Source organism: Amycolatopsis orientalis (assembly GCF_000943515.2).
Taxonomy (GTDB): Bacteria; Actinomycetota; Actinomycetes; order Mycobacteriales; family Pseudonocardiaceae; genus Amycolatopsis; species Amycolatopsis orientalis.
This window is the reverse complement of sequence record NZ_CP016174.1, coordinates 8448472-8505199: the sequence shown is the minus strand read 5'-3', so window position 1 is coordinate 8505199 and position 56728 is coordinate 8448472. Positions and strand designations below refer to the sequence as shown.

Genomic DNA, 56728 nt, shown 5'->3' with positions numbered 1-56728 from the left:
GGCGATCGTGACCGGCGCCTGCGAAACCGCCGTCGAGAGGCGCAGCAGCGCCAGGTCGGCGCTCGGGTGGGCGATCCGCTGGGCGACCCGGGCCACGGTGCCGCCGCTGGTGCGGTTCGTGGTCCCGATCCGTACCTGGTACGGCGTGCCACAGTGCTTCGCGGTGACCACCCAGGTCGAGCTGATCAGTGAGCCACCACACTGGTGGCCGCCGGAGCTCGACTGCTGCGACACCATGAACGAGTAGACCTGGGTCGCGTTGCCGCCGCCGACGATGTTCGGCTGGACGCCGCCGGTGGGCTCGGTCGCGGTCGCGACGCCCGGGAGCGAGAACACGGCCGCGGCCGCGATGGCCAAGCCCATCAGCAGGGATCGTGCCTTCATCTGGGTTCTCCTTCGGTGTGGCCGGAAGATCCGGTGCCATGAACGCTAGGAATCGGACTCCCCGCCCAGAACCGTCGGAAGTATGTGGCGTTTAACCGTTTAGACCGTTCGGCCGGGGGCGACCTCGGATGACTCGCCACCGCGCGGCCTGACAGAATCCGGGCGTGTCCGACGAACTGAAGCGCCCGCGCGTGCTCTCCGGGATCCAGCCGACCGCCGACTCGTTCCACCTGGGCAACTACCTGGGTGCGCTGCGGCAATGGGTGCGGCTGCAGGACACCCACGACACCTTCTACATGGTCGTCGACCTGCACGCGATCACCGTCGAGCAGGACCCGAAGGTGCTGCGGGATCGCACGCGCCGCTCGGCCGCGCAGCTGCTCGCGCTCGGTGTCGACCCGGCCCGCAGCGCGCTGTTCGTCCAGAGCCAGGTGCCCGAGCACGCCCAGCTGAGCTGGGTGCTGGAGTGCCAGACCGGGTTCGGCGAGGCCAGCCGGATGACGCAGTTCAAGGACAAGGCCGCGAAGCAGGGCACCGATCGCGCCAGTGTCGGCCTGTTCACCTACCCGGTCCTGCAGGCCGCGGACATCTTGCTGTACCAGGCCAACGAGGTCCCCGTCGGCGAGGACCAGCGCCAGCACCTGGAGCTGACGCGCAACCTCGCGCAGCGGTTCAACAACCGCTACGGCAAGACGTTCACCGTGCCGGAGCCGCATATCGTCAAGGACACGGCGAAGATCTACGACCTGCAGGACCCGACCGCGAAGATGAGCAAGTCCTCGTCGACCGGCAACGGCCTCATCGAGCTGCTCGAAGATCCCAAGAAGTCGGCGAAGAAGGTGCGCTCGGCGGTCACCGACACCGGCCGCGAGATCGTTTTCGACGCCGAGAACAAGCCGGGCGTCTCGAACCTGCTGACGATCCTCTCCGCGCTGACCGACCAGTCCGTCGCCGAGCTGGAAACCTCGTACGAGGGCAAGGGTTACGGCGACCTGAAGAAGGGCGTCGCCGAGGCGTTCGTCGAGTGGGTCACGCCCGTCCAGGCACGCGTCCAGTCCTATATGGATGATGTCGCCGAACTCGATAAGGCGCTGGCCCTCGGTGCGCAACGGGCCAGGGAAGTCGCTTCGGTGACGTTGCGGAACGTCTACGAGAACATCGGGTTCCTTCCCCCGGCGGGCTAGCTCGCGTTGCGGGTCGCCCTGGGCGTGGTTAGCGTCTACTGGTGGCGAAAGATGACGGCGCGAAGCCGGAAGAGGACAAGCTGTTACCCCGGTTGAGGCGGAAGTACGGCTGGCTCGATCACCTCATCCGGGCGAACGACGCCTTCACCGAGCGCTACGGCAACCACTACGCCGCGGCCATCACCTACTTCAGCGTGCTTTCGGTGATCCCGATCCTGATGGTCGCCTTCGCGATCGTCGGGATCGTGCTCGCCGGCGACGCGACGGTGACGAACCAGCTCATCGACGGCATCAAGAAGTCGGTCCCGGAAGGGCTGAGCGAACTCGTCAGCGGCATCATCGGCGCGGCGCTGAAGTCCGGCGGCGGCATCGGGGTGTTCGGTCTGCTGCTCGCGCTGTACTCCGGTGTCGGCTGGATGTCGAACCTGCGTGACGCCCTGACCGCCCAATGGGGACAGGAAAAGCAGAAGCTGCCCCTGGTTTCGACGACGATCAAGGATCTGCTGTCGCTGGTCGGGCTCGGCCTCGCGCTGGTGGTCTCGTTCGGTCTCACGGCGGCGGGCAGTGGCGTCGGCCGGTTCCTGCTCGAACTCGTCGGCCTGGAGGAGCAGGCCTGGGCGGTGTTCCTGCTGAAGGTCGCGACGATCCTGCTCGGCCTGCTCGCGAACACACTGGTGTTCCTGTGGGTCATCGCGAGGCTGCCCCGCGAGCACGTCGCGCTGCGCAGCGCGGTCAAGGGCGCGGTGTTCGCCGCTGTCGGGTTCGTCGTGCTCCAGCAGGCCGCGACCCTCTACCTCGGCAGCGTCACGAAATCACCGGCGTTCACGCTGTTCGGGCCGGTGATCGGGCTGCTCGTGTTCGCGAACCTCGTCTCGCGGTTCCTGTTGTTCGTCACCGCGTGGACGGCGACAGCGAAGGAAAACCTGAAGACGGTCATCGAGCCGCCGCCACCGGTGTCCATCCACCCGAGGGTGACCGTTCAGCAGGGGCCTGGCCTGGGCGCCGTCGGCGGCGCCTTCGCGACCGGGGCGCTGCTGGGCTGGATGGGCCGCCGCAAATCCTGAAAACACGAAGGCCGCCTCTCCGAAGGAACGGAGAGGCGGCCTTCGTCGTGCCTACTCGCCGGCCATGGCTTTCTTCCGCTGATGCCCGATGACGAACGACGCCACGATGATCAGAAAGACGACCAGGGTGATGATCCAGCCGACCGTGCCGAACGGGTCTTCGGCCGCGACGGCGGCACCGCTGTTCGACGCGCCGTCGGCGTTCGGCGCGGGCTTGGCCGCGCCCGCGTCCACGGTGTCCGCCGGCTTGTACTCGATCCGCCCGACCGATTCGGCCTTGTCCTCGCGCAGCGCGATGCCGTAGTCGAGCAGCTTCGCGGCCTGTTCGGTCACCCGCGTCGGACGCTGCTCGGCGCGGAGCATCACGACCGCCACCCGGTGGCCGTTCTGAAGCGCGCCGCCGACGTAGGTGTGGCGCGAGTCGTCGGTGAAGCCGGTCTTCCCGCCGAGGAACCCGGGATAAGACCCGAGGAGCTTGTTGTCGTTGTAGATCGTGATGGCCGGCTTTCCGGCGGTGGGCGGGATTTCGAAGGACTTGGTCTTGACCACCTGGGCGAATTCCGGCTGTTTCATCCCATAGTGGAAGATCAGGCTCATGTCGTAGGCCGAGGTCGACATGCCGGGACCGTCGAGTCCGGACGGCGTCGCGGCCCGTGTGTCCGTGGCGCCGATGCGGGCGGCGAGGGCGTTCATCTTCGCGACGGTCGCGTCGACGCCGCCCAGCACGGTGGAGAGCGCGTGCGCCGCGTCGTTGCCGGAATGCATCAGCAGCCCGTGCAGCAGTTGGTCCACTGTGTACTGACCGCCGGCGGCGATACCGACACAGGTGCACTCCTGTTCGGCGTCCTCCTTGGTCGGGACGACGACCTTGCGTGGCGGCAGTTCGGTGACCACGACCAGCGCGAGCAGGGTCTTGATCAACGACGCAGGCCGCTGACGGGCGTGCGGATCCTTCGCCGCGATGATGTCGCCGGTTTCGAGGTCCTGCAGGACCCAGGAGGCGGCGGTGGTCCCCTCGGGCGGGTTCAGCGCGCGTTTGGGGAGCACCAGCCCGCATTCGGCCATCCGTTCGCCGCCCACCGGGGCGGGCGGGACCGGCAGCGGTGCCGGGGCGGCCGCACCGGGACGCGGTTTCTCGGAGGTGTCGACCGGCGGGGGCGGTACCGTTTTGTTCGCGCACGGCTGCGCCTCGGCTGGTGGCTTCGGGGCGGCTGTGGCCACCGGCGTCACCGCGAGGGCGAGCACACCGGAGACGAGGACCAGGAGCGACCGGGAGATAGCGCTGTGCACCCGAGCAATGTAGCGTCGCCGGGCTCGCTGCATACTCAGGGGCATGCGCATTTCGCGAGGTACTTCGATGTTCCTGCTGGGTTTCGGCGTGTGGTCGTGGATCATCTGGATCACGTTCGCCAAGAACCTCTGGGACAGCGACCGCGCCTGGGCCGCCGACGGCTCGCCCACCGCCTACTTCATCGTGCACGCGGTGCTGACGGTCGTCTCGTTCGTGCTCGGCACCATCATCGGCCTGATCGGTCTGCGCACGCTCCGTGGCGCCAAGTCACAGGCTGCGGAAAAGGCTGACGCCTGATCAGGTTTGTCGTCCTTTTGACGGTGGTGGCCGGGCATCGGCTCGCCTACGTTCACTCCACCGAATCATGGAGGTGGAATGTCCCGGATCAGACGCCTGCTCGTCCCCGCGCTCGTCGCGGCGGCGGCGGGAAGTGTGTTCGCGGCCCCGTCGGCGAGCGCCGCGCCGGCACCGCAGTGCGACACCGCGAGCGCGCCGTTCAACTACGTGGTGCTCTACAACCCGCGCACCCCGGAACGCAAGGTCGACAGCGAGCTGCGCGCCAAGTGCGGCGAGAAGGTCGCGTACTACCCGGAGATCGGGGTCGCCGTGGCGACCTCGCGCAACGCCGACTTCCAGGCGAAGATCGGCGTCTTCCGCGCCTACTCGGGCGGTCGTGACGTCGCGTTCCCGCCGGCGGCCACCGCCAGGGCGACCCGCTCCGCCGTGGTCGACACCAAGGAGACCGAAGAGACCACCAGCGTCGCCGTCGAAGAGGACCTGTCGGCCCAGCAGTGGGACATGCGGGCGATCCAGGCTCCCGAGGCGAACAAGATCTCCGGTGGCAGCAGCTCGGTGACCGTCGGCGTGCTGGACTCGGGCATCGAGCCCACCCACCCCGCGCTGAAGGCCGCGCTGGACCCGTCGGTGTCCGCCGGCTGCAACTCGGGCGCGCCCGACACCACCCCCGCCGCCTGGGCGCCCACCAACTCCGACCACGGCACGCACGTCGCCGGGACGATCGCCGGCAAGGACGCCGCGCGCGGGTTCACCGGTATCGCGCCGGGCGTCAAACTTGCGTCGGTGAAGGTCGTGAACGACGACGGCCTGATCCTCCCCGAAGCCGCCGTCTGCGGGTTCATGTGGGCGGCGAAGCACCGCTTCCCGGTCACGAACAACAGCTACTACATCGACCCGGGCATGTTCTACTGCTCGAAGGAGCCGGGCGACGCGGCCGCGTACGAGGCCGTCCGCCGCGCGGTGGTCTACTCGACCGGCCGGGGCGTGCTGAACGTCGCCGCCGCCGGCAACAGCGGCTTCGACGTCACCAAGCAGACCACCGACCCGAACCGCCCGCACCCCGTCGACTCGAGCTGCGGCATCCTGCCGAAGGCGATCGAAGGCGTCGTGACCGTTTCGGCCATCGGCTACGCGGGCACGAAGTCGTCCTACAGCAACTTCGGCGCCGGCCAGATCGAGGTGACCGCCCCCGGCGGCGACCGCGCTCAGCTGCCGCCGACCGGCCAGGGCGCCGGCTGCCCGCTGTCGACGATCTTCAACGGCGGCTACGGCACCAAGTGCGGCACCTCGATGGCGTCCCCCCACGCTGCCGGTGTCGCCGCGCTGCTGGCGTCCCGCTACCGCCACGCTCCGCCGCGGCTGCTGACCTGGCTGCTGGAGCACCAGGCCGACCCGATCGCGTGCGGCACCGCTGCGCCGGTCTGTGAAGGCCCGGAGAAGGACAACTCGTACTACGGGCACGGCCGCGTCAACGCCCTGGACGCGGTGAAGTAGTTCGCTGAAGTGTCTTCGGGGCCGGTCCGCGTTCGTGGGCCGGCCCCGAATCATTCGTGTCGGAATACCGCGGCTTGCCAGAAAGGAAGATTCGACTGGTGACCACCCGATCGCGTGGCGGCGGGCTTGGATTTCGCTCTCCGCGACCTCCTGAGGAGGTAAGCTTCTTGGGTGAAGCACTATGGGGTGAGGTGCCGAGCAGGATTCGAGTGGGCTGCGTTAAGGTGCCCACTTCCGCATCGCTTGATGGGGATGAACAGTTCAACCTCCTGAATGGATACACGATGACCGGCGGTTCCGAGACGGGTGGCAACTAGCCACCGCCTTGCTCCGGTATGAGGTCAGGAGCTCACCTGGACTCGTGCCGGAGCTTCAGCCGTCGCGCGTGTAGTCCGCGATGAAGCCCATCGGCTCGTTCAGCCGGGGCTCGCGAGCGGAGAACTCCACGATCACGTCGTTGTTCCGCACCTTCTTCTTGAAATTGCGAGCCCCTTGGTTGCGCACGGTGAGCGCCGAGGGGTTCGACACGTTACGGAAGACGACTCGGTGGGTGAACTTGCAGACCTTCTTGTCGAAGGCCACGTCGAACCCCTCGGGCTCCAAGCCGTTCATCAGATCCGCCGACATCTTCGGCCACCACCACTCGACGGTCACCAGATCCCCGTCCTCGACGCGGTTCCCCAAGTGGACGTAGATGTCCAGCCGGGGTTTGCCGCTCTTCGAGTTCTTCCAGACCGAAGTGGCCTTGGCGCGGGTGCGCTCGGAAGCACTTTCAGGCCTCGCGTGGTACGCCTTGCAGGAGATGCGTCGCTTCGCTCTCGCGGTCAACGGAGTGATTCCGTAGTAGACCATCTTGAGCGACACGTATCTCGGCTTGCCGTTCGATGCGGCGTTCAGGATTATGTTCCGTTTGCAGTAAACGTCGCCGTTGTTCTCGACGATGGTTTCTTGCCGCCACTCGCGGAGGACTATCGGTGAATCCGTGTGCATGCTGTCGGCGTAATCGTGGAGAATGGTCTCAACGTTGACTAGTTTGTTGCGCTGTCGTTGCGTTCCGGCGAAGGAAACCAGCGCGGCAACTACGAACAAGGCTCCGGCCGCCGTGGCGAAGACCGTTCGAAGCCAGGCGATACCGAATATCTGGCCGAGCAACCCGACCGTGCCGAGCAGCGTCACCGTACTTCCGAAGACTCGGATATAGCCGTGCTTGTAAACCAGTTCTTCGATTTCCGCGATCAAAGGCACGAGTCGCTGCGAAAGGAGCGCACGCAGCTCCGAACCTGCTGTCATCGCCTCGCCGCCCCTCGACCGCCCGGCTTGGTGACTCTCCAGGCTAACTCAGTCACGCACTGTTTCCAATGTTCTTACTCGGCGGCAAGACCACTTTCGCCGGATTCGCGACCGCGCCCGACTCGCTACGTTGTGAACACCTTCGACAGTGGGGAGTTCACGATGTCGGTGTCCGGTCGGTTGGTTCCCGTGATGGTGGGGCTGGCGATGCTCCCGCTTGTCAGCACGCCCGCCGCGGTGGCGGCTCCGGTGGCCCCTTGCAGTGAGGAGCCGAGAGAGCTGCCGATCACCGAGTTCACCGACTACCGCGAAATGGTGCGGGAACTCGGCAGGCTGGAGCGAGTGAGCAAGGGGCGGGTGGCGGTCAAGGAGGTTGGGCGGTCCAATCGTGGCCGGGTGATTCATCAGGCGACCGTCGGGACCGGGCCGAAGGTCTTCGTGGTGTCCAGCGAGATCCATGGGAACGAGAAGACCGGCACCGACGCGCTTCTGCGCATTCTCGACTACCTCGGTACATCGGAGTCGCGGGACGCCGAGCGGCTGCGGAAGACCATCACCTTCGTCGCGGTCCCGAAGTTGAACCCGGACGGTGCCGAACTCGACCGGCGCGGCAACGACCTGTCATGGGCCGAAGTGCAGCAGAAGTTCCCACAACTGAAGGACCGGCCGCCCGCCTGGAACTACCTCAGCGACGTCCTCCAGGGTGACGACTACCGGAAGCGTCCTGGATTCGACGTCAACCGCGACTTCAATCCGGACCTGAACTACGTCCCGCGTGCGGAGGACTTCCCTGGTGCGCCGGATCAGCCGGGCTGGTTCATCACGCCCGAGGCGCGGGCGCTGCGGTCGGTGTACGTCGAGCTGACCAGGCAGCGGGGAAAGGTGCCTGACGTCTACGTCGATCTGCACCATCAGGGCGCGTGCGTGCGGCAGGAAGGCAGCAACCGGCTCCTTGACGTCGGCATAGATTATCCGCCGCTGCCCGACAAGTTCTTCGAGCCCGGCCAGAAGTACGCGAAGTATCGCGACGTGTACACAAAGGACGAATCGCGGCAGCTGGCGATCAGTGGGTTCAACGGGATGACGTCGCGCGGGTTCGTGGGGGCGCGGTATCCGCACGCGGCCGATCGTGACCTTCCCGGGCAGGCGCGCTGTTCGTTCGCCTTGAACGGGACGGGAACGGTGCTGTTCGAGGTGCGCGGGCAGACGCAGACACTCGGGCAAGAGCACCGCGAGCGGTTCACGCGCGCGGTGATGGCCGGGCTGTACAACATGCTGCGGGACGTGAGTACGGGCGCTGTCGGCTATATCGACCCGGAGGCTTTCGACCTGCTGCCGGGCACCGCTGACTCCGCCGCTCTGGCCCGCGTTCTGGAGTAGAACGCCGTGAAAGCCTCCTTCCCTACCTTGAGAGTAGGGAAGGAGGCCTTCACGGACAGAGCGCAGAAGCGTTAGACGCGCTTGAAGAGGAGGGCGCGCTTGACTTCTTGGATCGCCTTGGTCACCTGGATGCCGCGGGGGCAGGCGTCGGTGCAGTTGAACGTCGTCCGGCAGCGCCAGACACCCTCGGAGTCGTTCAGGATGTCGAGCCGCTCTTCGGCGCCTTCGTCACGCGAGTCGAAGATGAACCGGTGCGCGTTGACGATCGCGGCCGGGCCGAAGTACGAGCCGTCGTTCCAGTACACCGGGCACGAGGACGTGCAGCAGGCGCACAGGATGCACTTGGTCGTGTCGTCGAACCGGTCGCGGTCGGCCTGCGACTGGATCCGCTCGCGCGTGGGCTCGTTCCCGTAGGCGATCAGGTACGGCTTCACCGCACGGTAGGCCTCGAAGAACGGGTCCATGTCGACGTAAAGGTCCTTGAGCGTCGTCAGGCCCTTGATCGGCGCGATGGTGATGACGGTCTTCTTGCCGCCGGTCTCCAGCAGGTCCTTCATCAGGACCTTGCACGCCAGCCGGTTGATGCCGTTGATCTGCATCGCGTCGGAACCGCAGACGCCGTGCGCGCACGAGCGCCGGAACGAGAACGTCCCGTCGATGTAGTCCTTCACGTAGAAGAGCAGGTTCAGCAGCCTGTCGGTGCGCTGCGCCGGGACGTCGTAGGACTCCCAGTGCGGCTCGGTGTCGACCTCGGGGTTGAACCGCAGGATCTTCAGTGTGACGGTGATCGGCGTGTGGTCGGAGGACACGGCCTCCGACTTCTCGGGGGTGGCCGTGGTCATCAGTACTTCCGCTCCATCGGTTCGTAGCGGGTGAAGGTCACCGGCTTGTAGTCCAGTCGGATGTCGGCGGACAGCTCAGAACCCTGCTTGTAGGCCATGGTGTGCCGCATGAAGTTCGTGTCGTCGCGGTTCGGGTAGTCCTCGCGCGCGTGCCCGCCGCGGGATTCCTTGCGCGCCAGGGCGCCGACGACCAGGACTTCGGCGAGTTCGAGCAGGAAGCCCAGCTCGACGGCCTCGAGGACGTCGGTGTTGTACCGCTTCCCCTTGTCCGACACGGTGATGCGGCTGTACCGCTCCTTCAGCGACTGCACGTCGGTCAGCGCCTGCTTCAGCGTGTCCTCCGTGCGGTACACCGAAGCGTGCGAGTCCATCGTCCGCTGCAGCTCGGTGCGGATGTCGGCGACGCGCTCGTCACCGTGCTCCGACAGCAGCAGCGACAGCTGGTCCTCGACGACCTTGGTCGGGTTCTCCGGCAGGTCGACGTGCTCGTGTGCCAGCGCGTATTCGGCGGCGGCGATGCCGGCGCGACGGCCGAAGACGTTGATGTCCAGCAGCGAGTTGGTGCCGAGCCGGTTCGAGCCGTGCACGGACACGCACGCCACCTCACCCGCGGCGTACAGGCCGGGGATGACGTTCTCGTTGTCCCGCAACGCCTCGCCGTGGACGTTGGTCGGGATGCCGCCCATCACGTAGTGGCAGGTCGGGAACACCGGCACCGGTTCGGTGACCGGGTCGACACCCAGGTACGTCCGCGAGAACTCCATGATGTCCGGGAGTTTCGCGTTCAGGGTCTCCTCGGGGATGTGCGTGACGTCGAGGACGACGTAGTCCTTGTTCGGCCCGCAACCGCGGCCCTGCAGCACTTCCTGCACCATCGACCGGGCGACGATGTCGCGCGGCGCGAGGTCCTTGATGGTGGGGGCGTAGCGCTCCATGAAGCGCTCGCCGTCGGCGTTGCGGAGGATGCCGCCCTCGCCGCGGACGGCTTCGGAGATGAGGATGCCGAGCCCGGCGAGACCTGTCGGGTGGAACTGGAAGAACTCCATGTCCTCCAGCGGCAGGCCCTTGCGGAAGATGATGCCGAGGCCGTCACCGGTGAGGGTGTGCGCGTTCGACGTCGTCTTGAAGATCTTGCCCGCGCCGCCGGTGGCGAACACGATCGACTTCGCCTGGAAGACGTGCAGTTCACCGGTCGCCAGCTCGTAGGCGACGACGCCGGAGGCGACCGGGTTGCCGTCCTCGTCCGGGGTCAGCACCAGGTCGAGCACGTAGAACTCGTTGAAGAACTCGGTGCCGTGCTTGACGCAGTTCTGGTACAGCGTCTGCAGGATCATGTGCCCGGTGCGGTCCGCGGCGTAGCAGGCGCGGCGCACCGCGGCCTTGCCGTGGTCACGGGTGTGCCCGCCGAAGCGGCGCTGGTCGATCTTGCCCTCGGGCGTCCGGTTGAACGGCAGGCCCATCTTCTCGAGGTCGAGGACCGCGTCGATGGCTTCCTTCGCCATGATCTCGGCGGCGTCCTGGTCGACCAGGTAGTCGCCGCCCTTGATCGTGTCGAAGGTGTGCCACTCCCAGTTGTCCTCTTCGACGTTCGCCAGCGCGGCGCACATACCGCCCTGGGCGGCGCCGGTGTGCGAACGCGTCGGGTAGAGCTTGGTGAGGACCGCGGTGCGGGCACGCTGGCCGGACTCGATGGCCGCGCGCATCCCGGCGCCACCGGCGCCGACGATCACCACGTCGTACTTGTGGAACTGCATGAGGACTCCGCTTAACGTGTGGTGGGCGTCAGTTGGCCGAGATACCGGGATCGAAGGTGAAGATCACCATCGTGCCGACGGCGAGGATCAGCACCATCGAGACGTAGAGCACGATCTTCAGCCAGAACCGGGTGCTGTCCTTGCGGGCGTAGTCGTCGATGATCGTGCGCAGCCCGTTGCCGCCGTGGATTTCGGCGAGCCACAGCATCGACAGGTCCCAGAACTGCCAGAACGGCGAGGCCCAGCGGCCGGCGACGAAGCCCCAGTTGATGCGGTGCACACCGCCGTCGAGGATGTTCATGATGAACAGGTGGCCGAGCACCAGCACGATCAGGGCGAGGCCCGAGATGCGCATGAACAGCCAGCTGTAGAGCTCGAAGTTGCTCCGGCGGGCGGCGGGGCGCTTCGGGGAGCGCGGCTTGTCGAGTGCGAGAACTTCGGATGCCATGGTCAGTTCCCCCCGAAGAGCGTCTCGACGGTGCGCTTCATCATGAAGAAGGCACCGGGAATCATCACCACGACCCAGATGGCCAGGATGGTCCAGAGCATCGGCTTCTGGAACTTCGGTCCCTTCTCCCAGAAGTCGACCAGCATGACCCGGATGCCGTTGAGCGCGTGGAACAGCACCGCGCCGACCAGGCCGACCTCGAGGAGGTTGACCAGCGGGGTCTTGTAGGTCTCGATGACCTCGTTGTACGTGTCGGGCGACACGCGCACGAGCGCGGTGTCGAGGACGTGCACGAAGAGGAAGAAGAATGTCAGCACGCCGGTGATGCGGTGCAGCACCCAGGACCACATACCGGGGTCGCCCCGGTAGAACGTCCCTTGCCGGCGTGAGGCACCCGCGGAGGCGCTCGCACCTGCCTCAGTGGCGGTGCTGGGCGTAGCCGTGGTGGACATCGGTGAACGGCCTCCAACGTCATGGCTTGGGCCCGCTGACCGCTGGTTTCCGCGCCTGCCGCCGGGACGTCCACTGGGGACGGCTCCGGCGACGGTGCCGAGATCATGGTCATCGAGCGTGGATGAAAAAGATGCTAGACCCGGACCTCACGGTGGGCTCACCTCCGGGTTCGTCTGTGTGATGGACCAGACATCACACCCCGTCGCGAGCGGGGGTGGCTGATCCGTCCGGATTCGTCATCGACGCCCTGATCACCTCCATCTGAGCGGCCGGACATCGGATCTCTCTGAGTGGTACATCCACGCTCGCTCGACAGAATCGGCCGAATGAGTCGTCATCTCTGCGAATCGTTGACGAGTCATATGCCATATCTTATGTTCAAGCCGGACAGACATCCGATCATTCGGCCGAGTTCACGATGGGGTGACCATGGGCCAGCCCGCCGGCTTCCCACGACGCGACCTGCTCGGCGGCGCGGCCGCCGGAGTCCTCTTAGGAGCGCTTCGCCCGGCGACTTCCGCCGCTTCTCCGGCCTTCTCCGAGGCCAGGGCCCTTTGTCACGGAATGGGCACGGACGCGGAGTGGTCGCGGTTCCTCGCCGGGCAGGATCCGTGCTGGGAGCGGCTGCCGCGCACCTGGTACGAGGGGCCGTTCCTGGGCAACGGTTTCGTGGGCACGCAGGTTTATCGCGACCAGGGCGCGCTCAAATTCACCGTCGACCACAGCGAATCCCAGGACCATCGGCCGGCCTTCGGCAACGAGTGGGGTGTCGCGCGGCTCCCGATCGGGAAGGTGCTGCTCACACCAGTGGGTGAACTCACCGGCGCCCGGCTGCGGCTCGACCTCTGGAACGCCGAACTCAGCGGGACCGTGACCACGGACAAGGGCACGCTGGAGATCCGCGCGTTCGTGCACGGCACACGAGACCTGCTGGTGGTGGACGTCGCCCCGAGCGCGGGGGAGCGAGGGTTCGGGCTCACTTTCGCGCCGGTCCCCGCGGTGAGCCAGCGCATCGTCCGCGAGCAGCCACCGAAAGGCTTCGAGCCGAACCCGCCGCCGGTGACCCGTGCCGAGGGTGACCTCACCGTGGTCGTCCAGCCGCTCGTCGCCGGTGGGCAGAACGCGACGGCCTACCGGGTGCGCCGCGCCGGGCACGGTGGCAAGACGCTTTTCCTGTCGACGTCGCACAGCCATCCGGGCACGGAGGCCGAGGGAAAGGCGCGGTCCGTCGTCGGCGGGGTGTCCACTGTGGACGCTCTGGCGGGGACTCACCGGCGCTGGTGGCATTCCTTCTACCGTCGCGGCTTTCTGTCCATTCCGGACTCGAAGCTTCAGGGCTTCTACTGGATCCAGCTGTACAAACTGGCGTCCGCCGCGCGCGCGGAAGCGCCGATCATGGCCACCACCGGGCCTTGGCTGGAGCCGACTCCGTGGCCGTCGGTCTGGTACAACCTCAACGCCCAGCTCGAATACTGGCCCGTGCACGGCTCGAACCACCTCGAACTCGACCCGATCCCGCGCACCATCGCCAAGAACCGGCAGACGCTGATCGACGGCCTCCGGCCCGAGTACCGTGCCGACTCGATGGGCCTGCGGCGCAGCGCGGACGCGCGGTTCGCCGACGCCGGATTCGTCGGCGTGCCGGGGCCGGACGCGGACGCCGAGATCGGCGACCTGCCGTGGCTGCTGCACAACGTCTGGCTGAGCTACCGCCACACCATGGACGTGGCGATCCTGCGCGACGTCCTGTTCCCGGTGCTGCGCAAGGCGATGAACTACTACCTGCACTTCCTGGCGCCCGGTGCCGACGGAAGGCTGCATCTGCCGCCGACGTTCTCACCCGAGTACGGCCGCGCGCCCGACTGCCATTACGACCTCGCGCTGATCCGCTGGAGCTGCCGGACCCTGCTAGACGCGGCGAAGACGTTGCGGATCGACGATCCGCTGGCGCCGAAATGGCGGGAAGTGCTCGACAAGCTGGTGGACTTCCCCGTCGACGAACACGGTTTGATGGTCGGCACCGGCGTCCCGTTCGCCAAATCGCACCGCCACTACTCGCATCTCCTCGCGGCCTACCCGTTGTACCTGCTCAACGTCGACAATCCCGCGCAGGCGGAGCTGATCTCGAAGTCGCTGGCGCATTGGATCAGCTTCGAAGGCGCGCTGCGCGGGTTCAGCTTCACCGGGGCCGCCTCGCTTTCCGCGGCGCTGGGGCGCGGCGACGACGCGCTGAACCATCTGCGCGCGTTCGTCACGCGGTTCGCGCAGCCCAACACCATGTACTACGAAGCCGGTCCGGTCATCGAGACGCCGTTGTCCGCCGCGCAAGCGATCCACGACATGCTGTGCCAGAGCTGGGGCGACACGATCCGGATCTTCCCGGCCCTCCCCGCGATCTGGCGTGACGTCACCTTGCACGATTTCCTCACCCAGGGCGCGTTCCAGGTCAGCGCGGTGCGCGAGGGCGGGGTCACGAAATTCGTCCGCGTCCGGAGCCTGGCGGGCGAGCCGCTGAAACTCAGGCCGTCGATACCGGGAAAGCTCGAGGTCGAAGGCGCGCGGAACTGGCGGCAGCGGCCCGACGGCACGGTCACCATCGAACTCGCGCGCGGCCACGAGGTGCTGGTCTATCCCCGGGGAAAGCGGCCGGACACGACGATCGCGCCGGTCCCGGTCTCCGTGCCCGCGCCGCCGTGGGGGCTTCCCGCGCTGCCGCCCGCCGGTGACCTCGTCCCGGTGGATCTCGCCGCGGTGCTGAACTCCGACGGCGTCACGAGCGAGTTCTACCTCGGGGACGGCGATTTCGACGGCGGCGGGAACACCTATCCCGCCGCGCAGCTGCCGCAGACCGGGCAGGTCACCGACGACGGTGTCCCGTTCCTGTTCGTCAACGGAAGCGAGGGCACGCCGAACAACGTCGTCGGCGCGACGATCCCTTTACCCGCCGGGAAGTACGCCACTCTGCATGTGCTCGGGGCGGCCGACACCGGCAACGCCGTCACCACGCTGAAGGTGTCCTATGTGGACGGATCGGCCGAGGTCCCGCTTCGGCTCACCGGATGGCGTGCCGCCGCCGCGTTCGGCGAAAGCGAGGCCATCACGACGAATCAGCTGCATGCGCGGGCCGGTGTCCAGTCCGTGAAGCTCGCGATCTTCCATCAGCGCGTCCCGCTCGACCCCGCACGCGAGGTCGTGTCGGTCACGCTCCCTTCCGCCGCCACCCCGCGACCGCACGTTTTCGCGGTCACCTTAGAGAAGGGAAAGTAGCCATGGAGAACCTCGATCGGCGGACCGCGCTCGTCCTGGGCGCGGGCCTGCTCGGCGCGGCCGCGTTCGGCACCGGGACGGCGGAGGCGGCCGCCTGGACCTTGAGGTGGAGTCCCGACCCGGCGAAAGACGGCTTGCGCGCGTTCGAGGGGCTGGAAGACGACCGCGCCGGATCGCATCCCGGCGTCAAGCACATCTATCCCGAGGGCGACCACTGGCGTTTCGACATGCACACCCGCGACGTCGACACCTCGACCGACCGGCAGCGCAACGAGGCGAAGGGGATGCGCAAGGGCGACACGACCTACAAGATCCTGCAGAACGAGACCTGGCGTATCTCCTATCAGGCCTACTGGCCCACCGAACTGACCGCGACGACGGCCTTCACCCACCTGTTCCAGATGAAGGTCTCCGACGTCGGCGCTCCACAGTGGACTCTCACGCCGCGGCTGAAGGGCGGCAAGGGCGTCCTGACCATCGCCGGTGACTCGGGGGCGGAGGCGGACCTCACCGATTACGCGCCGCTGCAGAACAAGTGGATCGACGTGTCCTGGGAGTTCAAGGCCTCGCACAGCGGATATCTGCGCTGCGTGGTCAAGGACGGTTCCAAGACCGTCGCCGACGTCCGGAAGCCGGCGGATCTGTGGCGGGACAAGAACTATCTGCGGCCGAAGTGGGGGATCTACCGGAGCCTGAACTCGGACGGCCTCAAGAACTGCCACCAGAACATCCGCGGCCTGAAGTCCTACCAGCTCGTCTGAGGGGCGACGACGTGAGAGCACTGATGATGGCCGCCGTCGTCCTGCTCGGGCTGGTGACGGCGCCCGAAGCGCGGGCGCTGCCCGACGGACTGGCGCTGACCCCGCCGATGGGGTTCAACAACTGGAACACGACCGGCTGCGAGGTCGACGAGAAACTGATCCGCGACACGGCGGACATCTTCGTCTCGCGAGGGCTCAAGGCCGCGGGCTACGAATACGTCAACGTCGACGACTGCTGGGCGGAGCCGCAGCGCGACGCCGAGGGCAGGCTGCAGGCGCACAAGACTCGGTTTCCGGGTGGTATCAAGGCACTCGCCGACTACGTGCACTCGAAGGGCCTCAAGTTCGGCATCTACACCAGCGCCGGCACGGTGACCTGCGCCAAGACGATGCCGGGCGGGCTCGACCACGAAGAGGTGGACGCGCGGACGTTCGCCGATTGGGGCGTCGACTACCTCAAGTACGACAACTGCAACAACCAGGGCCGTCCCGCGCTGGAGCGGTACACGAAGATGCGGGACGCGCTGAAGAAGACCGGCCGCCCGATCGTGTTCTCGATCTGCGAGTGGGGCGAGAACAAGCCGTGGGAATGGGGCGCCGGCGTCGGGCATCTGTGGCGGACCACCGGTGACATCAAGGACAACTGGGCGCGCATGCTCCAGCTGATGAAGCAGAACGCGCCGCTGGACGCCTACGCCGGGCCAGGCCGGTGGAACGATCCGGACATGCTCGAAGTCGGCAACGGCGGCATGACCACGGCGGAGTACAGGACGCATTTCGCGCTGTGGTCGATGATGGCCGCGCCGCTGCTGATCGGCGCGGACCTGCGGAAGGTGTCCGCCGAGCATTTCGACATCCTGCGCAACGAGGAGATCATCGCGATCGACCAGGACCGCAAGGGCGTCCAGGCGAAGGTGCTCTCCAACGCGGACGGGAAGTGGGTGTTCGCGAAGCCGCTGGCGAACGGCGACGTCGCGGTGGCGCTGTTCAACGAGAACTCCGCGAACGCGACGATCTCGGCCGACGCGCGAGAAGTCGGGCTGCCGCCCGCGGCCGGGTACACCGCGCGCGATCTGTGGGCCCGTCGGGACCTGCAGACGGCGGGCCGGATCTCGGCGGTGGTGGGCCCGCACGAGACGGCCCTCTACCGGGTCAAGGCCGGTGGCGACTGGTTCCGGCACGAACCGCTGGTCAGCGGCGGACTCGAACTGAGCCGTCCGGTACCCGGTGTTCCGGGCGACCTCCTCCCGCCGGGTGAACCGGTCGAGGTCGCGGTCCGGGCGACGAACGAGGCCCGCGTCCCGGTGTTCGCCCCGGAGGTCTCGCTGAAGGCGCCGTCCGGGTGGAAGGCCGAACCGGTGGCCGGGCCACGTCGCGGGCTCCTGACGACCGGGGAATCCGCGATCGGCCGGTGGCGGCTCACCCCGCCACCGGGCTCGGCGGGTACCAAGGCCGTGCTGACCAGCGAGATCGGCTACTGGACGGTGGGCTTCGGCAAGGTCACGAGAGCCACGGACTCGCCGGTGACGGTGCCCGCGGCGCCGCCGTCCGGCCGGGTCTGGGCCAGCGACGTCGCCTGGGCCGCGGAGCGGAACGGGTACGGACCCGTCGAGAAGGACCTGTCGAACGGCGGGATCCCGGCCCGCGACGGCAAGCCGCTGACCATCGACGGGACGAGGTACGCCAAGGGCCTCGGGACGCACGCGAGCGCCGAAGTGGTGTTCTACCTCGGCGGCCGCTGTTCGGAGTTCAGCGTCGACGTCGGGATCGACGACGAGAAGGAACCGGCCACGAAACTCGGTTCGGCCACTTTCGAGATTTACGCGGACGGGACCAAGGCCGCGGATTCCGGGCTGAAGACCTGGGCGGATCCCGCGACGACCCTGAAGGTCGGCTTGACCGGCGCCCGGTACCTCCGGCTCGTGCTCACCGACGGTGGCGACGGCGTGCAGTACGACCGGGGTGACTGGGCGTCTCCGCTGCTCACCTGCGCATAGCCCCTGAACAGCGCGTGAAGGCCCCCATGCTTCGGCTCGATCGAGGGATGGGGGCCTTCCCGCGAGTACTCCGTCTTGATCACCGTAAGTACTCCATTCGTCGCGCGTACGACTCAGGAGTAAACGTTTGTGTTACGTAGCGTGCCTTTCCTATGGCGGCTAAGCGGCCGTTAGGTACCGTTCCTCGGTCGAACCCGGCAGTAGTGCCGGGTCGTTTCTTCGGACCATCCGCTGGATCAGCGGGGAGGGAGACACACGTTGCGTCGCATGCGTGGAACCGCGCTGGCCGCCGCTGCCATGGCCGGTGCTCTGGTACTGGCTGGGTGCGCGAAGGATTCCGGAGCGGGGAACAACAACAACGCGAGCACGGGGGACCAGTCCGCCAGCTGCGTCACCGCGCCGAAGCCGCCCGCCGCGGCCGCCGCCTCGACGAGCACCAGCCAGGCTGGCGAGAAGGTCGACGGCAGCAAGCTCAAGGTCGCGCTGGCCTTCGACGTCGGCGGTCGTGGTGACGCGTCGTTCAACGACTCCGCCGCCGCCGGCACCGACAAGGCCAAGGCCGAACTCGGCGTCACGTCGGTCACCGAAAGCACCGCCGCCGCGACCGAGGACGAGGCCGCGAAGTCGCAGCGTCTCGACCAGCTCGCCTCGCAGGGCTTCAGCCCGGTCATCGCGGTCGGCTTCGCCTACGCCAAGGCCGTCGGTGCCATCGCGCCGAAGTACCCGAACACCCAGTTCGCCATCGTCGACGACGACTCGGTCAAGGCGCCGAACGTCACCCCGCTGGTGTTCGCCGAGGAGCAGGGCTCGTTCCTGGCCGGTGTCGCCGCCGCCTACAAGTCGAAGAAGTGCCACGTCGGCTTCGTCGGCGGGGTCAACACGCCGCTGATCCAGAAGTTCGAGGCCGGCTTCCTCCAGGGTGTGAAGGCCGCTTCGAGCAAGGCCAAGATCGAAGACGAGTACCTCACCCCGGCCGGTGACTTCTCCGGGTTCCAGGACCCGGCGAAGGGCAACGTGAAGGCCGCCGCCCAGATCGCCAAGGGCGCGGACGTCGTCTACCACGCCGCCGGTGCCTCCGGTAAGGGCGTTTTCGAGGCGGCCAAGTCCAACAACGCGATGGCCATCGGCGTCGACTCCGACCAGTACAACCAGAAGACGGTCGAGGCGTCGAAGGACGTCATCATCACCTCGATGCTCAAGCGCGTCGACGTGGCGGTGTTCGACTACCTGCGCGCACTGGCGAAGGGTGACCTGACGTCGCTGCCGAAGCGGTTCGACCTCAAGGTCGACGGCATCGGTTACGCCACCTCCGGCGGCAAGATCGACGACATCAAGGACGTGCTCGAAGGCTACAAGGCGCAGATTGTCTCCGGGGCGATCACCGTTTCGGACAAGCCGCAGAAGTAAGCTCTCGTTTGCAGCGGGGCTCGGGAGGGCGACCAGCCCTTCCGAGCCCCAACCTGTTTACCCAGAACTGGATGGCTTTTCATGAGCGCTCCCCAGGCCGAGGTCACCGACGCCCCCGACCGGGGTGAACCGGCCGTGCAGCTGACCGGGATCACGAAGCGATTCCCCGGTGTCGTCGCCAACTCCGACGTCAACCTCACCGTCGCCAAGGGCGAGGTGCACGCAGTCTGCGGCGAAAACGGCGCGGGCAAATCGACCCTGATGAAGATCCTCTACGGCATGCAGCAGCCGGACGAGGGCGACATCGCGATCAACGGCGAACCGGTGAAACTGCGCAACCCGCAGGACGCCATCAAGGCCGGTATCGGGATGGTCCACCAGCACTTCATGCTGGCCGACAACCTGACCGTCGGGGAGAACGTCTTCCTCGGCGCGGAGAACCTGCACGGGATCGGCCGTGCCGCCAGGGCCAAGCTGGCGAAGTTCGCCGAACAGGTCGGCCTGCACGTCCGCCCGGACGCGCTGCTGGAGGAACTCGGCGTCGCCGACCGCCAGCGGGTGGAGATCGTCAAGGTGCTCTACCGCGGCGCGCGGATCATCATCCTCGACGAGCCCACCGCGGTGCTCGTGCCGCAGGAGGTCGACGCGCTGTTCGAGACCGTCCGCGCCATGCAGAAGGACGGCTTCACCTTCCTCTTCATCTCGCACAAGCTCGACGAGGTGCGCGCGATCGCCGACACGGTCACCGTGATCCGCCGCGGCACCACGGTCGGCACGGCCGATCCGAAGACGATCACCTCGCGCCAGCTGGCCGAGATGATGGTCGGCTCGGAGCTGCCCAGCCCCGAGACCCGCGAGTCCACGGTCACCGACCGGGACGTCCTCCGCTTGGACGACGTCTGCCTGAGTGTCGAGGGTTCCGAGCGGAACGTGCTCGACCACATCTCCTTCACCGTGCACGCGGGTGAGGTGCTCGGGATCGCCGGTGTCGAGGGCAACGGCCAGACCGAACTCGTCGAGACGATCATGGGCATGCGCAAGGGCGGCGGCCGGATCGAGCTGACCGGGGCCGACGGCGAGACCGTCGAACTGCACAAGCTGGGGACGCTCGCCCGCCGCGAGGCCGGGATCGGCTACATCGCCGAAGACCGCACGCGGCACAGTCTCCTGCTCAGGCAACCCTTGTGGGTCAACCGGATCCTCGGCTACCAGACGCGCGAGCCGGTCGCGAAAGGACAGTTGCTCGACATCGACGGCGCGCGGGAGGACACCCGGCGCATCGTCGAGGAGTACGACGTCCGCACGCCGGGCATCGACGTCCCGGCCGCCGCGCTTTCCGGTGGCAACCAGCAGAAGCTGATCGTCGGGCGCGAGCTTTCCGGGAACCCCGTGCTGCTGATCGCGTCGCATCCGACGCGCGGCGTCGACGTCGGCGCGCAGGCGCTGATCTGGGAACAGATCCGCCAGGCCCGCGCGGCCGGGCTGGCCGTCCTGCTGGTCTCGGCAGACCTCGACGAGCTGATCGGGCTTTCCGACACCATTCAGGTCATGCTGCGCGGACGGCTGGTCGGCCAAGCCGACCCCGCGACCGTGACCCCGCAGCAACTGGGCTCCGCGATGACGGGTGCCTCCGAAGACTCCGAAGAGGACGGTGCAGCGTGAGTTCCTGGCGTACGAGGCTGCTGCCGCCTCTGCTCGCGATCGTGTTCGCGGTCATCCTGACCGCCATCGCGCTGATCATCTCGGGCGCGGACCCGCTGCAGGCCTACGGCACGATGATCGGGCAGCTCTTCAAGGGCTCGACCGCCGTCGACACGGTGAACCTCGCGACGGTGTACTACCTGTCGGGGCTCGCGGTGGCCATCGGCTTCCAGATGAACCTCTTCAACATCGGGGTCGAGGGCCAGTACCGGTTCGCCGCCATCGTCACCGCCATCATCGGCGGGGCACTGCAACTGCCCCCGGTGATCCACGTGGTCGCGATCCTGCTCGTCGCGGTCGCCAGCGGCATGCTCTACGCGGCCATCCCCGCGGTGCTGAAGGTGACCCGCGGGGTTTCCGAGGTCATCTCGACGATCATGCTGAACGCGATCGTCGGCGGCATCGTGGCGTTCCTGGTCAACGCGGACCAGTTCGGCGTGCAGACCGGCAACAACATCGCCACCCGCGAGATCGCCGAGACGGGCCGGATCCCCAGTATCCCGATCGGGTCCGGTGAGCTGTTCGGCTTCGTGATCATCGCGGCGCTGATCGGCGCGGCCTACTGGTTCATGCTCAACCGGACCCGGTTCGGCTTCGAACTGAAGGCCAGCGGCGAGTCGACGACGGCCGCCGCGGCGGGCGGGGTCAACGCCAAGAAGATGACGCTGATCGCGATGCTGCTTTCCGGCGGTGTCGCCGGTCTGGTCGCGATGCCGGAACTGCTCGGCCGCGACTTCACCTACGGCATCACGTCGACCCAGATGTACGGCTTCACCGGGATCGCGGTCGCCCTGCTCGGGCGCAACCACCCGGCCGGGATCGCGCTGGGCGCCCTCCTGTGGGCGTTCCTCGACCGGTCCGCGGTGTCGCTGGAGCAGATCAACGTGTCCAAAGAGATCGCCACGATCATGCAGGGCGTGATCGTGCTGTCGGTCGTCATCGCGTACGAGATCGTGCGCCGCGCCGACCTGGCCGCCGAACAACGCCGCGTGGGTCGCGCGCTGGCGGGTAACGGCCGCAAGGGTTCCAGCGTGTCCGAGGGAGGTGCGGTGTGACCACCGCGGACGTTCTATCGCCCAACACCGGCGGCACCACCATGCCGGTGAAGCAGCCGAAGCGCCGCATCCCCGGCTGGCTCAAGGGCGCCATCTGGGGGCTGCTGGCGGTCGGGGTGCTCGCGATCGCGTCGTACGCCACCGGCGTCAACACGCTGACCTCGACCAACACCGCGCACACCGCGCTGCGGCTGGCCCTGCCGATCCTGCTGTGCGCGCTCGGCGGCCTCTGGGCCGAACGCGCCGGCGTGATCAACATCGGCCTCGAAGGCATGATGATCCTCGGCACCTGGGGTGCGGCGTGGGGCGCGTACCACGGCGGGGTCTGGGCCGGGCTGATCTCGGCGATCGTGTTCGGCGCGCTCGGCGGTCTGCTGCACGCCGTCGCGACGGTGACCTTCAACGTCAACCACATCGTCTCCGGTGTGGCGATCAACCTGCTCGGTCTCGGCGTCGCGAAGTACCTGGCGAACCTGGTGTTCACCCCGCTTTCGGGCAACCCGCGCCAGTCGCCGCCGGTCCCGAAGTTCGACACCTACTCGGCGACGTTCCTCTCGGACTGGTTGTCGGATCTGGAGAAGATGCAGCGCGTCTTCATCTCCGACCTCGCCGGGATCCTCAATGGCCTGGTCACCGAGGTCGCGCCGCTGACGATGATCGCGATCGCGCTGGTCCCGATCAGCTACCTCGTGCTGTGGCGGACGCGGTTCGGGCTGCGCCTGCGGTCCTGCGGTGAGAACCCGGTCGCGGCCGAATCCCTCGGCGTGAACGTCTATCTGCACAAGTACGTCGCCATGATCATCTCCGGCGGGCTCGCCGGAATGGGTGGCGCGTCGCTGGTGCTGCTCGCCGGCGGTGCGGACTACCTGGAGAACCAGACCAACAACCGCGGGTACATCGGCCTGGCGGCGATGATCTTCGGCAACTGGCGGCCGGGCGGCCTCCTCGGCGGCGCGGCGCTGTTCGGGTACGCGGACGGGCTCCAGCTCGCCGGTGGCGGCACCGCGGTGCTCGCGCTGCTGTACGGCGCGGTGATCCTGCTGGCCGTGATCGTGGCCGTGCAGCTGTTCCGCCGTCAGTGGATCGCCGCCGCGCTCGGCGTCTTCGGCGCGGCCCTGCTGTACGCGATCTACTGGACCAACGACGACCTGCCCAGCGACCTCATCCCGTACACCGCGCACTTCGTGACGCTGATCGTGCTGGCGGTGGCTTCGCAGCGGCTGCGGCCGCCCAAGGCGGACGGCGCTCTCTACCGGCGAGGTGAGGACTGACATGGCGGAGTACGACTGGGAAGCCCTGCGGGCTCAAGCCGTCGAGGTGGCGAAGTCGGCGTACGCGCCGTACTCGGGTTTGCACGTCGGTGTCGCGGGTGTGGTGGACGACGGCCGGATCGTGGTCGGCTGCAACGTCGAAAACGCTTCGTACGGCTTGGGAATGTGCGCGGAATGCACGATGGCCGGCCAGCTGCGGCTGACCGGCGGCGGCAGGCTCGTCGCCGTCGCGTGCCGCAGCGGTGAAGGCGATCTGCTGATGCCGTGCGGCCGCTGTCGTCAGATCCTGTTCGAGCACGGCGGAGCCGACTGCCTCGTGGACACCCCCAGCGGCATCCTGCCGATGTCCGCGGTCCTGCCGGACGCGTTCGGACCGGACGATCTGCCATGAGCGCGTTCGCCGCTGTCGACGTCATCCGCGCGAAGCGGGACGGCGGACGGCTCTCCGACGAGCAGATCGACTGGACGATCGACGCGTACACGCGCGGCGAGATCGCCGAAGAGCAGATGGCCGCGCTCGCGATGGCCATCTTCCTGCGCGGCATGGACTCCGATGAGATCGCGCGCTGGACCGGCGCGATGATCTCGTCGGGGGAACGGCTGGAGCTGAAGGTCAGCCGTCCGACGATCGACAAGCATTCGACGGGCGGGGTCGGCGACAAGATCACGCTGCCGCTGGCGCCGCTCGTCGCGGCGTGCGGGGCCGCCGTGCCGCAGCTGTCGGGGCGCGGGCTCGGGCACACCGGCGGGACGCTGGACAAACTGGAGTCGATCCCGGGCTGGCGTGCCGCTTTGTCGACTTCGGAGATCATGCGTCAACTCGAAGACGTCGGCGCGGTGGTCTGCGCGGCGACGTCCGGGCTGGCTCCCGCCGACAAGAAGCTGTACGCACTGCGGGATGTGACGTCGACGGTGGAGTCGATTCCGCTGATCGCCAGCTCGATCATGAGCAAGAAGATCGCCGAAGGTGCGGCCGGGCTGGTCCTCGACGTGAAGACCGGGTCGGGCGCGTTCATGAAGACGCTTCCGCAGGCCCGTGAACTCGCGCGGACGCTGGTGGAGATCGGGACGGCGCACGGCGTCGCGACGACGGCGCTGATCACGGACATGAACGTGCCGTTGGGCTATGCCGTCGGGAACGCGATCGAGGTCGCGGAGTCGGTCGAGGTGCTGCGCGGCGGTGGTCCCGCCGACGTCGTCGAGCTGACCGTGGCTTTGGCCAGGGAGATGCTGGCGCTGGCCGGTCTGCCCGAAGTGGACCCGGCGGCGGTGCTCGCGTCGGGGAAGGCCTACGAGACGTGGTGCCGGATGATCGCCGCGCAGGGCGGGAATCCGGAGGCCGCTCTGCCGCGGCCTAAGCACGTCCACGTCGTCTCGGCGCCCGCGGATGGTGTCCTGACGTCTCTGGACGCTTACTCGGTCGGGGTCGCCGCGTGGCGGCTCGGCGCCGGGCGGGCGCGCAAGGAGGATCCGGTGCAGGCCGCGGCGGGTGTGCTGTGCCTGGCGAAACCGGGCGACGAGGTCAAGGCCGGGCAGCCCCTCCTGGAGCTGCACACGGACACCCCGGACGCCGTGCCGGCGGCGCTCGCCGCGCTCGCTGACGCCTACTCGGTCGGCTCCGAGGCCCTGGCCTCCGCTCCGCTCGTCCTGGAGACCGTGCGCCCCTCCTGATCGCGTTTAGCCCGCTAACCGCGCTCCGCTGCTCGCTCCGCTCGCTCCGCTCCCACCTGGTCGCGTTTAGCGGGCTAAACGCGACGCGCTCCGCTCCCGCGTCCCGCTCCGCGCTCCGCTCACGTGGGTGCCTCGCGCCTTCCGCGTTTCGTCCTCTGGATGCGGTAGTTCGCACTACGCACTACCGCATCCAGAGGACTAAACGCGAGGGCCGGAGCGCGGTTAGCCCGCGAAAGTCGCTCCGGGGCAGGTGACGGGGTCCGCGAAGGGCCCGGACAGCGTGAAGGCCCCCTTCCCTCGGCTCAGCCGAGGGAAGGGGGCCTTCACGCGCTAAAAGGGGGGCGCGGGAGCGCGGTTAGCCCGCTAAAGGCGACGCGCCCGGCCGCGACTCGCGCATTTAGTCCTCTGGATGCGGTCCTTGCGCGGGCAAGTGGCGCATCCAGAGAACTAAACGCGGAGGAGAAGGTGTCAGTCGGAGGTTTCGTCGCCGCCGTCGGCCTTCGCCTTGGCGTCGGCCGCCTTGGGCGCCCGGCCGTTGCGGGAGCTGCGACGCGGCTGGCGCGGCGCGGGCGGCGGCGGGGAGATCTGCTGCAGGGCCGGGCCGCCGCCGAGCATCAGCTCCGCGAAGGTCGCCATGGCCTCGTCCAGCTGGCCGCCGATGCGGCGGACGGACTCGTCGTTGCTCTTGCGCACCAGCGTGTCGACCGAGTCGGTGTCCGGCTGCTTCGACAGCGTGCTCTCGACCTTCGACAGACCGCTGCGGATCGACCCGTCGAGGTCGCCGAGCCGTCCGGTGAAGCCGTCCTCGACCTTGTCGAGCCGCTCCGCCAGATCGTCGAGCCGCGAGGTGACCTTCTCGAGCCGGTCGCCGAGGCCGTCGAGCCGCTCCGAGGCGTCGATCATTTCGCCGGTCTCGGTCAGCGCGGTCTTCAGCGCGTCGGCGTTCGCGGCGAGGCTTTCCTTGGTGGCCTTGTCGAGGTTCTCGACGCGGGTGCGCAGCTCGCGGTCGACGGTGTCGACGCGGTCGCGCAGCACCGACTCGGCCTGCTCGACGCGCTCGCGCACCGGGCCGATCACCGACTGCGGCAGCGAGTCGGTCTTCACGTCCTGCTTGTCGAGGTGCGCGCCGAGCTCGTCGAGACGGCGGTGGATGTTCTGGAGCTTGTCCTCGAGCCCGTCCATCCGGCCCGCGACACCTTCGAACTTCGCGGCCATGCCGTCGAGGCGGCCGTCGAGCTGTGCGAAGGGCTTGGCGAGCTTGTCGACGATGCTCTCGACGGCGCGGGTCAGCGCGGCGAGCGCGTTGTCCTGCGCTTCGAGCCGCGACATGGTCTCGTCGAGCCGCTCGGCGAGCACGCTCACCTCGGTGCGGTCGGGCATCTCCGAGAGCCGCTTGCGGACCGCGCCGAGCGAGTCGACCGGGGCCAGGCGGGCGTAGATGTCGTCGAGGGCGTCGAAGATCTGCTGCTGTTCGCTCTCCCGCACTTCGGCCGCGCGCACCAGCATGTTGCGCATCCGGTCGAAGGACGGGGCTGCAATGTTGTTGTCAGTGGTCACTGCGGTGTCCTTCGGGGGCGGGGAAATGGGAGGGACGTGACATGAAGCTTATCCATTGCGAAATTGCTGTGCGTATGGCCCCCGGGTATCGGACAATGCCGAGCTCTGCCCCTGATGGCCGATTCAGCCCGTGATCGACAAAGCTGAGGGTTAAGTGGACCGCGAGGGTTACCGCCATGTAGGGGAATGACAGGCTGGTTACCGTTACGTATGTCCTCTGAAAGCAGCAGTTCCCGCATCCCGGAGGCGGTACTGAGCCGTGCTCCGAAGGTCCTCCTGCACGACCACCTGGACGGCGGCCTGCGGCCGGCCACGGTCGCCGAACTGGCCGACCGGACGGGGTACCCGGGCTTGCCGACCACCGACCCCGTCGAACTCGGCCGATGGTTCCGCGACGCCGCCGATTCCGGCTCCCTCGTCTCGTACCTTGAGACGTTCGCGCATACCTGCGGCGTGATGCAGACCGAGGAAGCGCTGGTCAGGGTGGCCGCCGAAGCGGTGGAAGACCTCGCCGCCGACGGGGTCGTCTACGCGGAGGTGCGCTACGCGCCCGAGCTCTTCGTCGAACGGGGCCTTTCACTCGATGCGGTGGTCGAGGCCGTTCAGGCCGGTTTCGAGGAAGGTGAACGGAGAGTGGCCGCCGGAGGCGGCCGGATCCGGATCGGGACGTTGCTCTGCGCGATGCGCCAGCACGCCCGCGCCCTCGAGATCGCCGGTCTCGCCGTCCGCTACCGCGACGCCGGCGTCGTCGGGTTCGACATCGCCGGACCGGAAGACGGATTTCCGCCTACCAGAAATCTCGACGCATTCGAGTTTCTCCGCACGAATAATGCGCATTTCACCATTCATGCCGGGGAGGCGTTCGGGCTGCCGTCCATTTGGGAGGCGATTCAGCATTGCGGCGCCGAGCGCCTCGGGCACGGTGTGCGCATCGTCGAGGACATCAAGACCGACAGTGACGGCACGGTCCATTTGGGACGGTTGGCCGCCTACGTCCGTGACCGCCGGATCCCGCTGGAGATCTGCCCCACGTCCAATGTCCAGACGGGAGCGGCGCGCTCGATCGGCGAGCATCCCATCGGCCTGCTCACCCGGCTGCGCTTCCGGGTCACGGTCAACACCGACAACCGGCTGATGAGCGGCTGCTCGATGACCAGCGAATTCGCCGCGCTGGCCGAGGCGTTCGGCTTCGGCCTGGCCGATCTCGAGTGGTTCACCATCAATGCGATGAAATCCGCGTTCCTCGATTTCGACCACCGGCTCGACATCATCAACACGGTCATCAAGCCCGGGTACGCCGCCTTGCGTTCGTTAGCATAGCCAACTATATTTCACTATATAGGAGGACTATCCCATATAGTGAAACGGTGGCGATGATGGCGCAGGTCGTGGACGTGGGGATCGGCGGAAAACGACGCTGGCTCATCCTCGCGCTCGGCCTCGCCGCGCAGACCGCGAGCTGTTCGTTCCTCTATGGGATCCCGTTCCTGGTGCCGTCCATGCAGCGTGCGGAGGGGCTCACGCTGGCGGAGGCGGGAACGGTGGTGGCGGCACCGAGTCTTGGCCTGTTGTTCACGTTGATCTTGTGGGGTGCGGCGGCCGACCGTTACGGAGAGCGTTTGGTGATGGCCACAGGGCTGGGTGCCTCGGGGTTACTCCTCGTGTACGCGGCCCTCGGTGATCACTCGCTCGGGGTGCTCTTTGGGGTATTCCTGCTCGCCGGTGCCTGCACCGCGTCAGTGAACGCCGCGAGCGGCCGGGCCGTCCTCGGCTGGTTCGGCCCGGCCGAACGCGGCTTCGCGATGGGTGTCCGCCAGACGGCCCAGCCGCTCGGCGTGGGTGTCGCCGCCTTCGGTCTCCCGCCGCTCGCGGATCGCTGGGGCTTCCAGGTCTCGCTGATGCTGCCCGCGCTGGCCGCGATCGTCGTCGCGCTGCTCGTCGCCTGGCTCCTGATCGACCCGCCGCGTCCGGAGACCGGACCCGTGACGGGCGGGAAGCCGCCGTCGCCGTACCGCAAGCCGGCGTTGTGGCGGGTCCACGGCGCGAGCGCGCTGCTGGTGGTCCCGCAGTTCACGGTTTCCGCGTTCACGCCGGTGTACCTGGTGACCATGCACCACTGGACGGCGGCGTCGGCGGGCTTGTTCGTCGGCGGCGTGCAGATCCTCGGCGCGGTGGGCAGGCTCGTTTCCGGCCACTGGTCCGACCGCGTCGGCAGCAGGCTGCGGCCGATGCGGCAGCTGGCCGTCGCGAGCGCCGCGGTGATGCTCCTGGTCGCGCTCGGGGACGCGACCTGGCCGTGGCTGGTGCTGCTCGCGCTCGTGCTGGCCGCGGTGATCACCGTGTCCGACAACGGGCTCGGCTTCACCGCCTCGGCGGAGATGGCCGGGCTCGCGTGGGCCGGGCGGGCGATGGGCACGCAGAACACCGGCCAGAACATCGCCGCCGCACTGACCCCGCCGATGCTGGGGCTCGTGATCGGCGATTCGCGGTACGCGCTGGCCTTCTGCGTGGCGGCGGTCTTCCCGGCCCTCGCGATCGCCCTCGTGCCCGTCAAGCAGGAGAACCCTCAAGTGTTATGAACGGGACTTTCATTGCAAAATTTGCAATGAAAGTCCCGTTCATAACATCCCGTAGGTGGCCTAGACGACCGTGAGGCGGTTCTCGAAGGTCTCGACGAGCTTGCGCCACTCGGACTGCTCGGCGTCGAACGGAGCACTCGGCTCGAGGCGCGAGGGGTCCGGCCGCAGCACGAACGACACCAGCCAGCCGAGGCTCTCGTTGGCGGCCAGCGCGGTTTCGACGCTGTCGTCCTCGGCCCACTCGGCGGCGTCGGTGATCAGCTCGACGGCCAGCTCGAGCTGGGTCGGGTCGATCGCCTCGGGGCCCTCGGCGATGTCGTCGGCGATCCCCGTCAGCACGTACGTGTTCTCGGTGTCGACCTCGATCTCGAGTTCGCCCGCGGTGGCCTTCGTGGTCACCTCGTCCCAAGTGGACACTTGGGCGAGGTCGTTGTCCGCCAGTTCCTTGCCGTCCGCGATGGCGCGGATGAGCGCCTTCTCGGAGGTGAAGACGTCGATCTCGCCCTCGCTGCCGAGGAAGATCGGCTTGTCGTCGAGGTAGCAGCGCAGCGTGTAGTACTCGGCGCCGGAGGTGATGATCTTGATCGGGTCGATGCCGACCTCGCCCCAGAAACCGACGGGCTCGTCGTCTTCCTCGTCCTCGTCGACGTCTTCGAGATCCTCGTCGACATCGGCGGCGGCTTCGGCTTCGGCGGATTCCGCGAGGAAGGTCGCGAGTTCCTCCGCCGTCTGCTCCAGCACCTTCTCGTCGACGTCCGGAGCGGTCACCAGACCGTCGATCGCGTCGAGCACGATGTCCCACTTCTCGGAGACGGCCTCGGACAGATCCGCCCACAGGCGCTCACCGTCGCGGCCGGAGAAGGGCAGCGTGCCCTGATCCAGGAGCGAGAAGCTCTCGTGCGCGTCGAGGACCTCGTGGACTTCGTCGAGTTCACACACGTCCGCGAGCGAACGCACGATGCCGATGATCTCGGCCAGCTCGCCGAGCGTCCACTGGTCCGGCTTCTCGGCCACCAGCTCCGGGACGCCGACCAGGTCGTAGGTGTGGTCGTCGTCCGGGATCAGCTCGGGCACGTTCAGCGCGGGCACGACGTCCCACGCGGGGTGGTCGAGCAGGTCGTGCTGCTCCGAGGTCCGAACGAACGCGGCGAGGTGCGCGGCGTCCGGGAAGGCGTACAGGTCCTCCTCGTCGCCGAGGAAGGCTTCCCACTCCTCGCCGTCCTCCCGCCAGCGCGGCGCCCAGAGAGTGACGACGTCACCCTGTGGCAGGCCGAGTTCGATCGGGATGATGTCCTGTGCCATTCCTTAGCCCTCTCGGATTACCGCCTGTGTGCGCGCGACCGGGCGATGCTTGCCCGATAGGTGCGCGGTACCGCGAAGCCTACGGGTTTCCGGCGAAGGGCGCGATCACCCCTCGGCAAGAAGCGACCAACGGATGGCACGATAGGTCCTCTGATGACTCTTACAGACCTCCTGCCTGCGGATCCCGATCCCGACTCGCTGTTCGAAGCCTTCTCCACCTGGACGGCCGAGCGCGGGCTCGAGCTGTACCCCGCGCAGGAGGAGGCCATCATCGAAGTGGTCTCCGGGGCGAACCTGATCCTGTCGACCCCGACGGGGTCGGGGAAGAGCCTGGTCGCCGTCGGGGCGCACTTCACCGCGCTCGCGCACGGCCGCCGCAGCTACTACACGGCGCCGATCAAGGCGCTGGTCTCGGAGAAGTTCTTCCAGCTCATCGAGATCTTCGGCGCGGAGAACGTCGGCATGATGACCGGCGATTCGAGTGTGAACGCCGACGCGCCGATCATCTGCTGCACCGCGGAAATCCTGGCGAACATGGCGTTGCGGTTCGGTGCCGACGCGCCGGTCGGCCAGGTCGTGGCCGACGAGTTCCACTTCTACTCGGAGCCGGACCGCGGCTGGGCCTGGCAGGTGCCGCTGCTGGAACTGCCGAAGGCGCAGTTCGTGCTGATGTCGGCGACGCTCGGCGACGTCTCGTTCTTCGAAAAAGATCTCACCCGCCGGACCGGCCGCCCGACCGCGGTGGTCACCTCGGCGCAGCGGCCGGTGCCGCTCACCTTCCGCTACGCGCTCACGCCGTTGCACGAGACGATGTCCGAGCTGCTCCACGGTGGCCAGTCGCCGGTCTACGTCGTGCACTTCTCGCAGGCCGCGGCGATCGAGCGCGCGCAGACGCTGATGAGCATCAACGTCACCACCAAGGCGGAGAAGGAGGCCATCGCCGAGATGCTCGGCGACTTCCGCTTCGCGGCCGGGTTCGGGAAGACCCTCTCGCGGCTGGTCCGGCACGGTATCGGCGTACACCACGCCGGCATGCTGCCGAAGTACCGGCGCCTGGTCGAGCAGCTCGCGCAAGCCGGGCTGCTGAAGGTGATCTGCGGTACCGACACCCTGGGCGTCGGCATCAACGTACCGATCCGCACTGTGGTCTTCTCCGCGCTGACGAAGTACGACGGCGTGCGGCAACGGCATCTGAAGGCGCGTGAGTTCCACCAGATCGCCGGACGCGCGGGGCGGGCGGGCTACGACACCGACGGCTACGTCGTCGTGCAGGCGCCGGACCACGTCGTCGAGAACGCCAAGGCGCTGGAGAGGGCGGGCGACGATCCCAAGAAGAAAAAGAAGATCGTCCGCAAGAAGGCGCCCGAAGGGTTCGTCAACTGGACGGAGAGCACCTTCGACCGGCTGATCGCCGCCGAGCCGGAACCGCTCACGTCGAGTTTCCACGTCAGCCACTCGATGCTGCTGAACGTCGTCTCCCGGCCGGGCAACGCGTTCGACTCGATGCGGCATCTGCTGGAGGACAACCATTCCGACCGCGCGACCCAGCGGAAGCTGATCCTGCGCGCGATCGCGATCTACCGCGCGCTGCTCGCGGCCGGTGTGGTGGAACGGCTCGACGAACCCGACGAGCAGGGCCGGATCGTGCGGCTCACCGTCGACCTGCAGTTCGACTTCGCGCTGAACCAGCCGCTCTCCCCGTTCGCGCTGGCCGCGATCGAACTCCTCGACGTCGAATCGCCGTCGTATCCGCTCGATGTCGTGTCCATTGTGGAATCCACAGTGGACAACCCGAGGCCGGTCCTCTCGCAGCAGCAGTTCAAGGCGCGCGGCGAGGCCGTGCAGGCGATGAAGGCCGAGGGCATCGAATACGACGAGCGGATGGAACTGCTCGAAAACGTCACGTATCCGAAGCCGCTGGAGGACTTGCTGGAGGCGGCGTATTCCCGCTACCGGCAAGGTCATCCGTGGGTCGACGACTACGAGCTGAAGCCGAAGTCCGTGGTGCGCGACATGTACGAGCGCGCGATGAACTTCGTGGAGTACATCGGGTTCTACCAGCTCGCCCGCTCGGAAGGGCTGGTGCTGCGGTATCTCACCGACACCTACGACTCACTCCGGCACACGGTCCCCGACGAGGCCAAGACCGAGGCGTTGCAGGATCTCATCGAATGGCTGGGCGAACTGGTGCGCCAGGTCGACTCCAGTCTCCTCGACGAGTGGGAAGCCTTGCGGCATCCCGAAGAGGAAGGTCCGGTTTCGGCAAGGCCGCCGTCCGAGCCGCCAGGGGTCACCCGGAACGAGCGGGCCTTCCGGGTCCTCGTGCGGAACGAGCTGTTCCGCCGGGTCGAGCTGGCGTCGCGGCGTTCCTATCACACGCTCGGCGAACTGGACGCCGCGTCGGGCTGGGACGCGGACGCGTGGGAAGACGCCATCGAGGACTACTTCGACGAGCACGAAACCCTCGGCATCGGTCCGGACGCGCGCGGGCCGCAGCTGTTGATCATCGAGAAGGAGACGGAGATCTGGCGGGTGCGGCAGATCTTCGACGATCCGGCGGGCGACCACGACTGGGGCATCAGCGCCGAGGTCGACCTGGCGGCGTCGGACGAAGCCGGGTCGGCGGTCATCCGGGTCACCGCGGTGGACCGGCTCTGACGCGTTCAGGTGGCGGGCACCGGCGCGGTCCGGCGACGGGACTCCCGGCGCCGCCCCGTCAGCCGCACGATCAGCGCGATCAGCGAGAGCGCGGGTAGCGGGAACCCCAGGATCAGGCCCATCGTGATGTCGGCGAGGGGCGCCGCGACGGCGCTGACGAACACCCACGTCGGCGCCGTCGGCAGCTTCGCGCCGGTGCGGACCTTGCCCCACGGTTTCGCGACCGAGAGCCAGGCCTGGAACGCGATCGCGCTCGCCATCAGCGCGGTGCCGGTGACCTGGGCCAGCGGTACGGGGTCGGGGTCGCCCGCCCGCGCCGCCACGACGGAATCCTGAAGGGCACCCGAAAGCAGGAAGATCCCGGCGTAGAGCTGGACGAGCGTGATCACGAACTTGGCCAGTACCCACCAGTGCCGGTAGAAACCCCAGGCGGTCGACGCCGCGAGCATGAACCCGGTGAAGGCCGACGCGTTGGCGAGCGGGGCCAGCAGAAGGGTGTCGATCTCGTGCGCCATCGACGTCGCGGCGATCCGCGTCGCGCCGTCGGCGGCGGTGCGGCTGACCATCAGGAGGGCGAACAGGGCCAGCGCCTGCCCCATCCAGCCCACCGAGGTGATGACGTGCAGCCACACCGTCGCCTGCCGCCAGCGTTGTGACGTTTTCTTTTTCACGCCGGACAGGTTCGCCCGGCCACCCGGCCGGGCGCATCGGGGACGACCCTGAAATCAGACCGGAAGGGGCGGGAAGCAGGCCTGGGCGTCGTGGCCGTCGAACCACAGCCCGACCATGAACGCCATGGTCGCCTCCATGAGTCCCGCCCGGTCCAGTCCGCCGGCCGCCAGCGGTGTGCAGCCGAGGTCGCGGACGAGTTCGCTCACCGTGGCGACCCCTTCCGGCGAACCGCAGAGCGGCACGGCCAGCGGGCGGCCGCCGAACACCGGGGGAGTCATCCGCCAGACTTCCACCGGGCACAGGTTGAACGCCTTGACCACGTGGGCGCCCTTCGCCGCGAGCGCGATCCGGGCGGCCTGGTCCGGCACCGTGAGCACGGCGCCCGGGGCGACCGCGTTGGTGCAGTCGACCAGGGTCTTCCCGGCGAGATCCCCCGCCGCCGCGACGACTTCCGCCACCGAGGCGGCGGGGACGGCGAGCAGGATCACGTCGCTGGCACGAGCGGTTTCCGCCCACGTTCCCACTCGTGCGGAGATCTTGGCCGCCTTGGCCCGGTCGCGGGCGGCGACCATCACCTCGTGCCCGGCCGCCGTCCACTGGCCGCCGAGCGCCTCCGCCATCCCGCCCGCCCCGAAAACGCCGATACGCATGTGCCGCTCCTTAAGATCGAGTTACCACCCGACCGTAGAAAGCGGCGTGGATACCAAGTGGTTACCGGAGGTCCCATGAACGACGTCTTCCTCGCCGACTGCCGGGCCCGGCTGGCGTTCGACCTGATGGCGAACACGTGGAATCCCGTCGTGCTCTGGGCCTTGCGGGACGGCGCGCTGCGGCCGGCCGAGTTGCGGCGACGGCTCGGCGGGATCTCGACGAAGGTGCTCACGGAGACGGTCCGCCGCCTGGAGTTCAACGGCCTGGTCAGCAGGCGTGACTGTGGACGGACGGCGAAGGTCGAGTACTCGCTGACGGACCTCGGGACCAGCCTCCTGGGGCCTATCGAAGCCTTCGGCGAGTGGGCGTTCCGGCACGGTGACGAGGTGATGGCTGCCCAGGACCGTGTGGTGGGTCTCGTGAGTGGCAATGAGGGTTAGAACCGTCATTACCACTCACGAGCCGAGTCAGGAAAGCGGGCGGGCCTCGGCCAGTTCGAGGAGCGGGATGGCCGCGGCGGCGTCGGTGATCAGGGTCGAGACCATGCCGGAGCGGAGGACGGCGTCGATCGCTTCGGCCTTCGGTGCCGTGTAGCCCAGCGCGATCACCTCGGGGACCGCCAGCAGGTCCTCGGCGCTGATGGCCAGCACGTGGTGGGCGAGTCCCGTCGACATCGGTGTCCCGTCGGCGTCGAACAGGCGCGCGGAGACCTCCGCCTTGGCACCGCGTTTCGCGATCGCGATCCGCTCCGGTTCGTCGAGCGCGTCGTAGACCGTCGATTCCTCGGGTTTCCACGCGCCGATGCTGACCACCGCCTTGGTCAGGTTCTTGAACTGCCCGAACGTCTCCGCGATACCGGGCTGCCTGCGCAGCGTCTCGGTGGTGCGACGGTCCGGGAGGACGAGCGGACCGAAGATCGGGTACGCCTGTCCACCGGAGACGGACGCGACTCGGCTGACGGTCTCCACCGACCGGTCCCGCATGTCCATCCCCGCCTGCACTCCGCACAGCTGCACGACCGGGCATTTCGGCAACGACCGGATGGCGTCGGTCATCGCGTTCACGGACCGTGCCCAGGCCAGGCCGAGGACGTCGCCGGGAGTGATGATCTCGGTCAGCAGCCGGGCCGCGAGCGTGCCGATCTTTCGCCGGGCCACTTCCCGCGATTCCGGCTCAGCCGCTCGTTCGAGCACGAGGACCCTGTCCAGCCGGTACGCGGTCCGGACCTCTTCGGACAGCGCCAGATCCACCGGCGCGGGAAGGTGGAACTCGACCTTGACGATGCCGCTTTCCCTGGCTGTGTCGAGCATCCGGGCGACCTTGAACCGGCTGATGCCGAATTCGTCGGCGATCTCGAGTTTCGAGGCGCCCTGCTCGTAGAAGCGCCGGGCCACCGCGGCCAGGCGTAACGACTCCACCAGGCCGGGACCCTGTTTATTCGCGCTCATATGAGCACTATAACGCGAAATCAACCCGAAAGGTTGACGTAACAACAGCGAAAAGTTCACCATGCCTGAACATGCAGTCCGAAGCATAGGCCCGTCCCGCTCATTTGAGCGGAGAAGAGGAGCTGGCATGCGTGCCGCGATCGTGGACAAGCCCGGGGAGATCAGGGTCGGCGAGGTACCCGACCCGAAACCGGGCGATCGCCAGGTCGTCGTCAAGGTGGGTGCCTGCGGGATCTGCGGCACCGACCTCCACATCGCCGACGGGCATTTCCCGCCGACGCCCTATCCGATCGTCCCCGGCCACGAGTTCGCCGGCGAGATCGTCGAACTCGGCGCGGACGTGCCGGGCGGCTGGAAGATCGGCGATCGCGTCGCCGTCGACCCGTCCTTGTTCTGCGGCTACTGCAAGCCCTGCCGGACCGGCCGCGGCAACCTCTGCGAGAACTGGAACGCGACCGGCGACACCGTGAACGGCGCTTTCGCCGAGTACGTCGCCGTTCCGTCCGCCAACTGCTACCGGATGCCGGACACGATGACCTGGGAACAGGGCGCGCTCGTCGAACCGGTCTCTTGCGCCGTCCATGGCGTACGCCGGATCGGCGTCGAGGCGGGGGAGCGGTTCCTCGTCGTGGGCGCGGGCACGATGGGTCTGGTCATGCAGCAGCTGCTGCAGCGCGCGGGCGCCCACGTCACGGTGGTCGATCGCAACACCGCCCGCCTCGGCCGGGCCATGGACCTCGGCGCGGTCGCGGTCGCGGGTGACGTGAAGGACCTGGACGACGAGAAGTTCGACGCCGCCGCGGACTGCACCGGCGCCGCACCCGCCATCGAAGCCGCTTTCGACTCGCTCCAGCGCGGAGGCCGTCTGCTGGTCTTCGGGGTCGCGCCCGCCGAAGCCCGCGTCGCGCTTTCGCCCTTCCGGATCTACAACGACGAGATCACCGTCGTCGGCTCGATGGCCGTCATGAACAGCTTCGGTGCCGCGCTCGACCTGGTCGCCGACGGCGCCATCGACACCGGCGCCCTGCTCACTGACACTCTGCCGCTGGAGCGGTACCCCGACGCGCTCGCCCTCATGCGCAGCGGCGCCGGACTGAAGGTCCAGGTGTTACCGGGAGGCGAAAGTGCGTAAAACCGCCGCTCTGCTCGCGGTTCTCCTGCTGACGCTGACCGGATGCGCCGGTGCGGGCGCGCTCGGGACCGGCGACCGGACGCTCGTCGTCGCGATCGTCGCGAACCCGCAGATGAAGGATGCCATCGCACTCTCGGGCGAGTTCGAGAAGGCCAACCCGGGCGTCACGCTTAAATTCGTTTCGCTGCCCGAAAACCAGGCACGCGCGAAGATCACCGCGTCGACGGCCACCGAAGGCGGCGAGTTCGACGTCGTCATGATCAGCAACTACGAGGCGCCGCAGTGGGCCGCGAACGGCTGGCTCGAAAACCTCGATCCGCATCTCGCGGCGAACCCCTCCTACGATGCCGGTGACTTCATCCCGAGTATCAAGGAATCCTTGTCGCACAACGGATCGCTCTACGCTTTGCCGTTCTACGGCGAGTCGTCGTTCCTGGCCTACCGCAAGGATCTCTTCGAGCAGGCCGGACTCACCATGCCCGCCAGGCCGACGTGGTCGCAGATCGCGGAGTTCGCCGCGAAACTCGACGACAAGGCCAAAGGCGTCGCCGGGATCTGTCTGCGCGGGAAGCCCGGCTGGGGCGAGAGCCTCGCCCCGTTCACCACGGTCGCCAACACCTTCGGCGCGCAGTGGTTCGACAAGGACTGGAACGCGAAGCTGACCAGCCCCGAGTTCAAAGCGGCCGCCGAGTTCTACGTGAACCTCGTGCGGAACCACGGCGAGGTCGGCGCGTCGAGCGCGGGCTTCTCCGAATGCGGCACGCGGTACACCCAAGGCCAGGCAGCCATGTGGTACGACGCCACGGTCATGGCGGGTACGAACGAGGACCCGTCGGCCAGCAAGGTCGTCGGGAAGTCCGGTTACGCCCCGGCCCCGGTGGAGAAGACGCAGTCGAGCGGGTGGCTCTACACCTGGGCGCTGGCGATCCCCAAGGTCGCCAAAGACAAGGACGCCGCCTTCAAGTTCATGGCCTGGATGACCGACAAGGCGTACGTGCGGCGGGTCGCCCAGGAGTTCGGCGACTGGAACCGCGTCCCGCCGGGCGTGCGGAAGTCGACCTACGACATCCCCCAGTACCGCGAAGCCGCCAAGGCGTACGCGCAGCCGACGCTGGACGGGATCGCGGACGCAGACCAGCGGAAGGCGATGGCGAATCCGGTGCCCTACCCCGGCATCCAGTTCGTCGGCATCCCCGAGTTCCAGGATCTCGGCACCCGGGTGAGCCAGCAGCTTTCGGCGGCGATCGCGGGTCAGATCACCGTGGACGAAGCACTGAAGCAGTCGCAGGAGTACGCGCAGACCGTCGGCAAGTCCTATCAGGAGGCGCAGTGATGTCCACGATCTCCGCTCCTGCCCGCCCCGAACCCGCCCACGCCAGGAAGGCGCCGCCGAAACGCGGTACCGATACGCCGTTCAAACGACGGCTGCCGTTGTTGCCAGCGTTGCTGTTCGTCGTCGCCGTGACCCAGTTGCCGTTCCTGCTGACGGTGTTCTACTCGTTCCAGTCGTGGAACCTGGTCCGGCCGGGTTCGCGGCATTTCGTCGGGCTGCGGAACTACATCGACGTCTTCGCCGACTCGACGTTCCTCGGCGCGTTGCTGAACACCGTCGTGCTCACGGTCGTCTGCGTCTTCGTCTCGCTGCTGCTCGGCCTGGGGCTGGCGATCCTGCTGGACCGCAAGTTCCTCGGCCGCGGAGTGGTCCGGACGCTGCTGATCACGCCGTTCCTGATCCTGCCCGCGGCGGGCGCGCTGCTGTGGAAGACGACGATGTTCGACCCGACCTACGGGTTGCTGCACTTCGTCTTCGGCACGGACGTCGACTGGCTTTCGGAATTCCCGCTGGCCGCCGTGATGGCCCAGGTCGTCTGGCAGTGGACGCCGTTCATGATGCTGCTGATCCTGGCCGGACTGCAGAGCCAGCCCAAGGACGTGCTGGAGGCCGCGGCCGTCGACGGGGCGGGCCGCTGGCGGACGTTCACCTCGATCACGTTGCCGCATCTGAGCCGGTTCCTGCAGCTGGCGACGCTGCTGGGCGCGATCTACATCGTGAACAGTTTCGACGCGATCTTCCTGATGACACAGGGAGGGCCGGGTACGGCCAGCACCAACCTGCCCTTCTACATCTATCAGCGGGCGTTCCAGGGTTTCGACATCGGGCAGTCGTCGGCGATGGGCGTCATCGTGGTGATCCTGACGATGATCGTCGCGACCTTCGCGCTGCGCCTGATGTTCCGCACGTTCTCGGTCCAGGGAGGCGCGAAATGAAAAGCCGCTTCGGCCCGGGCGCGCTGACGGTCGCGACCTGGGTGATCGCGATCCTGTTCGTGTTCCCGCTGCTGTGGATGATCCTCACGGCCTTCAAACAGGAGGCCGACGCCTACACCGATCCGCCGCGTCTGGTCTTCTCGCCGACCCTCGACCAGTTCGCCGGCGTCCTCGAACGCGGCTTCCTGCCGTACCTGTCGAACTCCGCGTTCGTCACCATCGTGTCGACGGTTTTCGTGCTGCTGCTGGGCATCCCGGCGGCGTACGCGCTTTCGCTGGCGCCGGTGAAGGGGACGAGCAACGCGCTCGGCTTCTTCCTCTCGACGAAGATGCTGCCGATCGTGGCGGCGATCATCCCGCTGTACGTGATCTCGCAGAACACCCGGCTGCTGGACAACGTCTGGGCGCTGATCATCCTGTACACCTCGATGAACCTGCCGCTGGCCATCTGGATGATGCGGTCGTTCTTCCTGGAGGTGCCGCACGAGATGATCGAAGCCGCCCGGATCGACGGCGCGACCCTGCCGGTGCTGCTGCGGAAGATCATCATGCCGGTCGTCGCGCCGGGGGTGGCCGCGACCGCGCTGATCTGCGTGATCTTCTCGTGGACCGAGTTCTTCTACTCGGTCAACCTCACCGCCGCGCGGGCCGGGACGGTGCCGGTGTTCCTGGTCGGGTTCATCACCAGTGAGGGCCTGTACTGGGCGCAGCTGTCCGCGGCCGCGCTGCTGGCGTCGCTGCCGGTGATGATCGTCGGCTGGATCGCGCAGAACCATCTCGTCCGCGGCCTGTCCATGGGCGCGGTCAAGTAGTGGGTCGTGAGTGGTAATGAGGGTTAGAACCCTCATTACCACTCACGAGCCCGATCGGTTACGCGAGGGAAAGCGCCTGGCTCGGGCAGATGTGCACGGCCGTGCGCGCGTTCTCCTCCGCCTTGTCCCCCTCGGGTTCCGCGACCAGCACGATGACCGTCCCGTCGTCCTCGCTCTGATCGAAGAGCTCGGGGTCGGTGAGCACGCACTGGCCCGCGCCCACACACCGGCCGGTGTCCGCGATGATCTTCATGGCTCCTCCTACCAGGTGACCGGAAGCGCGTGGAGGCCGTAGATCGACGAGTCGTGCTTGAACGGCAGTTCGTCGACCGGAACGGCGACCCGGATGCCCGGGATACGCCGGAACAACGTATCGAACACGATCTGGAGTTCCAGCCGCGCGAGATTCTGGCCGAGACACTGGTGTGCCCCGAAGCCGAACGCCACGTGGTGCCGCGCGCCGCGTTCGATGTCGAAGGCGTCGGGGTTCTCGAAGCCCTCCGGGTCGTGGTTGCCCGCGTTGCTCAGGCCGATGACGCCGTCACCCGCGCGGATGAGCGTGCCGCCGATCTCGACGTCCGCCGTGGCGAAGCGCGAGGTGGCTACCTCCGCGATGGTGTGGACCCGCAGGAGTTCTTCGATGGCGGGAAGAGTCTTGTCCGGGTCGGCCTTGATCTTCGCCAGCTGATCGGGGTTCTCCAGCAGGGTCACCGTGCCGAGCGAGATCATGTTCGCCGTCGTCTCATGTCCGGCGACGAGCAGCAGGAACGCCAAGCCGACGAGTTCCTCGTGATCGGCTTCGCCGGATTCCCGCTGCTTCAGGATCTGGCGGCCGAGGAGGTCGTCCTCGGTGGGGTTCGCTTCTTTCTTGGTGACGAGTTCGTCGAGATAGTTCTCGAGTTGTTCGAACCCCGCCTGCCGTTCTTCGGGACTGGTGTCCCGATTGAGCATCTTGGAGCTGCAGGACTGGAAGAACTCGTGGTCCGCATAGGGAACGCCGAGCAGTTCGCAGATCACCAGCGACGGAACCGGCAGCGAAAGCGCTTTGACGAGGTCGGCGGGCTTCGGGCCGGCGAGCAGGGCGTCGATGTGCTCGTCGACGATCTGCTGGATCCGCGGCTCCAGCGCCTTCATGCGCTTGACCGTGAATTCTCCGACGACCTCACGCCTGGCCCTGCCGTGCTCCGGGGGGTCCATCGCGATGAGGGACGGCCGGAACTTGTTGTCGTCCTGGCGGATCGGCCGCGGCACCATCAGCGGGAACGACGGATTCCGCCGGTCCGAACTGAAATGCGGGCTGCTCAGCATTTCTCGGATGTCTTCGAGCCTGGTCAGCGCCCACGCTGTTTGCCCGGAAGGCAGGCTGACACGCGAAATCGGACTTTCCTCGCGAAGCTTCTGGTACTCCGGAGGCGGCGAAAACGGGCACTTTCGCTCCAACGGCAGAGTGGCGGTGGTTTCCTCGACGTCGGTCATCGGGTCGTCCTTCCCCGGGTGTCGGGTGAGTACGGGTGAAATCGGACAGGGGCCCCATAGAACGTATGCGGATGGTTTTATTCCGCTTATCTCACCAAGGTACTCAAGTGGAGACAGGTCGTCCACTCGCGAAGGGGTGGTTCCGCGTGAAGCGTGAAGTGCCCGTTCGTCCGTGCGAGAATCACGGCGCCGCGACACCCGTGAGAGGCGAGGACCATGACAGCCGACCCCGAGACCCCCTTGCGTGCCGACGCGCGCCGGAACCGGGATCAGATCCTGGCCGCCGCCCGGGTGATCTTCGCTGCTCAGGGCGCCGAGGTCCCCATGGAGGAGATCGCGCGCGCGGCGGGCGTGGGTGTCGGCACGCTCTACCGGCGTTTCCCGGACCGGGACGCGCTGATCCGGGCGGTCGCCGTCGACAACTTCGACAGGGTCCTCAGGGACGCGAAGGCGGCGAAGGACCAGGAGTCCTCTGACTGGGACGCCCTGATCCGGCTGCTGCACCAATCGATGGAACTTCAGCTGAGCATTCAGCTCGCGATGGTGTCCCCGCGGGCGCTGGCGATCCTCAAGAGCGATCCGGCGATCAAGGCCCTGCGTGACGATCTGCTGGTGGTGCTGGAGGGTTTCGTCCGGGGCGCGCAGGCGGAGGGCAGGCTCCGGACGGACGTCGGCACCGGCGACGTCGCGATGTTGTTCGCGACCTTGCTCCGGCAGATGCCGGGCAAGGGCCACGAGGTCGCGCGGATGGCGACCCGGCGCTGCATCGGGATCATGATCGACGGGCTGCGGGCCGATCGGAACGGCTCACTGCCGGGTCGCGCCCTGACCGGCGCCGACCTGGACCCGGACCGCCCCCCGCGCCCCTGAGGCGTCGCCTTTAGCGGGCTAAACGCGACGGCCTCAGGACGGGGCACCGATCGCGTTTAGCGGGCTAAACGCGACACCTTCGGGACGCCACCTCATGCATTTAGAGGACTAAATGCATGAGGTGGGGTGGGGGTCAGACGCCCAGGGGGTGCCAGACGGTCTTCGCTTCCAGGTACCGCCGCAGCCGCGCGATGTCGGCGTCGGCCGTCCAGTCCGGCTCGGTGTCCGGCACGGTCAGGACGCGCTTCACGGTGCCTGCGGCGTCGCGGGCCAGGTCCGCCCAGGCGGACGGCTCCGCGCCTGTCGGGTCGAGGGCGTTGACGTCCCCGTGCGACGCGAGCCACGAACCCAGCTCCGACGCGCGGCCGGTCAGGATGTTCGCCACCCCGCCGGGCAGGTCGGACGTGGCCAGGACCTCCGACAGGGTGATCGCGGGAAGCGGCCGCTCCGCGCTGGAGACGACCACCGCCGTCGAGCCCGTCGCCAGCACCGGCGCCAGCACGCTCACCAGACCCAGCAGCGACGACTGCTGCGGCGCCAGCACCCCGACGACACCGGTCGGCTCGGGCACGGTGAAGGAGAAGTACGGGCCCGCGACGGGGTTGGCCGCGCCGAGTACGGTCGCGATCTTGTCCGTCCAGCCCGCGTACCAGACCCAGCGGTCGATCGAAGCGTCCACAAGGGACTGTGCCTTCTTCGCCGCGACGCCTTCGGACGCCGAAACCTCCGCGACGAACTGCTCGCGGCGGCCCTCCAGCATCTCCGCCACCCGGTAGAGCACCTGGCCGCGGTTGTACGCCGTCGCCGACGACCAGCCGCCGAAAGCCTTGCGGGCGGCCGAAACCGCGTCACGGACGTCCTTGCGGGACGCGTGCGAGGCATTGGCGAGGAACTTGCCCTTGGCGTCGGTGACCGGGTACACGCGGCCGGATTCCGAGCGGGGGAACTTGCCGCCGATGTAGAGCTTGTAGGTCTTCGCCACCGAAATACGGTCAGACATCGAGGTAGGCCTCCAGTCCGGTGCGTCCGCCTTCGCGGCCGAAACCCGACTCCTGGTAGCCGCCGAACGGCGCGGCGGGATCGAAGCGGTTGAAGGTGTTGGCCCAGACGACGCCGGCGCGGAGCTGGTTCGCCATCCATAGGATGCGCGAGCCCTTCTCGGTCCAGATTCCGGCGGAGAGCCCGTACGGCGTGTTGTTCGCCTTGGTGACGGCTTCGTCCGGCGTGCGGAAGGTCAGCACCGAGAGCACCGGCCCGAAGATCTCCTCGCGGGCGATCCGCATCGACTGCTGCACGTCCGAGAACACCGTGGGAGCGAAGAAGAACCCGCGTTCCGGCACCGGGCACGGGCTGGTCCAGCGCTGCGCGCCCTCGGCGTCGCCGGATTCCACCAGGCCCTTGATCTTCGCGAGCTGTTCGGCGGAGTTGATCGCGCCGATGTCGGTGTTCTTGTCCAGCGGGTCGCCCAGCCGCAGCGTGGAAACGCGGTGGTGGAGCTTCGCGAGCAGCTCCTCGGCGATGGACTCCTGCACCAGCAGCCGGGAGCCCGCGCAGCAGACGTGGCCCTGGTTGAAGAAGATCCCGTTGACGATCCCCTCGACGGCCTGATCCAGCGGAGCGTCGTCGAAGACGACGTTCGCCGCCTTGCCGCCCAGTTCCAGGGTCAGTTTCTTCGCACTGTCCGCGATCTGGCGCTGGATGGCCTTGCCGACCTCGGTCGAGCCGGTGAAGGCGACCTTGTTCACGTCGCCGTGGCCCACCAGCGCGGCGCCGATGTCCCCGGCGCCGGGCAGGATGTTGACCACGCCGGGCGGCAGTTCGGCCTGCTGGCAGATCTCCGCGAACACCAGCGCCGTCAGCGGCGTGGTCTCCGCGGGCTTGAGCACCACGGTGTTACCGGTGGCCAGCGCGGGCGCGATCTTCCACGCCAGCATGAGCAGCGGGAAGTTCCACGGGATGACCTGGCCCGCGACACCGAGCGGCTTCGGGTTCGGGCCGTAGCCCGCGTAGTCGAGCTTGTCGGCCCAGCCCGCGTGGTAGAAGAAGTGCGCGGCCGCCGTCGGCACGTCGGAATCCCGCGATTCCTTGATCGGCTTGCCGTTGTCGAGACTCTCCAGCACGGCCAGCTCCCGCGACCGCTCCTGGATCAGGCGCGCGATGCGGAACAGGTACTTGGCGCGTTCGGACCCCGGCATCTTGGACCAGACACCGTTGTACGCCTTGCGTGCCGCCTTCACCGCCGTGTCCACATCGGACACCGACGCGGTGCCGACCTCGGCGAGCACCTCTTCGGTGGCGGGGTTGATCGTTTTGAGCGGCTCACCGGAGCCGTCGACGAATTCGCCGTTCACGAACGGCCGGTACTGCGACTTGAGGTTCGCGAGATCGCGCGATTCGGGCGCGGGCGCGTACTCGAAGATGCCCATGGTCAGTCCACCGTCACGTAGTCGGGACCGCTGTAGTGGCCGTCGGCCTGGGTGCGGCGCTGCAGCAGGAGGTCGTTGAGCAGGCTGGACGCCCCGAACCGGAAGAGGTCCGGCGTCAGCCACTGCTCGCCGGCGACCTCGTGCACCGCGACCAGGTACTTGATCGCGTCCTTGGTCGTCCGGATGCCACCGGCGGGTTTGACGCCGCGCAGTTCGCCGGTCTGGACGAACCAGTCGCGGACGGCCTGCAGCATCACGTGGGTGACCGGCAGGGTCGCGGCGGGCGAGACCTTGCCGGTGGAGGTCTTGATGAAGTCGCCGCCCGCCAGCAGCGCGAGCCAGGACGCGCGGCGGACGTTGTCGTAGGTGGCCAGCTCGCCGGTTTCGAGGATGACCTTGAGGTGAGCACTGCCACAGGCGGCCTTGATGGCCTGGATCTCCTCGAAGACCTCCAGGTAGCGGCCCTCCAGGAAGGCGCCCCTGTCGATCACCATGTCGATCTCGGCGGCACCGGCGTCGACGGCGATCTTGGTGTCGGCCAGCTTGACCTCGCGGCTCGTGCGGCCGGCCGGGAAGCCGGTGGCGACACTCGCGACGTGGATGCCGGTGCCGTGCAGCGCCTCGACAGCCGTCTCGACCATGTCCGGGTACACGCAGACGGCCGCGACCTTGGGGGTGTCCGGCCGCTCCGGATCCGGCCGCTTGGCCTTCGCGGCGAGCGCGCGGACCTTGCCCCGGGTGTCGGCGCCTTCGAGGGTCGTCAGGTCGACCATCGAGATCGCGGTGTCGATCGCCCAGAGCTTGGCGGCCTTCTTGATACTGCGCGTGCCGAGGCCCGTCGCCCGCTGCTCGACGCCGACCTGGTCGACACCGGGCAGCCCGTGCAGGAACCGGCGCAGGCTCGCCTCGTCGCGAGTCGCGTCCGTCAGCGGCGCCGGGGTTGCCGTCGCCGCTGACGAGCTGGTCGTAGCTGTCATACGGGTGAGTGTAAGCGGCCTACAGGCTGGGCACCGGCGCCTGGGCGACCGCCCTGGTCGGGACCACCGGCGAGCAGAACTCCGAGATCATCGGCAGCTGACGCTTGAGCGAGGCGTCCGGCGACGCGGTGAGGTCCACGGTGGCCAGCGTGGAGATGTCCTTGCCGGACTCGTCGTGGAAGCTGAGGGTGTTGAACCCCGGCAGGTCACCGCCGTGACCCCAGACGGTGATGTCCTCCGCGCAGCCGCCCGCGGCCTTGAGGTTCAGTTTCATCAGGCCGAGCCCGTATTCGAGGGCACCGCCCGCCGGGACCGTCTTCTTCATCTGGGCCAGCAGGTCCGCGGGCAGCAGGCGGCCGCCGAGCAGGGCCTCGAAGAAGCGGTTGAGGTCCTTGCCCGAAGACACCATCCCGCCCGCGCCGAAGTAGCGCGAGTAGTTGTAGGTCGTGACGTCGGTGAGGCCGCGCGGCGCGTCGTACAGCTGCTCGTAGCCGTGCGCGGCCGGTTTGAGCAGGAACGGGAAGTCGCGGGGGAGCCAGGTGTCGCGCAGGTGCAGCGGCCCGGTGACGCGCTCGGCCAGCGCGCGCTCCAGCGGCTTGTGGGTGGTCTTCTCGACCAGCAGGCCGAGGACGTTGTAGCCGGTGTTGGAGTACGCCCAGCCTGTGCCGGGCTTGAACTGCAGCGGCTGCTTCGTCACGCTCAGGCGGATCTGGTCGTCGCTGTCGAAATGCTCGAAGCGCTCGGTGTCCACCTCCGGCCCGGACGCCCAGGTGTCCTCGGGGAGCAGGTCGCGCGGGAGGCCGCTGGTGTGCTGCAGCAGCTGCCGGACGGTGATCGGCTCCGGATACGGCAGCAGCCCCGGGAGGTAGCGCTGGACGGGCTCGTCCAGCCCGACGCGCTTTTCGGCGACCAGCTGCAGCACCAGTGTCGCGACGAACACCTTGGACACACTCGCGATCCGCCAGCGGCCGGACGCGTCGGGCTTACCGGGCCGGGTGATGTCCGCGACACCGCTGACACCGCGGAAGTCGTCGGCGACCGCGACCATGCCGGGAATGCCCGCGGCCACCGCCTCGTCCATCGCGGTCTGGCGCGGATCGGCCTTCCCGGCGGCCGCCGCCGGCAGCGCGGTGACGGAAAGTGTTACGGCACAAGCGATCGCGACAAGTGTTCGGCGCATCGGATGCATCCCCCCAGTTCGGCTCAGGCTTCCAGTTCGGGTGTGTCCCTCTTGCGTGGTTTCCGTTTGACGACGACGCCGCCCCAGAATGCGAGCCCGGTGATCTTCACCGTCGGCGCCGTCGGTGGCGCGGCGGGCGTACCGGCGCGGTCCTCCAGTTCGAAGGCACCCATGAAGCCGATTCCGGTGACGTCCACGTTGATGTCGTCGGGCACGATGATGTCGATCCCGCCCATGATCGCGACCGCGGTGATCGTCGAATGCTTCTCGGCGAACCGCGCGTGCCGCAGGTCGAGCTCGGCGCCGCCCCAGAAGGCGAAACTGTTGTGCTGCGGCGGGACGACCCAGCTGCCCTTGCGCGACGCGCCGGACAGGACGGCGATCGAGGCGCCGGAGCCGGGGTGGCCGCCGATCCGGTCGTCGGGCAGGCCGAGCGCGCGCGAGGCCGACGGCTGGATCGCCGTGCTGGACCGCGGCAGATCCGCGGTGACCGGCTTGAGATCGCCCACCGTCTTGGCCGCGTAGACGGTGGTGAGCCGCTCTTCCAGCTCGTTGATGGTGATACGCCCTTCGGACATCGCCAAGTGCAGCACCTGCGCGACCTGTTCGCGGTCGGCGTCGGAGATGCGCATCTGTTCGGGGCCGGGCAGGGCTGGCTCTTCGCTCACGCGCAGGAGCCTAGCGCCGGGAGGAGGGCCGGGCGTCCATCTTTCGGCCGACAATGGGATTCTGCCGTGATGGGGAACTCACTACCTGGTGCGATCGAACTGCCGGACGGGGTCAAGGTGCGGGGACGGGGCCTGGGGCGCCCTTGGCCCGAGGGACCGGCACCGGATTTCGGGCTGTATCTGGGCGGGGCGAAGCTGCGCCGGAAACACGACCACAAGCTGGACTGGGACCACGAATGGATCCGCTGGCCCGACTTCCTGCTGCCGGCGGACCGGGCGGAGGCGCGGCGGCAGATCGTCGCCCTCCACGCCAGGGCGGCGGCGGGGGAGGCCGTCGAGGTCGCCTGTTACGGCGGGGTCGGGCGGACCGGGACGGTGATCTCGTGTCTGGCCACCCTTTCCGGGCTGTCCGCCGACGAGGCCGTGGCGTGGGCGCGGGCGAACCACCACGAACGTTCGGTGGAGATGCCGTGGCAGCGCCGCTGGGTCGGCTGGTTCGCGCGACAGGCGTGAGGAGATAAGTTGACCGGCATGGATGTGCACGTCGTTGATCACCCGCTGGCCAAGGCCAGGCTTTCCACCATGCGCGACGCGCGCACCGACAGCGCGGCGTTCCGGGCGGCCCTGCATGAGCTGACGGTCATGCTCGTCTACGAAGCCACGCGCGACATCCCTGTCCGTATCGAGCGGATTCACACGCCCGTCGCCCGCACCGACGGTTACGCGCTGGCCAGCCCGCCCTTGCTCGTGCCGGTGCTGCGGGCCGGGCTGGGGATGGCGGATCAGGCGCACAAGCTGATCCCGGACGCCCAGATGGGGTTCGTCGGGCTCGCCCGCGACGAGGAGACGCTCAAGCCGACGCCGTACCTGGAGTCGCTGCCCGAATCGCTCGCCGACCGGCCGGTGATGGTGCTCGATCCGATGCTCGCGACCGGCGGCTCGATGGAGTACACGATCCGGTTGCTCACCGACCGGGGCGCCACCGACGTCACCGCGATCTGCGCGCTCGCGGCTCCCGAGGGCATCGAGCACCTCAAGAAGACCGGGCTGCCGGTGCGGGTGGTGACCGCGAGCATCGACGAGCGGCTCAACGACTCCGGCTTCATCGTGCCCGGCCTCGGGGACGCGGGGGACCGCCAGTACGGCGCCGTCTGACCCGGCGCCGTCTGACCCCGCTGCGCCCGGATCGCCTTTCGCCCGCTAAACGCGCTCCGCCAGGCGACGCGTCCAGAGGACTGAACGCGTTCTACCGGGTGCGCCTTTAGCGGGCTAAACGCGATCTGGCGGGGAGCGCGTCCAGAGGACTGAACGCGTTCTGCCGGGTGCGCGTTTAGCGGGCTAAACGCGACGCGTCAGCGGCGCAGCCAGCCGGAGGCGTTCGCCCGCACCGCGGTCTCGTAGGCCTCGCTCACGGTGAACTCCTCCGGCAGGTTCCCGTTCAGCTCCAGCGACACGAGGCCGTGCACGAAACCCCAGCAGGCCACCGTGACGACCTCGGGCGCGACGTCGGCGAAGACGCCGTCCGCGACGGCCTTGCGGATCGTCTCCTCCAGCGGCGCCATCGTGGCGCGCGCCTGCTCGGACGTCTCGTCCGCCGGCTCGAACCCCGGCACCGACTTCGTGAACATGATCGCGTAGAGGTGCGGATCGGCCAGCGCGCTCTCCCGGTACGCGACGCCGAGCCGCACCAGGTCCTCGACCGCGTCACCCGTCAGCGTGACCCCGGACATCCGCAGGCCGAAGCGCCGGAAGCCCTCGGAAAACAGCGCGCTGACCAGATCCGTCTTCCCGCCGAAGAGTGAATAAACCGCGGTGGTGGAGGTGCCGACGTCGGCGGCCAGCTTGCGGAGGCTGAGCGCCTTCGGGCCGTCGGCCGAGATCAGCTCACCGGCGCGGTCCAGTAGCTTCAGCCGGAGGTTCTCGTCGTGCGTTCTGGGGCGGGGCATGCGCCCAGCGTAACGCAACGCTGTTATCAATCGCTCGGATTCGGAGTTGACCTGGAGCGCACTCCAGGTCGTAGTGTCGTCGACATGAGCTACTCGATAGCGGAAGCCGCGCGACGTAGCGGGTTGTCCATCGACACCCTCAGGTACTACGAGCGCATCAAACTCGTCGAGCCCCCGGCCCGGGACGCCGCGGGGCGCCGCGCCTACTCCGATGAGGACCTCGGGTGGCTCGGGTTCCTGACCAAGCTACGGCTGACCGGCATGCCCATCAAACGCATGCGGGAGTACGCCTCCCTGCGCCATCACGGATCGGCGAGCGCGGGACGGCGCAAGGCGATCCTCGTCGACCAGCGCAAATCGGTCGCCGACCGGATCGCCGAGCTGCAGGCCTGCCTCGACATCCTCGACTACAAGATCGACCACTACGACCAGGTGGAACGCAAGGTGCTCGGCACCGGAGCCACCATGGAGGGAATTTCAGCGTGATCAGCACCAGGAGGCTCGGCGGTCTGGAAGTCGGGGCACAAGGACTCGGCTGCATGGGGATGAGCACCGCCTACGGCGTCCAGGACGACGACACGGAGTCGATCGCCACCGTCCACCGCGCCCTCGAACTGGGCGTGACCCTGCTCGACACCGCGGACGTCTACGGCGCCGGCGCGAACGAAGAGCTGGTCGGCCGGGCGATCGCGGGCAAGCGGGACCAGGTCGTGCTGGCGACCAAGTTCGGCATCGTCTGGGACCAGGACGGTGGGATGTCCGCTCGCGGCGACGCGGCGTACGTCAAGCAGAGCTGCGAAGAGTCTCTTCGCCGGTTGAACGTCGACCACATCGACCTCTACTACCAGCACCGCGTCGATCCGAACACCCCGGTCGAGGAGACCTGGGGAGCGCTCGCGGAGCTGGTGGACGAGGGGAAGATCCGCTTCGCCGGTATCTCCGAGGCCGGCGCCGAGACGATCCGCCGCGCGCACGCCGTCCACCCGGTGACGGCCCTGCAGAGCGAATGGTCCCTGTGGACGCGCGGCATCGAAGGCGAGATCCTCTCGACCGTCCGTGAGCTGGGGATCGGCATCGTGCCGTTCTCGCCGCTCGGCCGCGGTTTCCTCACCGGCGGCGTGACGTCGGTGAAGGACCTGCCCGAGGACGACATGCGCCGCAACCTGCCGCGCTTCGCCGAGGGCAACTTCGAGCGCAACATGGCGATCGTCGAGGCGCTGCGCGCGCTGGCCGAGCAGAAGGGCGTCACCGCGGGCCAGCTGGCCCTGGCGTGGGTGCAGGCCAAGGGCGACGACGTCGTGCCGATCCCGGGCACCAAGCGGCGCAAGTATCTCGAAGAGAACGCCGCCGCCGCCGAGCTGGAACTGTCCGAAGAGGACATCGCGGCCATCGAAAAGGCGGCGCCCGCCGAGGCGATCGCCGGTGAGCGTTACCCGGAGCGGCTCGCCCGCGCCGCCGGCAAATAACCTCCGAAGAATTGCGAGAGAAATCATGACGGGTTCGACGCTGCCCACCCGCAGGCTCGGCACGCTGGAAGTCGGCGCGCAGGGGCTCGGTTGCATGGGCATGAGCGAGTTCTACGGTCAGGGTGACGACACCGAATCGATCGCGACGATCCACCGCGCGATCGAGCTGGGTGTCACCCTGATCGACACGGCGGACATGTACGGCTTCGGCCGCAACGAGGAACTGGTCGGCCGCGCCCTGGCGGGCAAGCGGGACAAGGTCGTGCTGGCGACCAAGTTCGGCATCGTGCGCGACGAGGCGGACCCCATGAAGCGTGGGATCCGGGGCGATGAGTTCTATGTGCGCCAACAGGTCGAGGCGTCGCTGCGCCGCCTGAACGTCGACCACATCGATCTGTACTACCAGCACCGCGTCGACCCGAACGTGCCGATCGAGGAGACCGTGGGGGCGTTGTCCTCTCTCGTCGAGCAGGGGAAGATCCGCCACATCGGGCTGTCCGAAGCCGGTCCGGAAACGATCCGGCGGGCGCACGCCGTGCATCCGGTGACGGCGGTGCAGACGGAATGGTCGCTGTGGTCCCGCGACATCGAGAACGAGGTCGTTCCGGTCTGCCGTGAGCTGGGCGTCGGCCTGGTACCGTATTCGCCGCTCGGTCGCGGCTTCCTCACCGGCCGGTTCAAGTCCAAAGAGGACTTCGCCGAAGGTGACTTCCGGCAGACGGCGCAACCGCGCTTCGCCGACGGGAACCTCGAACGGAACCTGGCGATCGTCGAGGCACTGCGGGCCCTCGCCGAGCGAAAGGGTGTCACCGCCGGTCAGCTGGCGCTGGCGTGGGTGCAGGCCCAAGGCGAGGATGTCGTGCCGATTCCGGGTACGAAGCGGCGGAAGTACCTCGAAGAGAACGTCGCGGCTGTCGGCCTCGAGCTGACGGCCGAGGACGTGGCCGAGATCGAGGAGGCGGTACCGGCCGACGCGGTGGCCGGGCAGCGTTATCCCGACGAGGGAATGCGCCTGGTTTCGCGCTGAGCACGAACGAAAAACCGGCGCCGGGCGGACCGGCGCCGGTTTTTCGTTGTCAGAGAAGGGAAGTGACCGTCGAAACCGCTTCGTCGACGGTCACGGTCCGCTGCTCGCGGGTCGCGAGACTGCGGACCGTCACGTTCCCGGCGTCCCAGTCCTCCTGGCCGACGATCACCACGGCCCGCGCCCCGGCCTTGTCGGCACGCGTGAGTTCCTTGCCCAGCTTGCGAAGCTCGATGGGCGTGGACGTCCGCAGCCCGGCCTTGCGCAGCCGCCCGGCGACCTCGCGCGCGGCCCCGGTGAGCTCTTCGACCACCGGGATCACCACGACATCGGCCTCGCTGCGCGGTTTCGGCGTCAGCTCGTGGGTGTCGAGGAAGTCGATCAGCGTGACATCGCCCATGCCGAAGCCGATCCCGGGGATCTGCTGCGAGGTGAACAACGACGCCAGGTCGCTGTACCGGCCGCCGCCGAACAGCGCGCGGCGGTTCTCCGGAGAGGTGTCGAAGACCTCGAACACGGTCGACGTGTAGTACGCGAGACCGCGCACGATCATCGGATCGAATTTGATCAGGTCCGCGGCGCCGCTGCCGAGCACCTTCACCAGGTTCGAGTTCTCCTTGACCTGCTCGGGAAGCTCGTCGAGCAACGCGGTGCCGGCCGCCAGTACCTCGGTCAGCTTCTCGAACTGCTTGTCGGTCAGGCCCGCTTCGGCCGCGGTGTCGCTCAGCTTCGTGCGGTCCGACTTCTCCCACCGGTCCACCAGGGTGAACACCTGCGGCAGCTGCTCGGGCGTCACGCCGACGATGTCGGTGAGCGCCGAGGAGAGCAGGTTCCGGTCGTTGGCCCGCACCTGGAACATGTCCGGGGTCGCCCCGAGCGCGCCCATCATGTCGTGGACGAGTTCGAAGATCTCGATCTCGGCGTTCGCGCTGTCCGAACCGAAGATGTCCGCGTTGATCTGCCAGTGCTCGCGGACCCGGCCCCGCTGCGGCCGCTCGTAGCGGTGGCAGTTCGGGTGGCTGTACCAGCGCACCGGGAACTGGAGCGACTTCGCGTTGCCCGCGATCATCCTGGCGACCGACGGCGTCATCTCCGGGCGCAGGGCCAGCCGCTCACCGCCCTTGGTGGTCAGCGTGTACAGCTGCTGGTCCGCGATCTCCTGCCCGGACTTCCGCTCGTAGATCTCCGCGGGTTCGAGGATCGGGCCGTCGTAGCGGAGGAAACCGCGCAGTTCGAGCACGTCGTAGAGATGGCCGAACACCTGCGTCCGGACGGACATCTCGGCGGGCAGGAAGTCGCGGGTCCCCTTGACGGGGGTGGTCGGCAGGTATTCAGGCACGTCAGCAAGCTTAACGAGCCGGTCCCAGCCATTTTGTCAGGGGAAGGCCACGCCGTACGCGGTGGTCAGGATCTCGGCCGCGAGCAGGACGGCCCCGGCGCTGGTGACCCGTCCGCCGAGCTTGCCCTTTCCCGGCAGCAGGTGCAGGAAGAAGCCGCCGGACTGGGCGAGCACGCCGAACAGCAGCAGGAAGCACACGATCCACCGCGCGGTGCCGCCGAGCCCGGTCCGGTCGAGGATCTGCAGCGCGACCAACGCCAGGACCAGCAGGACACCGGCGTGGGCGTGACCCGCGCGGAACATCCCTCGCTGGTGCTCGGTCAGTTTCCGGTCGCGCAGGACACCCATCAGGGCGTATCCGCCGTACATCACCGTCGGCAGCGAAACGAGCGCGATGACGGTGAACAGCCTGATCGGGCCTTCCATGGTTCTTCCCTTCGTGGCGGGGCGGGAGGACAACGATAACACTGTTTTAAAACACTGTCACCAAAGTTGGCGTCCCACTTCCGGGATCAGGCCCGGGAGCCGCGCGCGAGGACGAGACGGACGTCGCGAAGAGCGGAAAGGTCTTTGAGCGGGTCGCCGTCGACGACCAGGACGTCGGCGCTCAGGCCGGGCGCGAGGCGGCCCGTGACGTCGCCGAGGCCCAGTCCGGCGGCGCTGTCCTCGGTCGCGATCTCCAGGATCCGGCGACGACCGAACCCGAGCCATTCGTAGAGTTCGAGAGCGCCCACCGGATCGTCGAAGACCGAACCGGGCAGCCCGGCGTCCGTCCCCGACAACAGCGGCACACCCAGTTCTTCCAACCAGGACAGCCGTCCGTAGACGTTCTTCGCGAGGTCTTCGCCCATGCGCTCGGCCAGCATCCGCCAGTTGCGGCTGCTGGTCGAACACGCCGCGATCCCTTCGGCGGCCATGCGCTTGGCGACGCCTTCGCGCCTGTCCTGCCGCTGGGGGCCGGTCATCCAGGTGCAGTGCTCGATCGTGCGGACGCCGGCCTCGACCGACGCTTCGATCGCGTCGGCGCCGTGGGCGTGCGCGGCGACCGGGAGCCCGTGGCGCGCCGCGTGGCCGACGATCAGGCGGAGCGCGCGGACGTCGAACTGGGATTCCCACATGTCGGCGCCGCCTTCGGTGATCTGACCGCCGCTGGCCATCACCTTGATGACGTCGGCGCCGGCGGCGGCGTTCGCGTCGATCAGGGTACGGATGGCGTCGTCGTCGGCGACCTCTCCGCCGAAGAAGTGGCAGTGTCCATTGGGGACGGTCAGCGGCGAACCCGCGGTCAGCAGACGCGGGGCCGTCACGCCATCGGCGTCCAGCTCCGCCCGGACCCGGGCGCCGAGGGCGGCACGATCGCCGAGGTCCCGCACCGTCGTGACCCCGCTGCGCAGCAGGCGATCCAGCCGTTCTCGCGCGCCCGCGCGCAAGGCGGCGTCGTCGCTCGCCAGGAAGTTCGGGAGCATTTCGCGGGTGGCGTCGAACGTCAGATGCACGTGGGCGTTGAACAGGCCGGGCATCAGCGTCGCGCCGGGGAAGTCGAGCTTCTCGGCGTCCGGTGCCGCCTGTGCGGCGACTTCGGCGCGCGGGCCCGCCGCGAGGATCCGGTCGCCTTCGACGAGAACGGCGCCGTCTTCGGCAGGCGTGCCGGGACGCGTCAGTATCCGGCTCGCCGTCAGCAGCAGCTGCAAGGTCACGCCCCGTTCCGGGATACGGCGGCCGAAAGCGCGAGCAACGGCCGTACGTCGGATTCGATGTCCGCGGCGCCGCCCGGGAGCACGAGTTTCGCCCGCCCGTCGGTCTTTTCGCCCGCGGCTTGCCTGGCGATCGCCGTCTTCAACGCTTCCGCCGCGGCCTGGGGATCGTCGACGGCGAGTGCGGTGAGGTCGGTTTCCAGGTAGGGGCTCAGCTGCACGAGCCCGTCACGGATCTCGATCACCCGGCGGTAGTACCGGCGGTGGATCGTGCGCGGACGCCATCGCTCCCACGGCCCCTGCGGCGTCGTCCGGAGCACGATGTTGGGGTAGACCTCGGCCAGCGCGGTCCACAAGGGCGTGAGCCGTTCGTGGTGGAGGCGGTGCTGGCGACGGCGTCGCAGCGCCGCGAACCGGGCGCGTGCGCCGGGATAGGTGATCCCCGCGAGGAAGAGCACGATGCCGAGGAGCACCAACGGGACGGCGACGGTGAGCAGCGGCGGGACCGACGGCCCGAACGCCCACGCGATCACGATGTAGAGCGCGCGGAAGACGCTGCCCGCGGAAAGGCAGAGCAGTCCGGCGGCGCTGAGTTTCAGGCCGGTCCTCAGATGCCTGTCCGCGGTGCGGATGTACCGGAAGATCCAGAGCGCGCAGGCGGAAAGGCCGTAGATCAGGTACAGGCCGGCCCCGAGGTAGAACAACGCCACACCGGGCTCGTGCACGAGCTTCGGGCTCAGCGCGAGCCCGCGGGCTTCGGGTGGCGTGATGGCCATCGCGGCCAGCATCAGCGCGATCGCGGCGGACAGCGGGACCAGCTCGAAGAGGACCCGTCGTGGCCTGCGCGGGCCGAGCGCGGAGCCGAGGAAGACGATCAACAGTGCGCAGACGCCGAAGGCGAGCAAGACGTTGTTGACAAGACGGCCGGTGCCCTTGCCCGTCAGCCCGTCGAGCCAGGTGGAGATGACCTTCTGCTGGGAGAGGAAGGACCCCGCGACGCAGACGATCGTGATGGTGATCGCCCAGTTCGGCAGGACGCGCGGCGCCCGGTACGTCTGGTAGATCCGCCAGGCGAGCGCGGTCGCGAACAGGACCATCGCCACGACGTTGAGAGGGGAGAACAGCGAGTTCACAGCCACCCTTGATGATCGCCCAGCGCGCCTTGGACGCGGCGGACGTCATCGTCGTCGGCGCGACGGGGGATCGTGTAGTTCAAGACCGACGCCCATTCGAGGATGATCGTCGCCACGGTCTCGGCTTCCCATTCGTGGGCCTCATCGTAGGAGGTGCGGCGTAACGCGCGATGGACGGCGTCGCCGTCGAGGCCCGGTGCCGGACCACGCAGGAAGTCGGCGGGTTCGGCGTCGCCGCCGGGGTGGTGATCGGCGAGCATATGCCCGAGTTCGTGCAGGATGATGTGGTCCTGGTGGGACTTCGTGGTCTCCTGCTGGAAGAAGATGTAGTCCGCAGAGCCGGTCGCGATCCAGCAGCCGAACGGGCCGGGCACCTCCAGCGGATACGGCATCAGCCGGATCGGCCTGCCGCGCTGTTCGCCGAGCCGCTCGCACAGCA

The 56728-nt window shown here is 68.0% G+C and carries 53 protein-coding genes (2 of these 53 running past the window's edge); 28 read left to right on the top strand and 25 right to left on the bottom strand.

What is annotated here, in order from left to right:
* A protein-coding gene (locus SD37_RS37010) for a S1 family peptidase (protein ID WP_044854459.1) crosses the window boundary here: on the bottom strand, positions 1-384 show its 5' portion. It extends 363 nt beyond the left edge of the window; 384 of the gene's 747 nt are visible here — the first part of the coding sequence; the start codon lies at positions 382-384; its stop codon lies beyond the left edge, outside the window.
* A 164-nt stretch (positions 385-548) separates the two neighbouring features.
* Here SD37_RS37010 and trpS point away from each other — a divergent pair, with 164 nt between their 5' ends.
* Together trpS and SD37_RS37000 are read left to right on the top strand one after the other, a co-directional pair.
* The gene (gene trpS / locus SD37_RS37005; RefSeq protein WP_044854460.1) at positions 549-1568 is read left to right on the top strand and encodes a tryptophan--tRNA ligase; all 1020 of its coding nucleotides are present in this window, start codon (positions 549-551) and stop codon (positions 1566-1568) included.
* 41 nt (positions 1569-1609) lie between these two features.
* On the top strand, positions 1610-2632 hold the full coding sequence (locus SD37_RS37000; protein WP_044854461.1) for a YhjD/YihY/BrkB family envelope integrity protein: 1023 nt from the start codon (positions 1610-1612) through the stop codon (positions 2630-2632).
* Positions 2633-2683: 51 nt separating this feature from the next.
* Here SD37_RS37000 and SD37_RS36995 read toward each other — a convergent pair whose 3' ends face one another.
* The gene (locus tag SD37_RS36995) at positions 2684-3922 is read right to left on the bottom strand and encodes a D-alanyl-D-alanine carboxypeptidase family protein (protein WP_044854462.1); all 1239 of its coding nucleotides are present in this window, start codon (positions 3920-3922) and stop codon (positions 2684-2686) included.
* 43 nt (positions 3923-3965) lie between these two features.
* Here SD37_RS36995 and SD37_RS36990 point away from each other — a divergent pair, with 43 nt between their 5' ends.
* Positions 3966-4220: an SCO4848 family membrane protein gene (locus SD37_RS36990; RefSeq protein WP_145926819.1), complete on the top strand. Its 255-nt coding sequence runs from the start codon at positions 3966-3968 to the stop codon at positions 4218-4220.
* Between the two features lie 78 nt (positions 4221-4298).
* The gene (locus SD37_RS36985; RefSeq protein WP_044854464.1) at positions 4299-5714 is read left to right on the top strand and encodes a S8 family peptidase; all 1416 of its coding nucleotides are present in this window, start codon (positions 4299-4301) and stop codon (positions 5712-5714) included.
* Positions 5715-6086: 372 nt separating this feature from the next.
* Here SD37_RS36985 and SD37_RS36980 read toward each other — a convergent pair whose 3' ends face one another.
* Positions 6087-7004, bottom strand: a complete 918-nt coding sequence (locus SD37_RS36980; protein WP_044854465.1) for a hypothetical protein — start codon at positions 7002-7004, stop codon at positions 6087-6089.
* 162 nt (positions 7005-7166) lie between these two features.
* Here SD37_RS36980 and SD37_RS36975 point away from each other — a divergent pair, with 162 nt between their 5' ends.
* Complete coding sequence (locus tag SD37_RS36975) at positions 7167-8384, top strand: M14 family zinc carboxypeptidase (protein ID WP_236725203.1); 1218 nt, start codon at positions 7167-7169, stop codon at positions 8382-8384.
* Positions 8385-8455: 71 nt separating this feature from the next.
* On the opposite strand, the gene SD37_RS36970 is transcribed toward SD37_RS36975, so the two are convergent.
* Genes SD37_RS36970 through sdhC form a run of 4 tightly spaced genes read right to left on the bottom strand, consistent with a single transcriptional unit; the run spans position 8456 to position 11880 of the window.
* Positions 8456-9226 carry a succinate dehydrogenase iron-sulfur subunit gene (locus SD37_RS36970; RefSeq protein WP_037315745.1) on the bottom strand — a complete coding sequence of 257 codons (771 nt, stop codon included), beginning with the start codon at positions 9224-9226 and terminating at the stop codon, positions 8456-8458.
* Positions 9226-10980, bottom strand: coding sequence for a succinate dehydrogenase flavoprotein subunit (gene sdhA, locus SD37_RS36965; RefSeq protein ID WP_044854467.1), 1755 nt, complete (start codon positions 10978-10980; stop codon positions 9226-9228). Before sdhA ends, SD37_RS36970 begins: the two co-directional genes overlap by 1 nt.
* A gap of 28 nt (positions 10981-11008) precedes the next feature.
* Positions 11009-11428 (bottom strand): succinate dehydrogenase hydrophobic membrane anchor subunit, encoded by a 420-nt coding sequence (locus SD37_RS36960; protein ID WP_037315751.1) that lies wholly within the window; start codon positions 11426-11428, stop codon positions 11009-11011.
* Between the two features lie 2 nt (positions 11429-11430).
* The gene (gene sdhC, locus SD37_RS36955; protein WP_083255186.1) at positions 11431-11880 is read right to left on the bottom strand and encodes a succinate dehydrogenase, cytochrome b556 subunit; all 450 of its coding nucleotides are present in this window, start codon (positions 11878-11880) and stop codon (positions 11431-11433) included.
* A gap of 430 nt (positions 11881-12310) precedes the next feature.
* Here sdhC and SD37_RS36950 point away from each other — a divergent pair, with 430 nt between their 5' ends.
* The 9 genes from SD37_RS36950 (at position 12311) to SD37_RS36910 (ending at position 25011) form a co-directional block, all read left to right on the top strand.
* Positions 12311-15148 (top strand): glycosyl hydrolase family 95 catalytic domain-containing protein, encoded by a 2838-nt coding sequence (locus SD37_RS36950; protein WP_044854468.1) that lies wholly within the window; start codon positions 12311-12313, stop codon positions 15146-15148.
* Positions 15149-15150: 2 nt separating this feature from the next.
* Positions 15151-15909: a hypothetical protein gene (locus SD37_RS36945; protein WP_044854469.1), complete on the top strand. Its 759-nt coding sequence runs from the start codon at positions 15151-15153 to the stop codon at positions 15907-15909.
* A gap of 11 nt (positions 15910-15920) precedes the next feature.
* Positions 15921-17906 (top strand): NPCBM/NEW2 domain-containing protein, encoded by a 1986-nt coding sequence (locus SD37_RS36940; RefSeq protein ID WP_472239499.1) that lies wholly within the window; start codon positions 15921-15923, stop codon positions 17904-17906.
* A gap of 267 nt (positions 17907-18173) precedes the next feature.
* On the top strand, positions 18174-19313 hold the full coding sequence (locus tag SD37_RS36935) for a BMP family lipoprotein (RefSeq protein ID WP_044854471.1): 1140 nt from the start codon (positions 18174-18176) through the stop codon (positions 19311-19313).
* An 81-nt stretch (positions 19314-19394) separates the two neighbouring features.
* The gene (locus SD37_RS36930) at positions 19395-20975 is read left to right on the top strand and encodes an ABC transporter ATP-binding protein (RefSeq protein ID WP_044854472.1); all 1581 of its coding nucleotides are present in this window, start codon (positions 19395-19397) and stop codon (positions 20973-20975) included.
* Positions 20972-22069 carry an ABC transporter permease gene (locus tag SD37_RS36925; RefSeq protein ID WP_044854473.1) on the top strand — a complete coding sequence of 366 codons (1098 nt, stop codon included), beginning with the start codon at positions 20972-20974 and terminating at the stop codon, positions 22067-22069. The genes SD37_RS36930 and SD37_RS36925 overlap by 4 nt, the downstream gene beginning before the upstream one ends.
* On the top strand, positions 22066-23340 hold the full coding sequence (locus SD37_RS36920) for an ABC transporter permease (RefSeq protein ID WP_044854474.1): 1275 nt from the start codon (positions 22066-22068) through the stop codon (positions 23338-23340). The genes SD37_RS36925 and SD37_RS36920 overlap by 4 nt, the downstream gene beginning before the upstream one ends.
* Before the next feature lies 1 nt (position 23341).
* Entirely contained in the window at positions 23342-23731 is a 390-nt protein-coding gene (locus SD37_RS36915; protein ID WP_044854475.1) for a cytidine deaminase, read from the top strand.
* Entirely contained in the window at positions 23728-25011 is a 1284-nt protein-coding gene (locus tag SD37_RS36910; protein WP_044854476.1) for a thymidine phosphorylase, read from the top strand. The genes SD37_RS36915 and SD37_RS36910 overlap by 4 nt, the downstream gene beginning before the upstream one ends.
* A gap of 468 nt (positions 25012-25479) precedes the next feature.
* Here the strand turns inward: SD37_RS36910 and SD37_RS36905 are convergent, their stop codons facing one another.
* Entirely contained in the window at positions 25480-26568 is a 1089-nt protein-coding gene (locus tag SD37_RS36905) for a hypothetical protein (RefSeq protein WP_037315791.1), read from the bottom strand.
* Between the two features lie 210 nt (positions 26569-26778).
* On the opposite strand from SD37_RS36905, the gene SD37_RS36900 reads away from it, so the two are divergent.
* Positions 26779-27888 (top strand): adenosine deaminase, encoded by a 1110-nt coding sequence (locus SD37_RS36900; RefSeq protein WP_037315794.1) that lies wholly within the window; start codon positions 26779-26781, stop codon positions 27886-27888.
* Positions 27889-27944: 56 nt separating this feature from the next.
* Positions 27945-29147 carry an MFS transporter gene (locus SD37_RS36895; RefSeq protein ID WP_044854753.1) on the top strand — a complete coding sequence of 401 codons (1203 nt, stop codon included), beginning with the start codon at positions 27945-27947 and terminating at the stop codon, positions 29145-29147.
* A 60-nt stretch (positions 29148-29207) separates the two neighbouring features.
* On the opposite strand, the gene SD37_RS36890 is transcribed toward SD37_RS36895, so the two are convergent.
* Positions 29208-30449, bottom strand: a complete 1242-nt coding sequence (locus SD37_RS36890; RefSeq protein ID WP_037315797.1) for a hypothetical protein — start codon at positions 30447-30449, stop codon at positions 29208-29210.
* Between the two features lie 153 nt (positions 30450-30602).
* Here SD37_RS36890 and SD37_RS36885 point away from each other — a divergent pair, with 153 nt between their 5' ends.
* On the top strand, positions 30603-33107 hold the full coding sequence (locus SD37_RS36885) for a DEAD/DEAH box helicase (protein ID WP_044854478.1): 2505 nt from the start codon (positions 30603-30605) through the stop codon (positions 33105-33107).
* Between the two features lie 5 nt (positions 33108-33112).
* Here SD37_RS36885 and SD37_RS36880 read toward each other — a convergent pair whose 3' ends face one another.
* Together SD37_RS36880 and SD37_RS36875 are read right to left on the bottom strand one after the other, a co-directional pair.
* Positions 33113-33778, bottom strand: a complete 666-nt coding sequence (locus tag SD37_RS36880) for a hypothetical protein (RefSeq protein WP_044854479.1) — start codon at positions 33776-33778, stop codon at positions 33113-33115.
* 54 nt (positions 33779-33832) lie between these two features.
* A complete protein-coding gene (locus tag SD37_RS36875) occupies positions 33833-34429 on the bottom strand; it encodes an NADPH-dependent F420 reductase (protein ID WP_044854480.1) in 597 nt (198 codons plus the stop codon).
* Positions 34430-34504: 75 nt separating this feature from the next.
* On the opposite strand from SD37_RS36875, the gene SD37_RS36870 reads away from it, so the two are divergent.
* Complete coding sequence (locus SD37_RS36870; protein WP_044854481.1) at positions 34505-34870, top strand: winged helix-turn-helix transcriptional regulator; 366 nt, start codon at positions 34505-34507, stop codon at positions 34868-34870.
* Positions 34871-34897: 27 nt separating this feature from the next.
* On the opposite strand, the gene SD37_RS36865 is transcribed toward SD37_RS36870, so the two are convergent.
* Positions 34898-35878 carry a sugar-binding transcriptional regulator gene (locus SD37_RS36865; RefSeq protein WP_044854482.1) on the bottom strand — a complete coding sequence of 327 codons (981 nt, stop codon included), beginning with the start codon at positions 35876-35878 and terminating at the stop codon, positions 34898-34900.
* A 127-nt stretch (positions 35879-36005) separates the two neighbouring features.
* On the opposite strand from SD37_RS36865, the gene SD37_RS36860 reads away from it, so the two are divergent.
* From SD37_RS36860 to SD37_RS36845, 4 genes are read left to right on the top strand one after another with little or no spacing between them, the layout of a single operon-like run.
* Positions 36006-37010, top strand: a complete 1005-nt coding sequence (locus SD37_RS36860) for a zinc-dependent alcohol dehydrogenase family protein (protein WP_037315817.1) — start codon at positions 36006-36008, stop codon at positions 37008-37010.
* The gene (locus SD37_RS36855; protein WP_044854483.1) at positions 37003-38343 is read left to right on the top strand and encodes an ABC transporter substrate-binding protein; all 1341 of its coding nucleotides are present in this window, start codon (positions 37003-37005) and stop codon (positions 38341-38343) included. The genes SD37_RS36860 and SD37_RS36855 overlap by 8 nt, the downstream gene beginning before the upstream one ends.
* Complete coding sequence (locus tag SD37_RS36850) at positions 38343-39278, top strand: carbohydrate ABC transporter permease (protein WP_044854484.1); 936 nt, start codon at positions 38343-38345, stop codon at positions 39276-39278. Before SD37_RS36855 ends, SD37_RS36850 begins: the two co-directional genes overlap by 1 nt.
* Positions 39275-40090 carry a carbohydrate ABC transporter permease gene (locus SD37_RS36845; protein WP_044854485.1) on the top strand — a complete coding sequence of 272 codons (816 nt, stop codon included), beginning with the start codon at positions 39275-39277 and terminating at the stop codon, positions 40088-40090. Before SD37_RS36850 ends, SD37_RS36845 begins: the two co-directional genes overlap by 4 nt.
* 58 nt (positions 40091-40148) lie before the next feature.
* Here the strand turns inward: SD37_RS36845 and SD37_RS36840 are convergent, their stop codons facing one another.
* Together SD37_RS36840 and SD37_RS36835 are read right to left on the bottom strand one after the other, a co-directional pair.
* Positions 40149-40343, bottom strand: coding sequence for a ferredoxin (locus SD37_RS36840; protein WP_044854486.1), 195 nt, complete (start codon positions 40341-40343; stop codon positions 40149-40151).
* A gap of 8 nt (positions 40344-40351) precedes the next feature.
* Positions 40352-41566, bottom strand: a complete 1215-nt coding sequence (locus tag SD37_RS36835) for a cytochrome P450 (RefSeq protein ID WP_044854487.1) — start codon at positions 41564-41566, stop codon at positions 40352-40354.
* A gap of 216 nt (positions 41567-41782) precedes the next feature.
* Between SD37_RS36835 and SD37_RS36830 the strand changes: the two genes are divergently transcribed.
* Positions 41783-42436, top strand: coding sequence for a TetR/AcrR family transcriptional regulator (locus SD37_RS36830; protein ID WP_044854488.1), 654 nt, complete (start codon positions 41783-41785; stop codon positions 42434-42436).
* A 133-nt stretch (positions 42437-42569) separates the two neighbouring features.
* Here the strand turns inward: SD37_RS36830 and SD37_RS36825 are convergent, their stop codons facing one another.
* From SD37_RS36825 to SD37_RS36805, 5 genes are read right to left on the bottom strand one after another with little or no spacing between them, the layout of a single operon-like run.
* Entirely contained in the window at positions 42570-43436 is an 867-nt protein-coding gene (locus SD37_RS36825) for an aldehyde dehydrogenase family protein (RefSeq protein ID WP_044854489.1), read from the bottom strand.
* On the bottom strand, positions 43429-44862 hold the full coding sequence (locus SD37_RS36820) for an aldehyde dehydrogenase family protein (RefSeq protein WP_044854490.1): 1434 nt from the start codon (positions 44860-44862) through the stop codon (positions 43429-43431). Before SD37_RS36820 ends, SD37_RS36825 begins: the two co-directional genes overlap by 8 nt.
* Before the next feature lie 2 nt (positions 44863-44864).
* Positions 44865-45839 (bottom strand): deoxyribose-phosphate aldolase, encoded by a 975-nt coding sequence (deoC, locus tag SD37_RS36815; RefSeq protein WP_044854491.1) that lies wholly within the window; start codon positions 45837-45839, stop codon positions 44865-44867.
* Between the two features lie 19 nt (positions 45840-45858).
* Entirely contained in the window at positions 45859-47019 is a 1161-nt protein-coding gene (locus SD37_RS36810) for a serine hydrolase domain-containing protein (protein ID WP_044854754.1), read from the bottom strand.
* Positions 47020-47042: 23 nt separating this feature from the next.
* Positions 47043-47651 carry a DUF1707 SHOCT-like domain-containing protein gene (locus SD37_RS36805; protein WP_044854492.1) on the bottom strand — a complete coding sequence of 203 codons (609 nt, stop codon included), beginning with the start codon at positions 47649-47651 and terminating at the stop codon, positions 47043-47045.
* Positions 47652-47756: 105 nt separating this feature from the next.
* Between SD37_RS36805 and SD37_RS36800 the strand changes: the two genes are divergently transcribed.
* Positions 47757-48200 carry a protein-tyrosine phosphatase family protein gene (locus SD37_RS36800; RefSeq protein WP_174567885.1) on the top strand — a complete coding sequence of 148 codons (444 nt, stop codon included), beginning with the start codon at positions 47757-47759 and terminating at the stop codon, positions 48198-48200.
* 18 nt (positions 48201-48218) lie between these two features.
* On the top strand, positions 48219-48842 hold the full coding sequence (gene upp, locus SD37_RS36795; protein WP_037315855.1) for a uracil phosphoribosyltransferase: 624 nt from the start codon (positions 48219-48221) through the stop codon (positions 48840-48842).
* 197 nt (positions 48843-49039) lie between these two features.
* Here upp and SD37_RS36790 read toward each other — a convergent pair whose 3' ends face one another.
* Complete coding sequence (locus SD37_RS36790; RefSeq protein ID WP_037315864.1) at positions 49040-49633, bottom strand: TetR/AcrR family transcriptional regulator; 594 nt, start codon at positions 49631-49633, stop codon at positions 49040-49042.
* Between the two features lie 84 nt (positions 49634-49717).
* Here SD37_RS36790 and SD37_RS36785 point away from each other — a divergent pair, with 84 nt between their 5' ends.
* Genes SD37_RS36785 through SD37_RS36775 form a run of 3 tightly spaced genes read left to right on the top strand, consistent with a single transcriptional unit; the run spans position 49718 to position 52126 of the window.
* Positions 49718-50119 carry a MerR family transcriptional regulator gene (locus tag SD37_RS36785; protein ID WP_037315867.1) on the top strand — a complete coding sequence of 134 codons (402 nt, stop codon included), beginning with the start codon at positions 49718-49720 and terminating at the stop codon, positions 50117-50119.
* Positions 50116-51099: an aldo/keto reductase gene (locus tag SD37_RS36780; protein ID WP_065913051.1), complete on the top strand. Its 984-nt coding sequence runs from the start codon at positions 50116-50118 to the stop codon at positions 51097-51099. The genes SD37_RS36785 and SD37_RS36780 overlap by 4 nt, the downstream gene beginning before the upstream one ends.
* A 25-nt stretch (positions 51100-51124) precedes the next feature.
* Positions 51125-52126, top strand: a complete 1002-nt coding sequence (locus SD37_RS36775) for an aldo/keto reductase (protein WP_044854756.1) — start codon at positions 51125-51127, stop codon at positions 52124-52126.
* 49 nt (positions 52127-52175) lie between these two features.
* Here SD37_RS36775 and hisS read toward each other — a convergent pair whose 3' ends face one another.
* The 5 genes from hisS to SD37_RS36750 all read right to left on the bottom strand — a co-directional run.
* Positions 52176-53462, bottom strand: a complete 1287-nt coding sequence (gene hisS / locus SD37_RS36770; protein WP_065913050.1) for a histidine--tRNA ligase — start codon at positions 53460-53462, stop codon at positions 52176-52178.
* A 36-nt stretch (positions 53463-53498) separates the two neighbouring features.
* Positions 53499-53888: a hypothetical protein gene (locus SD37_RS36765; protein WP_044854494.1), complete on the bottom strand. Its 390-nt coding sequence runs from the start codon at positions 53886-53888 to the stop codon at positions 53499-53501.
* 86 nt (positions 53889-53974) lie between these two features.
* Positions 53975-55159 carry an amidohydrolase family protein gene (locus SD37_RS36760; RefSeq protein WP_044854495.1) on the bottom strand — a complete coding sequence of 395 codons (1185 nt, stop codon included), beginning with the start codon at positions 55157-55159 and terminating at the stop codon, positions 53975-53977.
* Positions 55156-56289, bottom strand: coding sequence for an MAB_1171c family putative transporter (locus SD37_RS36755; RefSeq protein ID WP_044854496.1), 1134 nt, complete (start codon positions 56287-56289; stop codon positions 55156-55158). The genes SD37_RS36760 and SD37_RS36755 overlap by 4 nt, the downstream gene beginning before the upstream one ends.
* Positions 56286-56728: the 3' portion of a hypothetical protein gene (locus SD37_RS36750; RefSeq protein ID WP_037315885.1), read on the bottom strand. 79 nt of this gene lie beyond the right edge of the window; only the last 443 of its 522 coding nucleotides appear in the window; its start codon lies off the right edge, out of view; the stop codon is at positions 56286-56288. The genes SD37_RS36755 and SD37_RS36750 overlap by 4 nt, the downstream gene beginning before the upstream one ends.

Coding starts and splice junctions, on each gene's coding strand:
- SD37_RS36845 (WP_044854485.1), top strand. CDS start 39,275: ATGAAAAGCCGCTTCGGCCCGGGCGCGCTGACGGTCGCGACCTGGGTG.
- SD37_RS36930 (WP_044854472.1), top strand. CDS start 19,395: ATGAGCGCTCCCCAGGCCGAGGTCACCGACGCCCCCGACCGGGGTGAA.
- upp (WP_037315855.1), top strand. CDS start 48,219: ATGGATGTGCACGTCGTTGATCACCCGCTGGCCAAGGCCAGGCTTTCC.
- SD37_RS36805 (WP_044854492.1), bottom strand. CDS start 47,651: ATGCGCATCTCCGACGCCGACCGCGAACAGGTCGCGCAGGTGCTGCAC.
- SD37_RS36885 (WP_044854478.1), top strand. CDS start 30,603: ATGACTCTTACAGACCTCCTGCCTGCGGATCCCGATCCCGACTCGCTG.
- SD37_RS36860 (WP_037315817.1), top strand. CDS start 36,006: ATGCGTGCCGCGATCGTGGACAAGCCCGGGGAGATCAGGGTCGGCGAG.
- SD37_RS36945 (WP_044854469.1), top strand. CDS start 15,151: ATGGAGAACCTCGATCGGCGGACCGCGCTCGTCCTGGGCGCGGGCCTG.
- SD37_RS36830 (WP_044854488.1), top strand. CDS start 41,783: ATGACAGCCGACCCCGAGACCCCCTTGCGTGCCGACGCGCGCCGGAAC.
- SD37_RS36820 (WP_044854490.1), bottom strand. CDS start 44,862: ATGGGCATCTTCGAGTACGCGCCCGCGCCCGAATCGCGCGATCTCGCG.
- SD37_RS36970 (WP_037315745.1), bottom strand. CDS start 9,226: ATGACCACGGCCACCCCCGAGAAGTCGGAGGCCGTGTCCTCCGACCAC.
- SD37_RS36800 (WP_174567885.1), top strand. CDS start 47,757: ATGGGGAACTCACTACCTGGTGCGATCGAACTGCCGGACGGGGTCAAG.
- SD37_RS36960 (WP_037315751.1), bottom strand. CDS start 11,428: ATGGCATCCGAAGTTCTCGCACTCGACAAGCCGCGCTCCCCGAAGCGC.
- SD37_RS36950 (WP_044854468.1), top strand. CDS start 12,311: ATGGGCCAGCCCGCCGGCTTCCCACGACGCGACCTGCTCGGCGGCGCG.
- SD37_RS36840 (WP_044854486.1), bottom strand. CDS start 40,343: ATGAAGATCATCGCGGACACCGGCCGGTGTGTGGGCGCGGGCCAGTGC.
- SD37_RS36865 (WP_044854482.1), bottom strand. CDS start 35,878: ATGAGCGCGAATAAACAGGGTCCCGGCCTGGTGGAGTCGTTACGCCTG.
- SD37_RS36790 (WP_037315864.1), bottom strand. CDS start 49,633: ATGCCCCGCCCCAGAACGCACGACGAGAACCTCCGGCTGAAGCTACTG.
- SD37_RS36915 (WP_044854475.1), top strand. CDS start 23,342: ATGGCGGAGTACGACTGGGAAGCCCTGCGGGCTCAAGCCGTCGAGGTG.
- SD37_RS36895 (WP_044854753.1), top strand. CDS start 27,945: ATGGCGCAGGTCGTGGACGTGGGGATCGGCGGAAAACGACGCTGGCTC.
- SD37_RS36775 (WP_044854756.1), top strand. CDS start 51,125: ATGACGGGTTCGACGCTGCCCACCCGCAGGCTCGGCACGCTGGAAGTC.
- SD37_RS36975 (WP_236725203.1), top strand. CDS start 7,167: ATGTCGGTGTCCGGTCGGTTGGTTCCCGTGATGGTGGGGCTGGCGATG.
- SD37_RS36765 (WP_044854494.1), bottom strand. CDS start 53,888: ATGGAAGGCCCGATCAGGCTGTTCACCGTCATCGCGCTCGTTTCGCTG.
- SD37_RS36985 (WP_044854464.1), top strand. CDS start 4,299: ATGTCCCGGATCAGACGCCTGCTCGTCCCCGCGCTCGTCGCGGCGGCG.
- SD37_RS36900 (WP_037315794.1), top strand. CDS start 26,779: ATGTCCTCTGAAAGCAGCAGTTCCCGCATCCCGGAGGCGGTACTGAGC.
- SD37_RS36875 (WP_044854480.1), bottom strand. CDS start 34,429: ATGCGTATCGGCGTTTTCGGGGCGGGCGGGATGGCGGAGGCGCTCGGC.
- sdhC (WP_083255186.1), bottom strand. CDS start 11,880: ATGTCCACCACGGCTACGCCCAGCACCGCCACTGAGGCAGGTGCGAGC.
- SD37_RS36935 (WP_044854471.1), top strand. CDS start 18,174: ATGCGTGGAACCGCGCTGGCCGCCGCTGCCATGGCCGGTGCTCTGGTA.
- SD37_RS36850 (WP_044854484.1), top strand. CDS start 38,343: ATGTCCACGATCTCCGCTCCTGCCCGCCCCGAACCCGCCCACGCCAGG.
- SD37_RS36980 (WP_044854465.1), bottom strand. CDS start 7,004: ATGACAGCAGGTTCGGAGCTGCGTGCGCTCCTTTCGCAGCGACTCGTG.
- SD37_RS36990 (WP_145926819.1), top strand. CDS start 3,966: ATGCGCATTTCGCGAGGTACTTCGATGTTCCTGCTGGGTTTCGGCGTG.
- SD37_RS36825 (WP_044854489.1), bottom strand. CDS start 43,436: ATGTCTGACCGTATTTCGGTGGCGAAGACCTACAAGCTCTACATCGGC.
- SD37_RS36785 (WP_037315867.1), top strand. CDS start 49,718: ATGAGCTACTCGATAGCGGAAGCCGCGCGACGTAGCGGGTTGTCCATC.
- SD37_RS36910 (WP_044854476.1), top strand. CDS start 23,728: ATGAGCGCGTTCGCCGCTGTCGACGTCATCCGCGCGAAGCGGGACGGC.
- SD37_RS36835 (WP_044854487.1), bottom strand. CDS start 41,566: ATGACCGACGTCGAGGAAACCACCGCCACTCTGCCGTTGGAGCGAAAG.
- SD37_RS36890 (WP_037315797.1), bottom strand. CDS start 30,449: ATGGCACAGGACATCATCCCGATCGAACTCGGCCTGCCACAGGGTGAC.
- SD37_RS36810 (WP_044854754.1), bottom strand. CDS start 47,019: ATGCGCCGAACACTTGTCGCGATCGCTTGTGCCGTAACACTTTCCGTC.
- sdhA (WP_044854467.1), bottom strand. CDS start 10,980: ATGCAGTTCCACAAGTACGACGTGGTGATCGTCGGCGCCGGTGGCGCC.
- SD37_RS36870 (WP_044854481.1), top strand. CDS start 34,505: ATGAACGACGTCTTCCTCGCCGACTGCCGGGCCCGGCTGGCGTTCGAC.
- deoC (WP_044854491.1), bottom strand. CDS start 45,839: ATGACAGCTACGACCAGCTCGTCAGCGGCGACGGCAACCCCGGCGCCG.